The sequence below is a fragment of the Citrobacter sp. S46_ASV_140 genome (assembly GCF_018919545.1).
Lineage (GTDB): Bacteria > Pseudomonadota > Gammaproteobacteria > Enterobacterales > Enterobacteriaceae > Citrobacter > Citrobacter braakii.
In genome coordinates, this window is the sequence record NZ_JAHLRC010000004.1 from 1 (window position 1) to 57,183 (window position 57,183).

57 protein-coding genes, 1 pseudogene and 1 other annotated feature (1 of these 59 only partly in view) are annotated in these 57,183 nt (G+C 51.5%); of the genes and pseudogenes, 30 read left to right on the forward strand and 28 right to left on the reverse strand.

What is annotated here, in order from left to right; all coding sequences use genetic code 11:
• Positions 1 to 140 precede the first annotated feature (140 nt).
• Complete coding sequence (locus tag KQJ19_RS02210) at positions 141 to 1,736, forward strand: acyl CoA:acetate/3-ketoacid CoA transferase (protein WP_046274671.1); 1,596 nt, start codon at positions 141 to 143, stop codon at positions 1,734 to 1,736.
• Between the two features lie 13 nt (positions 1,737 to 1,749).
• Complete coding sequence (locus KQJ19_RS02215) at positions 1,750 to 2,901, forward strand: acyl-CoA dehydrogenase (protein ID WP_003836610.1); 1,152 nt, start codon at positions 1,750 to 1,752, stop codon at positions 2,899 to 2,901.
• A gap of 54 nt (positions 2,902 to 2,955) precedes the next feature.
• On the opposite strand, the gene KQJ19_RS02220 is transcribed toward KQJ19_RS02215, so the two are convergent.
• Entirely contained in the window at positions 2,956 to 3,846 is an 891-nt protein-coding gene (locus KQJ19_RS02220; protein ID WP_016152891.1) for an AraC family transcriptional regulator, read from the reverse strand.
• Between the two features lie 505 nt (positions 3,847 to 4,351).
• Here KQJ19_RS02220 and KQJ19_RS02225 point away from each other — a divergent pair.
• The 5 genes from KQJ19_RS02225 (at position 4,352) to fadK (ending at position 9,436) form a co-directional block, all read left to right on the forward strand.
• Positions 4,352 to 5,116 (forward strand): electron transfer flavoprotein, encoded by a 765-nt coding sequence (locus KQJ19_RS02225; protein WP_047500317.1) that lies wholly within the window; start codon positions 4,352 to 4,354, stop codon positions 5,114 to 5,116.
• A gap of 21 nt (positions 5,117 to 5,137) precedes the next feature.
• Positions 5,138 to 6,073, forward strand: a complete 936-nt coding sequence (locus KQJ19_RS02230; RefSeq protein WP_216403296.1) for an electron transfer flavoprotein subunit alpha — start codon at positions 5,138 to 5,140, stop codon at positions 6,071 to 6,073.
• Positions 6,074 to 6,126: 53 nt separating this feature from the next.
• Positions 6,127 to 7,416 carry an FAD-dependent oxidoreductase gene (locus KQJ19_RS02235; RefSeq protein WP_049040471.1) on the forward strand — a complete coding sequence of 430 codons (1,290 nt, stop codon included), beginning with the start codon at positions 6,127 to 6,129 and terminating at the stop codon, positions 7,414 to 7,416.
• Positions 7,413 to 7,706, forward strand: a complete 294-nt coding sequence (locus KQJ19_RS02240; RefSeq protein WP_016152887.1) for a ferredoxin — start codon at positions 7,413 to 7,415, stop codon at positions 7,704 to 7,706. Before KQJ19_RS02235 ends, KQJ19_RS02240 begins: the two co-directional genes overlap by 4 nt.
• A gap of 83 nt (positions 7,707 to 7,789) precedes the next feature.
• Positions 7,790 to 9,436: a medium-chain fatty-acid--CoA ligase gene (gene fadK / locus KQJ19_RS02245; RefSeq protein WP_216403297.1), complete on the forward strand. Its 1,647-nt coding sequence runs from the start codon at positions 7,790 to 7,792 to the stop codon at positions 9,434 to 9,436.
• Between the two features lie 95 nt (positions 9,437 to 9,531).
• Here fadK and ppsA read toward each other — a convergent pair whose 3' ends face one another.
• Complete coding sequence (gene ppsA, locus KQJ19_RS02250) at positions 9,532 to 11,910, reverse strand: phosphoenolpyruvate synthase (protein WP_016152885.1); 2,379 nt, start codon at positions 11,908 to 11,910, stop codon at positions 9,532 to 9,534.
• Between the two features lie 328 nt (positions 11,911 to 12,238).
• Between ppsA and ppsR the strand changes: the two genes are divergently transcribed.
• The 8 genes from ppsR to KQJ19_RS02290 all read left to right on the forward strand — a co-directional run bounded on the left by ppsR (position 12,239) and on the right by KQJ19_RS02290 (position 20,321).
• Positions 12,239 to 13,072 carry a posphoenolpyruvate synthetase regulatory kinase/phosphorylase PpsR gene (gene ppsR, locus KQJ19_RS02255; RefSeq protein ID WP_016152884.1) on the forward strand — a complete coding sequence of 278 codons (834 nt, stop codon included), beginning with the start codon at positions 12,239 to 12,241 and terminating at the stop codon, positions 13,070 to 13,072.
• Positions 13,073 to 13,198: 126 nt separating this feature from the next.
• Positions 13,199 to 14,245, forward strand: coding sequence for a 3-deoxy-7-phosphoheptulonate synthase AroH (aroH, locus tag KQJ19_RS02260; RefSeq protein WP_016152883.1), 1,047 nt, complete (start codon positions 13,199 to 13,201; stop codon positions 14,243 to 14,245).
• 124 nt (positions 14,246 to 14,369) lie between these two features.
• Positions 14,370 to 14,600 (forward strand): hemin uptake protein HemP, encoded by a 231-nt coding sequence (gene hemP / locus KQJ19_RS02265; RefSeq protein WP_016156349.1) that lies wholly within the window; start codon positions 14,370 to 14,372, stop codon positions 14,598 to 14,600.
• A 74-nt stretch (positions 14,601 to 14,674) separates the two neighbouring features.
• A complete protein-coding gene (locus KQJ19_RS02270; RefSeq protein ID WP_216403298.1) occupies positions 14,675 to 16,660 on the forward strand; it encodes a TonB-dependent hemoglobin/transferrin/lactoferrin family receptor in 1,986 nt (661 codons plus the stop codon).
• A 47-nt stretch (positions 16,661 to 16,707) separates the two neighbouring features.
• On the forward strand, positions 16,708 to 17,739 hold the full coding sequence (gene chuS / locus KQJ19_RS02275) for a hematinate-forming heme oxygenase ChuS (protein WP_016152880.1): 1,032 nt from the start codon (positions 16,708 to 16,710) through the stop codon (positions 17,737 to 17,739).
• Positions 17,736 to 18,557 carry a hemin ABC transporter substrate-binding protein gene (locus KQJ19_RS02280; protein WP_216403299.1) on the forward strand — a complete coding sequence of 274 codons (822 nt, stop codon included), beginning with the start codon at positions 17,736 to 17,738 and terminating at the stop codon, positions 18,555 to 18,557. The genes chuS and KQJ19_RS02280 overlap by 4 nt, the downstream gene beginning before the upstream one ends.
• A complete protein-coding gene (locus KQJ19_RS02285; protein ID WP_032947022.1) occupies positions 18,557 to 19,549 on the forward strand; it encodes an iron ABC transporter permease in 993 nt (330 codons plus the stop codon). The genes KQJ19_RS02280 and KQJ19_RS02285 overlap by 1 nt, the downstream gene beginning before the upstream one ends.
• Positions 19,542 to 20,321 carry a heme ABC transporter ATP-binding protein gene (locus tag KQJ19_RS02290; protein WP_216403300.1) on the forward strand — a complete coding sequence of 260 codons (780 nt, stop codon included), beginning with the start codon at positions 19,542 to 19,544 and terminating at the stop codon, positions 20,319 to 20,321. Before KQJ19_RS02285 ends, KQJ19_RS02290 begins: the two co-directional genes overlap by 8 nt.
• Here the strand turns inward: KQJ19_RS02290 and selO are convergent.
• From selO to btuC, 6 genes are all read right to left on the reverse strand, one after another.
• Positions 20,318 to 21,760 (reverse strand): protein adenylyltransferase SelO, encoded by a 1,443-nt coding sequence (gene selO / locus KQJ19_RS02295; protein ID WP_216403301.1) that lies wholly within the window; start codon positions 21,758 to 21,760, stop codon positions 20,318 to 20,320. The genes KQJ19_RS02290 and selO overlap by 4 nt on opposite strands.
• Before the next feature lie 61 nt (positions 21,761 to 21,821).
• A complete protein-coding gene (locus tag KQJ19_RS02300; protein ID WP_049281901.1) occupies positions 21,822 to 22,535 on the reverse strand; it encodes an EAL domain-containing protein in 714 nt (237 codons plus the stop codon).
• A gap of 319 nt (positions 22,536 to 22,854) precedes the next feature.
• Positions 22,855 to 23,319 carry an NlpC/P60 family protein gene (locus tag KQJ19_RS02305; RefSeq protein WP_047500302.1) on the reverse strand — a complete coding sequence of 155 codons (465 nt, stop codon included), beginning with the start codon at positions 23,317 to 23,319 and terminating at the stop codon, positions 22,855 to 22,857.
• 77 nt (positions 23,320 to 23,396) lie between these two features.
• Complete coding sequence (gene btuD / locus KQJ19_RS02310) at positions 23,397 to 24,146, reverse strand: vitamin B12 ABC transporter ATP-binding protein BtuD (RefSeq protein WP_047500298.1); 750 nt, start codon at positions 24,144 to 24,146, stop codon at positions 23,397 to 23,399.
• Entirely contained in the window at positions 24,146 to 24,697 is a 552-nt protein-coding gene (locus tag KQJ19_RS02315; RefSeq protein ID WP_047500296.1) for a glutathione peroxidase, read from the reverse strand. The genes btuD and KQJ19_RS02315 overlap by 1 nt, the downstream gene beginning before the upstream one ends.
• Before the next feature lie 60 nt (positions 24,698 to 24,757).
• Positions 24,758 to 25,738 carry a vitamin B12 ABC transporter permease BtuC gene (gene btuC, locus KQJ19_RS02320; protein WP_032931198.1) on the reverse strand — a complete coding sequence of 327 codons (981 nt, stop codon included), beginning with the start codon at positions 25,736 to 25,738 and terminating at the stop codon, positions 24,758 to 24,760.
• A gap of 304 nt (positions 25,739 to 26,042) precedes the next feature.
• On the opposite strand from btuC, the gene KQJ19_RS02325 reads away from it, so the two are divergent.
• From KQJ19_RS02325 to KQJ19_RS02345, 5 genes are all read left to right on the forward strand, one after another.
• Positions 26,043 to 26,201, forward strand: coding sequence for a DUF1427 family protein (locus KQJ19_RS02325; RefSeq protein ID WP_047500294.1), 159 nt, complete (start codon positions 26,043 to 26,045; stop codon positions 26,199 to 26,201).
• Positions 26,202 to 26,287: 86 nt separating this feature from the next.
• Positions 26,288 to 27,502: a PfkB family carbohydrate kinase gene (locus KQJ19_RS02330; protein WP_216403302.1), complete on the forward strand. Its 1,215-nt coding sequence runs from the start codon at positions 26,288 to 26,290 to the stop codon at positions 27,500 to 27,502.
• Between the two features lie 31 nt (positions 27,503 to 27,533).
• Positions 27,534 to 28,268 carry an outer membrane protein OmpK gene (locus KQJ19_RS02335; RefSeq protein WP_016152869.1) on the forward strand — a complete coding sequence of 245 codons (735 nt, stop codon included), beginning with the start codon at positions 27,534 to 27,536 and terminating at the stop codon, positions 28,266 to 28,268.
• Positions 28,269 to 28,285: 17 nt separating this feature from the next.
• Positions 28,286 to 29,248, forward strand: a complete 963-nt coding sequence (locus tag KQJ19_RS02340; RefSeq protein WP_216403303.1) for a nucleoside hydrolase — start codon at positions 28,286 to 28,288, stop codon at positions 29,246 to 29,248.
• A 3-nt stretch (positions 29,249 to 29,251) separates the two neighbouring features.
• Entirely contained in the window at positions 29,252 to 30,481 is a 1,230-nt protein-coding gene (locus KQJ19_RS02345; RefSeq protein WP_016152867.1) for a NupC/NupG family nucleoside CNT transporter, read from the forward strand.
• A gap of 40 nt (positions 30,482 to 30,521) precedes the next feature.
• Here the strand turns inward: KQJ19_RS02345 and ihfA are convergent, their stop codons facing one another.
• From ihfA to thrS, 8 genes are all read right to left on the reverse strand, one after another.
• Positions 30,522 to 30,821, reverse strand: coding sequence for an integration host factor subunit alpha (gene ihfA / locus KQJ19_RS02350; RefSeq protein ID WP_003030571.1), 300 nt, complete (start codon positions 30,819 to 30,821; stop codon positions 30,522 to 30,524).
• Between the two features lie 4 nt (positions 30,822 to 30,825).
• Positions 30,826 to 33,213, reverse strand: a complete 2,388-nt coding sequence (gene pheT / locus KQJ19_RS02355) for a phenylalanine--tRNA ligase subunit beta (RefSeq protein ID WP_216403304.1) — start codon at positions 33,211 to 33,213, stop codon at positions 30,826 to 30,828.
• Between the two features lie 15 nt (positions 33,214 to 33,228).
• Positions 33,229 to 34,212, reverse strand: coding sequence for a phenylalanine--tRNA ligase subunit alpha (pheS, locus tag KQJ19_RS02360; protein WP_016152865.1), 984 nt, complete (start codon positions 34,210 to 34,212; stop codon positions 33,229 to 33,231).
• A gap of 159 nt (positions 34,213 to 34,371) precedes the next feature.
• Positions 34,372 to 34,496: a sequence feature (Phe leader region), on the reverse strand.
• Positions 34,447 to 34,491, reverse strand: a complete 45-nt coding sequence (gene pheM, locus KQJ19_RS02365; RefSeq protein WP_001386830.1) for a pheST operon leader peptide PheM — start codon at positions 34,489 to 34,491, stop codon at positions 34,447 to 34,449. It overlaps the preceding feature by 45 nt.
• Positions 34,497 to 34,616: 120 nt before the next feature.
• Positions 34,617 to 34,973, reverse strand: a complete 357-nt coding sequence (gene rplT, locus KQJ19_RS02370) for a 50S ribosomal protein L20 (protein WP_003030578.1) — start codon at positions 34,971 to 34,973, stop codon at positions 34,617 to 34,619.
• 55 nt (positions 34,974 to 35,028) lie between these two features.
• Positions 35,029 to 35,226 (reverse strand): 50S ribosomal protein L35, encoded by a 198-nt coding sequence (gene rpmI, locus KQJ19_RS02375; RefSeq protein ID WP_003030583.1) that lies wholly within the window; start codon positions 35,224 to 35,226, stop codon positions 35,029 to 35,031.
• A gap of 96 nt (positions 35,227 to 35,322) precedes the next feature.
• Positions 35,323 to 35,865, reverse strand: coding sequence for a translation initiation factor IF-3 (gene infC, locus KQJ19_RS02380; protein ID WP_048997935.1), 543 nt, complete (start codon positions 35,863 to 35,865; stop codon positions 35,323 to 35,325).
• Positions 35,866 to 35,868: 3 nt separating this feature from the next.
• On the reverse strand, positions 35,869 to 37,797 hold the full coding sequence (gene thrS / locus KQJ19_RS02385; RefSeq protein WP_047500283.1) for a threonine--tRNA ligase: 1,929 nt from the start codon (positions 37,795 to 37,797) through the stop codon (positions 35,869 to 35,871).
• Positions 37,798 to 38,101: 304 nt separating this feature from the next.
• Between thrS and yniD the strand changes: the two genes are divergently transcribed.
• Positions 38,102 to 38,209 (forward strand): small membrane protein YniD, encoded by a 108-nt coding sequence (gene yniD / locus KQJ19_RS02390; RefSeq protein WP_003030590.1) that lies wholly within the window; start codon positions 38,102 to 38,104, stop codon positions 38,207 to 38,209.
• A 166-nt stretch (positions 38,210 to 38,375) separates the two neighbouring features.
• Here yniD and KQJ19_RS02395 read toward each other — a convergent pair whose 3' ends face one another.
• Positions 38,376 to 39,134, reverse strand: coding sequence for a YdiY family protein (locus tag KQJ19_RS02395; RefSeq protein WP_016152863.1), 759 nt, complete (start codon positions 39,132 to 39,134; stop codon positions 38,376 to 38,378).
• A 287-nt stretch (positions 39,135 to 39,421) separates the two neighbouring features.
• Between KQJ19_RS02395 and pfkB the strand changes: the two genes are divergently transcribed.
• Positions 39,422 to 40,351 (forward strand): 6-phosphofructokinase II, encoded by a 930-nt coding sequence (gene pfkB, locus KQJ19_RS02400; RefSeq protein ID WP_047500833.1) that lies wholly within the window; start codon positions 39,422 to 39,424, stop codon positions 40,349 to 40,351.
• A gap of 269 nt (positions 40,352 to 40,620) precedes the next feature.
• Positions 40,621 to 41,481, forward strand: a complete 861-nt coding sequence (locus KQJ19_RS02405) for a fructosamine kinase family protein (protein ID WP_216403313.1) — start codon at positions 40,621 to 40,623, stop codon at positions 41,479 to 41,481.
• 64 nt (positions 41,482 to 41,545) lie between these two features.
• Here the strand turns inward: KQJ19_RS02405 and KQJ19_RS02410 are convergent, their stop codons facing one another.
• Positions 41,546 to 42,082, reverse strand: a complete 537-nt coding sequence (locus KQJ19_RS02410) for a YniB family protein (protein WP_019076635.1) — start codon at positions 42,080 to 42,082, stop codon at positions 41,546 to 41,548.
• A gap of 168 nt (positions 42,083 to 42,250) precedes the next feature.
• On the opposite strand from KQJ19_RS02410, the gene hxpB reads away from it, so the two are divergent.
• From hxpB to tcyP, 4 genes and pseudogenes are all read left to right on the forward strand, one after another.
• Positions 42,251 to 42,919 (forward strand): hexitol phosphatase HxpB, encoded by a 669-nt coding sequence (gene hxpB, locus KQJ19_RS02415; RefSeq protein WP_016156335.1) that lies wholly within the window; start codon positions 42,251 to 42,253, stop codon positions 42,917 to 42,919.
• A 30-nt stretch (positions 42,920 to 42,949) separates the two neighbouring features.
• Positions 42,950 to 43,072 (forward strand): annotated as a pseudogene (locus KQJ19_RS02420) (SDR family oxidoreductase); the annotation flags it as partial.
• Positions 43,073 to 43,155: 83 nt separating this feature from the next.
• On the forward strand, positions 43,156 to 43,755 hold the full coding sequence (locus KQJ19_RS02425; protein WP_087121839.1) for a metal-dependent hydrolase: 600 nt from the start codon (positions 43,156 to 43,158) through the stop codon (positions 43,753 to 43,755).
• A 135-nt stretch (positions 43,756 to 43,890) separates the two neighbouring features.
• A complete protein-coding gene (tcyP, locus tag KQJ19_RS02430) occupies positions 43,891 to 45,282 on the forward strand; it encodes a cystine/sulfocysteine:cation symporter (protein ID WP_109017549.1) in 1,392 nt (463 codons plus the stop codon).
• A 65-nt stretch (positions 45,283 to 45,347) separates the two neighbouring features.
• Here tcyP and cedA read toward each other — a convergent pair whose 3' ends face one another.
• Positions 45,348 to 45,590, reverse strand: coding sequence for a cell division activator CedA (cedA, locus tag KQJ19_RS02435; protein WP_029139771.1), 243 nt, complete (start codon positions 45,588 to 45,590; stop codon positions 45,348 to 45,350).
• Positions 45,591 to 45,802: 212 nt separating this feature from the next.
• On the opposite strand from cedA, the gene katE reads away from it, so the two are divergent.
• Positions 45,803 to 48,061 (forward strand): catalase HPII, encoded by a 2,259-nt coding sequence (gene katE, locus KQJ19_RS02440; RefSeq protein WP_103766220.1) that lies wholly within the window; start codon positions 45,803 to 45,805, stop codon positions 48,059 to 48,061.
• Between the two features lie 36 nt (positions 48,062 to 48,097).
• Here katE and chbG read toward each other — a convergent pair whose 3' ends face one another.
• The 7 genes from chbG to osmE all read right to left on the reverse strand — a co-directional run bounded on the left by chbG (position 48,098) and on the right by osmE (position 54,008).
• The gene (gene chbG, locus KQJ19_RS02445) at positions 48,098 to 48,856 is read right to left on the reverse strand and encodes a chitin disaccharide deacetylase (RefSeq protein WP_131348443.1); all 759 of its coding nucleotides are present in this window, start codon (positions 48,854 to 48,856) and stop codon (positions 48,098 to 48,100) included.
• A 12-nt stretch (positions 48,857 to 48,868) separates the two neighbouring features.
• Complete coding sequence (locus KQJ19_RS02450) at positions 48,869 to 50,224, reverse strand: 6-phospho-beta-glucosidase (RefSeq protein ID WP_016152854.1); 1,356 nt, start codon at positions 50,222 to 50,224, stop codon at positions 48,869 to 48,871.
• 124 nt (positions 50,225 to 50,348) lie between these two features.
• A complete protein-coding gene (gene chbR / locus KQJ19_RS02455) occupies positions 50,349 to 51,191 on the reverse strand; it encodes a transcriptional regulator ChbR (RefSeq protein WP_085951046.1) in 843 nt (280 codons plus the stop codon).
• A 10-nt stretch (positions 51,192 to 51,201) separates the two neighbouring features.
• Positions 51,202 to 51,549: a PTS N,N'-diacetylchitobiose transporter subunit IIA gene (chbA, locus tag KQJ19_RS02460; protein ID WP_003030618.1), complete on the reverse strand. Its 348-nt coding sequence runs from the start codon at positions 51,547 to 51,549 to the stop codon at positions 51,202 to 51,204.
• Between the two features lie 54 nt (positions 51,550 to 51,603).
• A complete protein-coding gene (gene chbC, locus KQJ19_RS02465; protein WP_003030619.1) occupies positions 51,604 to 52,962 on the reverse strand; it encodes a PTS N,N'-diacetylchitobiose transporter subunit IIC in 1,359 nt (452 codons plus the stop codon).
• 86 nt (positions 52,963 to 53,048) lie between these two features.
• Positions 53,049 to 53,369, reverse strand: coding sequence for a PTS N,N'-diacetylchitobiose transporter subunit IIB (gene chbB, locus KQJ19_RS02470; protein ID WP_003832547.1), 321 nt, complete (start codon positions 53,367 to 53,369; stop codon positions 53,049 to 53,051).
• Positions 53,370 to 53,666: 297 nt separating this feature from the next.
• Positions 53,667 to 54,008 (reverse strand): osmotically-inducible lipoprotein OsmE, encoded by a 342-nt coding sequence (osmE, locus tag KQJ19_RS02475; protein ID WP_016152853.1) that lies wholly within the window; start codon positions 54,006 to 54,008, stop codon positions 53,667 to 53,669.
• A 210-nt stretch (positions 54,009 to 54,218) separates the two neighbouring features.
• On the opposite strand from osmE, the gene nadE reads away from it, so the two are divergent.
• Both nadE and cho read left to right on the forward strand, forming a co-directional pair.
• Positions 54,219 to 55,049, forward strand: a complete 831-nt coding sequence (gene nadE / locus KQJ19_RS02480; protein WP_047498859.1) for an ammonia-dependent NAD(+) synthetase — start codon at positions 54,219 to 54,221, stop codon at positions 55,047 to 55,049.
• A 133-nt stretch (positions 55,050 to 55,182) separates the two neighbouring features.
• Positions 55,183 to 56,070: an excinuclease Cho gene (gene cho / locus KQJ19_RS02485; RefSeq protein WP_047417878.1), complete on the forward strand. Its 888-nt coding sequence runs from the start codon at positions 55,183 to 55,185 to the stop codon at positions 56,068 to 56,070.
• On the opposite strand, the gene ves is transcribed toward cho, so the two are convergent.
• Positions 56,030 to 56,605 (reverse strand): environmental stress-induced protein Ves, encoded by a 576-nt coding sequence (gene ves / locus KQJ19_RS02490; protein WP_016152850.1) that lies wholly within the window; start codon positions 56,603 to 56,605, stop codon positions 56,030 to 56,032. The genes cho and ves overlap by 41 nt on opposite strands.
• 351 nt (positions 56,606 to 56,956) lie before the next feature.
• Positions 56,957 to 57,183, reverse strand: the end of a protein-coding gene (gene spy / locus KQJ19_RS02495) for an ATP-independent periplasmic protein-refolding chaperone Spy (RefSeq protein WP_003030629.1). It continues 259 nt past the right edge of the window; only the last 227 of its 486 coding nucleotides appear in the window; its start codon lies off the right edge, out of view; its stop codon occupies positions 56,957 to 56,959.

The following is a 57,183-nucleotide window of genomic DNA, read 5'->3' on the forward strand; positions in this document are numbered from 1 at the left end:
TATTAATATCAGTAATACCCTGCCCCAGATATTCGCTTAATCACGAATATCGGGCAGATGGCCGGACATTATTAAATAACTCACATTATTATTGTCGAATATAGCGACAAGTAGTCGCACGCATATAATCTGGAGTTCATATGAAATTATCAAGACCAAAACGCATTGATGGTCGGGTCCCCGTATTATCCGCAGCGGATGCCATTAATTATATTCCTGATGAGGCAACGCTCTGCGTATTAGGCGCAGGCGGCGGTATTCTCGAAGCAACAACATTAATTAATGCGCTGGCTGAAAAATATAAAAATGCACACTCACCCCGAAACTTATCATTGATTAGCCCAACGGGATTAGGTGACCGTGCTGACCGTGGAATTAGCCCGTTAGCTCAGGAAGGTTTAGTCAAATGGGCATTATGCGGCCACTGGGGACAATCACCACGAATTTCCGACCTCGCTGAGCAGAATAAAATTGCCGCCTATAACTATCCTCAGGGCGTATTAACCCAGACCCTGCGAGCATCGGCAGCCCACCAGCCGGGTATTCTGAGTGAGATCGGTATCGGAACATTTGTCGATCCCCGCCAACAGGGCGGAAAGCTGAATGAAGTGACCACCGAAGATCTGATCAAGCTGGTGGAAATTGATAACAAAGAGTACCTCTATTACAAAGCCATTGCGCCAAACATCGCCTTTATTCGCGCCACCACCTGCGACAGCGAAGGTTACGCCACGTTTGAAGATGAAGTTATGTATCTCGACGCGCTGGTGATCGCTCAGGCCGTTCACAACAACGGCGGTATCGTCATGATGCAGGTGCAAAAAATGGTGAAGAAAGCCACACTGCACCCAAAAGCCGTGCGTATTCCGGGCTATCTGGTCGATATTGTGGTCATCGATCCCGATCAAACTCAATTGTACGGCGGCGCGCCGGTTAACCGCTTTATCTCGGGCGATTTTGTCCTTGATGACAGCCAGCAGACTGCCCTGCCGCTCAATCAGCGTAAACTGGTGGCCCGACGCGCCCTGTTCGAAATGCGTAAAGGCGCGGTCGGCAACGTTGGCGTGGGTATCGCCGATGGTATTGGTCTCGTTGCACGCGAAGAAGGCTGCGCTGACGACTTTATTCTGACGGTCGAGACCGGCCCGATTGGCGGAATTACCTCCCAGGGCATCGCTTTTGGTGCCAACGTCAACACCCGCGCGATTCTGGATATGACCTCCCAGTTTGACTTCTACCACGGCGGTGGGCTGGATGTATGCTATTTAAGCTTCGCCGAAGTGGATCGCCACGGCAACGTCGGCGTACATAAATTCAATGGCAAAATTATGGGGACCGGCGGTTTTATCGATATTAGCGCCACCTCGAAGAAAATAATATTTTGCGGCACCTTAACTGCCGGAAGCCTGAAAACGGAAGTTGCCAATGGCAAATTAAATATCGTGCAGGAAGGCCGGGTGAAAAAATTCGTCAACGAATTACCTGAAGTCACTTTCAGCGGAAAAATTGCACTCGAGCGCGGACTGGATGTGCGTTACATCACCGAGCGTGCTGTATTTACGTTAAAAGAAGATGGTCTTCATTTAGTCGAAATTGCGCCAGGAGTCTCTTTACAGGAAGACATTCTGGACAAAATGGATTTCCCTCCGGTTATTTCTCCGGAACTGAAACTGATGGACGAAAGATTATTTATCGATGCTTCGATGGGTTTTATATTGCCCGATGCCGCCAATTAAAAGGAGTACCCTGATGGATTTTTCATTAACTGAAGAACAAGAGCTGCTGCTTGCCAGCATTCGCGAACTGATTACCAGCAATTTCCCGGAGGAATATTTCCGTACCTGCGATCAGACGGCTACCTATCCGAAAGAGTTTATGCGCGCCCTTGCGGACAACGGTATTTCAATGCTGGGCGTTCCGGAAGAGTTCGGCGGTATCCCGGCAGATTACGTCACGCAGATGCTGGCACTGATGGAAGTTTCCAAATGCGGCGCACCCGCTTTTTTAATCACGAACGGTCAGTGCATTCACAGTATGCGTCGTTTTGGCTCCGCCGAGCAGTTACGTAAAACAGCAGAAAGCACCATGGAAACGGGCGATCCGGCTTATGCGCTGGCATTAACCGAACCGGGAGCAGGTTCAGACAATAACAGCGCCACCACCAGCTACACCCGCAAAAACGGCAAGGTATATCTCAACGGGCAAAAAACCTTTATCACTGGCGCTAAAGAGTATCCTTATATGCTGGTACTGGCTCGCGACCCGGAGCCGAAAGATCCGAAGAAAGCCTTTACACTGTGGTGGGTGGATTCGAAGAAACCCGGCATTAAGGTTAATCCGCTGCATAAAATCGGCTGGCACATGCTCAGCACCTGCGAAGTCTATCTTGATGATGTTGAAGTAGACGAAAGCGATATGGTCGGCGAAGAAGGCATGGGCTTCCTCAACGTCATGTACAACTTTGAGATGGAACGGTTGATCAACGCCGCGCGTAGTACCGGTTTCGCCGAGTGCGCCTTCGAAGATGCCGCCCGTTACGCTAACCAGCGCATCGCATTTGGTAAACCGATTGGCCATAACCAGATGATCCAGGAAAAACTGGCGCTGATGGCGATTAAAATTGAAAACATGCGCAATATGGTATTGAAAGTCGCCTGGCAGGCCGATCAGGAACAGTCGCTGCGGACCAGCGCGGCGTTGGCAAAACTGTACTGCGCCCGCACGGCAATGGAAGTGATTGATGACGCCATTCAGATCATGGGCGGGCTGGGTTACACCGATGAAGCGCGCGTTTCCCGATTCTGGCGCGATGTTCGCTGCGAGCGCATTGGCGGCGGCACCGACGAAATTATGATTTACGTCGCCGGACGCCAAATCCTGAAAGATTATCAGAATAAGTAAGCGGTAATCCGTGCCGGATAGCGCACAAGCGTTTTCCGGCACGATCCAGGATAATCAGACCTCTGGCATCAAGCATTCCTGCTCAACCAGATTATTTTTAAACTGCTTGCGATAATCACTGGGGGTACAACCCACATGCCGCTGAAAGAGTTTGGCAAAGTGATCGACATTTTCATACCCTACCCGCCAGGAGATTTCCGCTAACGAAGCTTCCGTATTCGTCAGGGCAAATTTCGCCTCGGTCATTCGTCGCTGAATCACATAATTGATCGGCGAAATTCGATACTCCTTAGTAAATTCATGGCAGATATAACTCACGCTGGCCCGGAATTTTTTGGATAACTGATCGAGAGTAATTTTTTCTCGGAAGTTATTATTTAAATAAACCAGCACATCTTTAATTAAGACATCTTTTTTAATATAACCTTGCTCAGAACGATAGGCATTTTTAAAGTTTTCGTAAAATAAAACGGTTAAAGCATAAGCAAAAGCGTCGTAGGCTGAAGATGTCAGGTTATTTTTGCTCTGGGGGAGCATAACCCCCAGCTCATTAAAGATACTCTTAATAACTTCCTTCCCCTGAGTAACGCTAATCACCGGACACGAGTGCATCTGCAATAGCTGATTATCCTGCCAGCCGTTGAAACGAAAACCGTAGAGCGCGCAGGTGTAAGTCGTTGCAGGTGCGCTACTATCCGAAGCAACCGCATGGAGTCGCCCTTGCTCTATCACCACGATATCCCCGGCATGCGCGACATACAGCGACGAATCGATAATTAATCTTGCGACCCCTTTTTTGACATAAATAAGCTCTGTTTCATTATCGTGAACGTGATGACCCGACTCCCAGTTAGGGTCATCACTGATGACGAATCGCGAGAATCTCGGGGTTTTCCCCTGTTCAAAAAGGGTCTCCACGGCATTATCAAAGCAGCGTTGATACATGACAACCTCCACCTAAAGGCAGCAATTTTGGGATTATTAATATCAGAAAATAAAAATGATAATGACGTTATACAACGTTATTCCTTCCCGGCGAAACAAAATTATTTGCGCCGTCTGCAAGATGACACCTTTTGCTTTGGTACATTGCTGCAATTGATTATTTGCGTTTAATAATAATCAAAAAGAATAAATGTTATTAAGTCTGCATTAATAATTTACATATAAGAAACAAATTCAGCGCAGAGGCGATTAAAAACATGACGCATTTCGCAATTATTTTCACTGTCTTTGTGTTCCCGTTTTTTCCTCTGGTACGCACCGTCTGATTATTGCTGATAAACCAGGCATTCCCGGGACGTTTTTTTTGCAAGATTGTTGGCAATGAAAACAGATTTCCCCGTCGAAAACAGCCCTCCCTCTGTCGCACACTATTTTCAGTCAATTTTCCCTACTGTCGATAATGACGCACCACGTCATCATCCACACGAGAATCACTGGAGATGCCATGAAAATAATAACCTGCTTTAAGTTGGTGCCTGAAGAACAGGACATTGTTGTTACCCCACAGCGCTCGCTTAACTTTGACCGGGCCGATGCCAAAATCAGCCAGTTTGACTTAAATGCGATAGAGGCCGCAGCGCAACTTAGCGCGGAGGGTGATGAAATCGTCGCCTTAACGGTGGGCGGGTCGCTACTACAAAACTCCAAAGTGCGTAAAGACGTGCTGTCCCGCGGGCCGGACAGTTTGTATATGGTGCAGGATCCACAACTGGAGCATTCATTACCCCGGGATACCGCTCAGGCGCTGGCCTGTGCGGCCAACAATATGGATTTCGACCTGATGCTGTTCGGTGAAGGATCGGGGGATATCTACGCGCAGCAGGTCGGCTTACTGGTTGGGGAACTATTACAGCTCCCGGTGATTAATGCCGTCAGCAGCATCCAACGTAACGGCGATCGCCTTGTGGTTGAGCGCACGCTTGAAGATGAAGTCGAAGTAATTGATCTGCCGCTCCCCGCCGTACTGTGCGTGACGTCGGATATCAACACACCGCGTATTCCCTCGATGAAGGCGATTCTGGGCGCGGGTAAAAAACCGGTCACCCCGTGGCAAGCCAGCGATATTGGTTGGATACCTGCATCACCGTTAGCGGAACTGGTGAGCCTTACCGTGCCGCCGCAAACAGAACGTCAGCACATCATTCTGGAAAATGACTCAGCAGAAGCCATTGCCGAACTGGCTGAACACCTGAAAAAAGCCCTGAACTAAGCCCAACGGAGAGAAATCATCATGATTAAATTAGCCAACGTCTGGGTGTTCAGCGATAACGTAGAACGCTATGCAGAATTAATGGCCGGCGCTCGCCTGTGGGGTGAGCAGGTACACCTTATCGTACAAGGCAGCGACCAGGCCAATCAGTTGCAAGCCCTGGGCGCCGATAAGATAGTCGTGCTCGACGCAACCTCCGGTTTACAGCGTGTTGAAAATTACGCTGAGACCATCGCCGCCCTGATGCAGGAACACGCCGGGCTGCTGCTGATGTCCGCGACTAAACGAGCCAAATCCCTTGGCGCACGCTTAAGCATTCAGCTCAACGCAGCGATGGTGAACGACGCCACATCGGTAACGCTGGATGCAGGCATTTTGTTCGCCGAACACCGGATGTATGGTGGTCTGGCATTTGGCAAAGAAAAAATCAAAAGTACGCTGGCGATTATCACACTTGCTCCAGGCCAGCTTGAACCGGTCGCGGAAAACGCCTCGCACAACTGCCCGGTTGTCTCAGCAACGTACATCGCGCCGCACCATGAAGTGATGTGCCTGGAGCGTCGCGCCAAATCCGTGAGCAGCGTGGATCTCAGCAAAGCCAGGCGCGTGGTGGGTGTGGGTCGCGGCCTGGTGGCGCAAAACGATCTGGAAATGGTGCGCCAACTGGCATCGGTGCTGGGTGCTGAAGTGGGTTGTTCACGACCGATTGCCGAAGGCGAAAACTGGATGGAACGCGAACGCTACATTGGCGTTTCTGGCGTGTTATTGAAATCAGACCTGTATCTCACGCTGGGCATCTCAGGACAAATTCAGCATATGGTCGGCGGTAACGGCGCGAAAGTCATTGTCGCCATCAACAAAGATAAAAAAGCCCCTATTTTCAATTACGCCGATTACGGTCTGGTGGGCGACATCTACAAAGTGGTTCCGGCCCTTATCGACCATCTCAGCCGCTAATCCCGTTAACGCACATCTCCCGCTGCCCTCGCGGCGGGAAAGGAGCATAAAGCATGTCAGATGAAAAATTTGATGCCATTGTGGTCGGGGCTGGTGTAGCGGGTACAATGGCAGGTTACGTTATGGCCCGGGCCGGACTGGACGTACTGGTCATCGAGCGCGGCAACAGTGCGGGCAGTAAAAATATGACCGGCGGGAGACTCTACGCGCACAGCCTTGAGCGCATCATGCCCGGATTCGCGCAGGAAGCGCCTCTCGAACGTAAAGTCACCCGCGAAAAAATCTCCTTCCTGACCGAAGAGAGCGCCGTTACCCTCGACTTCCATCGTGAAAAAGACAACGCGCCAGCGCAGGACTCTTATACCGTTTTGCGCAACCGGCTTGACCCATGGCTAATGGAAAAAGCGGAACAGGCTGGCGTGCAGTTCATCCCCGGCGTGCGCGTCGACGCGCTAATTCGCGAAGGCAATAAGGTCACCGGAGTGCAAGCCGGGGACGATATCCTTGAAGCCAATATTGTCATCCTAGCCGATGGCGTTAATTCTATGCTGGGACGGTCGCTGGGAATGGTTCCCCCCTCTTCTGCGCAGCACTATGCCGTTGGCGTAAAAGAGCTGATCGGCTTACCGTCGGCGGTGATTGCGGATCGGTTCAATCTGTCAGGCAACGAAGGTGCAGCCTGGCTGTTCGCAGGCTCACCGTCTGATGGACTGATGGGAGGCGGATTTCTGTATACCAACCAGGATTCCATCTCTCTGGGCCTGGTGTGTGGTCTGGGGGATATTGCCCATGCCACGAAAAGCATTCCGCAAATGCTGGAAGACTTTAAGCGACACCCGACTATTCGTCCGCTGATTGCCGGCGGTGAACTGCTGGAGTATTCCGCACATATGGTACCGGAAGGCGGTCTGGCAATGGTTCCGAAACTGGTTGATGACGGGGTAATGATCGTCGGCGATGCCGCTGGTTTCTGTCTGAATCTGGGTTATACCGTGCGCGGCATGGATTTGGCGATAGCCTCCGCAGAAGCCGCCGCCCAAACAGCCATTGCAGCAAAAGAGCGCCAGGATTACTCGGCCAGTAGCCTGATGGATTACAAACGCGCCCTCGAACAGGGCTGTGTGATGCGTGATTTACAGCATTTTCGCAAGATCCCGGCGCTGATGGAAAACCCGCGCCTGTTCACCCAGTATCCCCGCATGGTGGCCGATATCATGAACGATATGTTTACCGTCGACGGAAGCCCAAATCAGCCCGTTCGCAAGATGATCATGTCCCATGCCAGGCAAATTGGGCTGATGAACTTACTGAAAGACGGCATCAAGGGGGCCACCGCACTATGAATCAGGACACTAACGTTAACGTCGACGTCAAACTGGGCGTCAATAAATTTAATGTTGATGAAGGCCACCCGCACATCATTCTGGCTGAACATCCCGACCTTAATGAATTTCGCAAGTTGCTGAAAGCCTGCCCCGCCGGACTGTATAAACAGGATGAGAGTGGAAATATTCATTTTGATTCCGCAGGCTGCCTGGAGTGCGGCACCTGCCGGGTGCTGTGCGGTGACACGATCCTCACACAATGGGAATACCCGCTCGGAACATTTGGCGTTGATTTCCGCTACGGCTAACGGATTTTGCATGTTGTACGCCGGATTGGCCCCGCCTGGCCATCCGGTCAGATGTATGCCGAAATAATCCTGGGAATAACTTCATGAGTATCACACTTACGTTTAACGCCGAACGTCGCCAGGCCTGGCGACAACTGGGTTTATGGGGAGATGCTTCGCTTGGCGATTACTGGCACCAAACCGCCAGAGCCATGCCGGATAAAATCGCCGTGGTTGATAATCATGGCGCTTCATATACCTACGCTGCACTCGACGATGCTGCCAGCAGTCTGGCAACCTGGTTTGTAGCCTGCGGGATCCAACCCGGCGATCGCATTGCCTTTCAGTTGCCTGGCTGGTGCGAGTTCACCATTATCTACCTGGCCTGCCTGAAAACCGGGGCCGTTTCCGTACCACTGCTGCCTGCCTGGCGCGAAGCGGAACTGGTGTGGGTACTGAACAAATGCAAAGCGAAGATTTTTTTCGCACCGACGTTGTTTAAACAGACCCGACCGGTTGATCTGATCCTCCCCTTGCAAAACCAGTTGCCGCATCTGCAACAGATTGTCGCCGTAGATAAACTGGCACCGGCCACCGCCTCGCTGGCGTTCAGCCAACTGCTTCAGGCTCCGCCATTAACCCAGGTTATTAACGTTCACGCCGATGAACTGGCTGCCGTGCTGTTTACCTCCGGGACCGAGGGAATGCCGAAAGGCGTAATGTTAACCCACAACAATATCCTTGCCAGCGAACGCGCCTACTGTGCCCGACTCAATCTCACCTGGCAGGATGTGTTTTTGATGCCCGCCCCACTGGGACACGCTACCGGTTTTTTGCATGGCGTTACCGCGCCGTTTTTAATCGGCGCACGCAGCGTATTGTTGGATATATTCACCCCAACCGCCTGTCTTGAACTGCTCGAGCAACAACGCTGTACCTGCGTGCTCGGTGCAACCCCCTTCGTCTACGACATGTTGTGTAGTCTGGAAAAACGGCCCTGTGATCTCACATCACTACGTTTTTTCTTATGCGGTGGCACCACTATTCCGCAAAAGATTGCCCGTGACTGCCAACAGCGCGGCATTAAATTGTTAAGCATCTATGGTTCGACGGAGAGCTCGCCGCATGCGCTGGTCAATCTCGACGATTCACTTTCACGCATGATGAACACCGATGGATATGCCGCCGCAGGCGTGGAAATTAAAGTCGTCGATGAAGCGCGCAATACGTTGCCTGCAGGGATCGAAGGTGAAGAAGCCTCGCGTGGCCCCAATGTTTTTATGGGCTACCTCGATGAGCCTGAACTGACCGCCCGCGCGCTGGACAAAGATGGCTGGTATTACAGTGGCGACTTATGCCGCATGGACGAAGCGGGATACATCAAAATTACCGGGCGTAAAAAAGATATTATTGTGCGCGGTGGGGAAAACATCAGCAGCCGCGAAGTGGAGGATATTTTATTGCAGCATCCGCGCATTCATGATGCCTGCGTTGTCGCGATGCCAGACGATCGGTTAGGTGAACGGTCGTGCGCTTATGTGGTGCTGAAACCGCCGCATCATTCGCTGTCGCTGGAATCAGTGGTGGCCTTTTTTAGCCGCAAACGGGTGGCAAAGTATAAATATCCGGAACACATCGTCATTGTCGACACGTTACCGCGCACGGCGTCAGGCAAGGTACAAAAATACCAGCTGCGTCAGGATATCATTCAGCGTTTAAGCGTGGAGCGTGTGGAAAGCGTTGAAGGGTAAAGTACCGGATGGCGATGCTAACACCTCTAATCCGGCCTACGTTGCATACTAACCGTAGGCCGGGTAAGGCATTTACGCCACCATCCGGCATGATGTTACTTCTTCAGTTCAGCCAGGCTCAGCCAGGTCTGCACGACCGTGTCCGGGTTCAGCGACAGACTGTCGATCCCCTCTTCCATGAGCCAGGCGGCGAAGTCTTCGTGATCGGATGGACCCTGACCGCAGATACCCACGTATTTGCCCTGCTTCTTGGCTGCACGAATCGCCATCGACAGCAGCGCTTTCACCGCGTCGTTACGCTCGTCAAACAGTTCAGAAACCACACCAGAGTCACGGTCCAGTCCCAGCGCCAGCTGCGTCATGTCGTTTGAACCGATGGAGAAACCGTCAAAGTACTCAAGGAACTGTTCGGCCAGCAAGGCGTTGGACGGGATCTCGCACATCATGATGATCTTCAGTCCGTTCTCACCGCGTTTCAGCCCCTGACGCGCCAGCTCTTCCACTACCGCTTTCGCCTGGGCAACGGTACGTACAAACGGTACCATCACTTCTACGTTAGTCAGGCCCATATCGTTACGGACACGTTTCACTGCGTCACATTCCAGCGCGAAACAGTCGCGGAAGCTATCAGCAATGTAACGGCCCGCCCCGCGGAAGCCCAGCATCGGGTTCTCTTCATGCGGCTCATAACGCTCACCGCCGACGAGGTTGGCATATTCGTTGGACTTAAAGTCTGACATACGCACGATAACGCGTTTTGGATAGAACGCCGCGCCCAGAGTAGCGATCCCTTCCGTCAGACGACCAACGTAGAATTCACGCGGGGAATCAAAACCTTTCATCATGCCGCGGATTTCGTTTTGCAGCTCAGGCGTCTGGTCATCGAACTCCAGCAACGCACGCGGGTGTACGCCAATCATGCGGTTGATGATAAATTCCAGACGCGCCAGGCCGACACCTTCGTTTGGCAGACAGGCGAAGTCGAAAGCCCGGTCCGGGTTACCCACGTTCATCATCACCTTCAACGGCAGATCCGGCATGGTCTCCACGCTGGAACTCTTCACGCTGAAGTCGAGCATCTCAGCGTAAACATAACCGGTATCACCCTCGGCGCAGGAGACTGTGACTTTCTCACCGTCCTTCATACGCTCGGTGGCATCACCACAGCCAACCACGGCCGGGATCCCCAGTTCACGGGCAATGATCGCCGCGTGGCAGGTACGACCGCCACGGTTGGTGACAATCGCCGCCGCTTTCTTCATGATCGGTTCCCAGTCCGGGTCGGTCATGTCGGTAACCAGGACGTCGCCAGGTTCGATACGGTTCATTTCGCTGATGTCCTGAATGACTTTGACCGGACCCGCGCCAATGCGGTGACCGATAGCACGACCTTCAGCAATAATTTTACCCTGAGCATGCAGCGTATAACGCTCCATCACCTGGCCGCGCGAGCGCACGGTTTCCGGACGCGCCTGCACAATGAACAGCTTGCCGGTATGACCGTCTTTCGCCCATTCGATGTCCATCGGACGACCGTAGTGCTTCTCGATCTGTACCGCCTGCTTCGCCAGCTCCTGCACTTCTGCGTTGGTCAGGGAGAAAATGTCACGCTGCTCCTGCGGTACATCTTCAATCGTCACCTGCTTGCCGTGTTCCTGGGTTGGCGCGTAGACCATGCGGATTTTTTTCGAACCCATTGTGCGACGGACGATCGCCGGACGGTTTGCCGCCAGAGTCGGTTTGTGCACGTAGAATTCATCCGGGTTAACGGCACCCTGCACAACCATCTCGCCCAGGCCCCATGCGGAAGTGATGAATACCACCTGATCGAAACCGGATTCGGTATCGATGGAGAACATTACGCCGGAAGACGCGAGGTCTGAGCGCACCATCCGCTGAACGCCAGCAGAGAGCGCCACGCCACGATGGTCATAACCCTGGTGAACGCGATAAGAGATTGCACGGTCGTTAAACAGCGAGGCAAAGACGTGTTTGATAGCAACCAGTACGGCATCAAATCCCTGGACGTTGAGGAAGGTTTCCTGCTGACCAGCAAATGACGCATCTGGCATATCTTCTGCGGTGGCGGAAGAGCGCACGGCAAAAGAGGCATGGGCATCGTCTGCTGACAGCTGCGCGTAGGCATCGCGGACGGCATTTTCCAGCTCCGGCTGGAAAGGAGTGTCGATAATCCACTGGCGGATCTGTGCGCCGGCTTTCGCAAGCTCGGTGACATCGTCAATATCCGTTTTATCCAGCAGCTCATAAATGCGCTGGTTTACACCGCTCTGGTCCAGAAACTGGTTAAACGCATCGGCGGTCGTTGCAAAACCATTCGGTACGGAAACACCCATACCGGAAAGGTTAGTAATCATTTCACCCAGGGAGGCATTTTTGCCCCCAACTCTGTCTACATCATTCATGCCGAGTTGGTTATACCAAAGCACCAGCGGTGACGAGCCATTGTTGGACATCGAACAATCCTTATATATGAACGAGGTTAGGAAACTCAATTTTGCGTAATTATCTTTGCATATTTACCTCAACGAAAAAAACGGTGAATCGTTCAAGCAACTTTATTTTTTATTTTTTCAGATTGTTTCCGCATTTGCGCAAACCCGCGAGCCACAGGGGATCACCACAAAAACTACCGGTATAAACATTTGTTCCGAAAAATGAAATGTACTTTTCAGTAAATATAAAAATACCGTTTCATTTTACAAAATAGATGCAGCAATATTCGCTTCTGGCGAATTTTAATTTATGCTTTCAGAGAATTATGTCAGCCCCAGGATGAGCAAAATGGATAATGCTGTTGATCGTCACGTATTTTATATTTCTGATGGTACGGCCATCACCGCCGAGGTATTGGGCCACGCGGTAATGTCGCAATTTCCGGTTACGATCAGCAGCATTACGCTGCCGTTTGTGGAAAATGAGAGTCGTGCGCGAGCGGTCAAAGACCAGATTGACGCGATCTATCAACAAACTGGCGTGCGCCCTCTGGTGTTTTACTCTATCGTTTTGCCGGAAATTCGCTCGATCATTTTGCAAAGCGAAGGATTTTGTCAGGATATCGTGCAGGCGTTGGTTGCCCCACTGCAGCAAGAGATGAAGCTCGACCCTACGCCGATCGCCCATCGTACCCACGGCCTGAACCCCGGCAACCTTAACAAGTACGACGCGCGCATTGCCGCCATTGATTATACCCTCGCTCATGACGACGGTATTTCGTTGCGCAACCTCGATCAGGCGCAGGTGATCCTGCTTGGCGTTTCCCGTTGCGGTAAAACCCCGACCAGTTTGTATCTGGCCATGCAGTTTGGCATTCGCGCGGCCAACTACCCCTTTATTGCCGATGATATGGATAATCTGGTGCTGCCAGCGTCCCTGAAGCCGTTACAGCATAAATTGTTCGGCCTGACCATCGACCCTGAGCGCCTGGCGGCCATCCGCGAAGAGCGCCGGGAAAACAGCCGTTACGCCTCGATGCGCCAGTGCCGGATGGAGGTTGCTGAGGTGGAAGCGCTGTACCGGAAAAACCAGATCCCATGGCTGAACAGTACCAATTATTCGGTAGAAGAGATTGCTACCAAGATCCTCGACATCATGGGGCTGAATCGCCGCATGTACTAGAATGCTAGTGCATTGGTTCTATTTTTTGTTATTATGCTCGCCACCAGGCAGGATGAGTATGATATTGTGATATACATCACTTCCCGGTAGTCCTGCCGTTGAAGCAACAAATTTCTGAGACAAGTAATGAACAGAACCGATGAACTCCGTACTGCGCGTATTGACAACCTGGTCACTCCAGCAGAGCTTGCGCAACGGCATCCTGTTTCGTCCTCCGTCGCCCGTCATGTTACGGACTCCCGACGCCGGATAGAAAAAATATTAAATGGTGAAGACGCTCGTTTACTGGTGATCGTAGGTCCCTGCTCGATTCACGATCTTGATGCCGCCATGGAATACGCGACGCGTTTACAGGCGCTGCGCGAAAAACATCAGGCGCGTCTGGAAATCGTGATGCGCACTTATTTTGAAAAACCGCGCACCGTAGTGGGCTGGAAAGGCTTAATTTCCGACCCAGATTTAAACGGCAGCTACCGCGTGAACCACGGCATTGAACTGGCGCGTAAACTGCTGTTGCAGGTCAATGAACTGGGCGTACCCACGGCAACAGAATTCCTCGACATGGTGACCGGTCAGTTTATTGCTGATTTAATCAGTTGGGGAGCCATTGGCGCACGCACCACCGAAAGCCAGATCCACCGTGAAATGGCCTCTGCGCTTTCCTGCCCGGTCGGCTTTAAAAATGGTACGGATGGCAATACGCGTATTGCCGTCGATGCGATTCGCGCCTCCCGTGCCAGCCATATGTTCCTCTCTCCGGATAAAACCGGCCAGATGACCATTTATCAGACCAGCGGTAATCCTTACGGGCATATCATCATGCGCGGCGGTAAAAAGCCGAATTATTATGCTGAAGATATTGCCGCCGCCTGCGATACCCTGCACGAATTTTCCCTGCCTGAACATCTGGTGGTCGATTTTAGCCATGGCAATTGCCAGAAGCAGCATCGTCGTCAGTTGGACGTTTGTGATGATGTGTGCCAGCAAATTCGCAATGGTTCGACGGCGATTGCCGGGATTATGGCGGAGAGTTTCCTGCGTGAAGGTACGCAAAAAATCGTTAGCGGCCAGCCGCTGGTTTACGGCCAGTCCATTACCGACCCGTGCCTGAACTGGGAAGATACTGAACTACTGGTTGAAAAACTCGCCTCTGCGGTTGATAGCCGTTTTTAATGCTGTTCGCCGGGTAACATCACGTTGCCCGGTGCTAATCCTTTGTTTTCCCCCTCCTTATTGTACAAAATCTATTCTCGTCACAATTATTTCACAAAAAGGCTTGCCGCAATTTTGCAGTTTGATGATAATGATTATCATTGTTAAATTGATTGTTATTTTTAAAAACTATTCACGTATGGATAACACAACAACGCCCGCAAAAGAAAAAACACCGCCTGCCGTCGCGCCAAACGAGCGCCGAATTGACAGTAAAAGTCTGCTGGGCAAAGAGGGGCGCGTGATCATAGAACACGATGGTCAGCTCTATTTACTGCGCCAGACACAAGCCGGAAAACTCATTCTGACCAAATAAACACCACTTTTCGCCAGCCACCCAGGTAGTACCCAGGCAGCCAGCGCTTTTCGATTTCCTAATGGAGAGTTGCTATGCCACACCTGCACACTGCATCCCTGCGCCCTTCGCTCTTGGCGCTGGCGATTATCAGTAACCTGCCCACCGTCGCGTATGCGGCGGTAGAAGATATGACCGTCACCGCTACCGGCAATGCCCGTAGTGCTTTTGAAGCGCCGATGATGGTCAGCGTGATTGATGCCACCGCGCCGGAAAACCAGACCGCCAGCTCAGCAGCCGACCTGTTGCGTACGGTTCCGGGCCTGACCCTTGACGGCACCGGTCGCACTAACGGCCAGGACGTGAATCTGCGCGGCTACGATCGACGTGGCGTTCTGGTGCTGGTTGATGGCGTTCGTCAGGGAACCGACACCGGACACCTGAACAGTACCTTCCTCGATCCGGCGCTGATCAAACGCATCGAGGTCGTCCGTGGCCCTTCTGCCCTGCTGTACGGTAGCGGCGCGTTAGGTGGTGTGATCGCCTATGACACTGCGGATGCCAAAGATCTGCTGGAAGCCGGACAAAACAGCGGTTATCGCGTGTTCGGTACCGCGGCAACCGGCGATCACAGCCTCGGTATGGGTGCCAGCGCGTTTGGTCGCACCGATACGCTGGACGGACTGCTTGCCTGGTCCAGTCGCGATCGCGGTGATTTGCGCCAGAGCGACGGCACTACGGCACCAAACGACGAAGCGATTAACAATATGCTGGCGAAAGGCAGCTGGAAAATTGACAGCGCCCAGACGCTGGCCGGCTCGCTGCGTTACTACAACAATGAAGCCCGTGAACCTAAAAACCCGCAAACCAGCGCGGCGGATGCCACCAGCAACCCGATGACCGATCGCTCAACCATCCAACGCGACGCGCAACTGACCTACTCGATTGCTCCAGCCGAGAATGACTGGTTGAACGCGGATGCCCGCGTCTACTGGTCCGAAGCACGCATTAATGCGCAAAACACGGATAACACCGGCGAGTTTCGCAAACAAACCACCAAAGGCGGCAAAATCGACAACCGCAGCCGCCTGTTTACCGACTCTTTTGCATCTCACCTGCTGACCTACGGCGGGGAATACTATCGTCAGGAACAACAGCCAGGCGGCGCAACCACCGGTTTCCCGGAGGCAAAAATCGATTTCAGCTCCGGTTGGCTACAAGATGAAATCACCCTGCGCGACCTGCCGGTTACGCTGCTGGGCGGTACCCGTTATGACTCTTATCGCGGCAGCAGCGACGGCTATGAAGATGTCGATGCCGATAAATGGTCGTCCCGCGCCGGGCTCACCGTTGCGCCAACCGACTGGCTGATGCTGTTCGGTTCATACGCTCAGGCCTTCCGTGCGCCGACCATGGGCGAGATGTATAACGATGCCAAACACTTCTCGATTGGCCGTTTTTACACCAACTACTGGGTGCCGAACCCTAACCTACGCCCGGAAACCAACGAAACCCAGGAATACGGATTTGGCCTGCGCTTTGACGATCTGCTGATGGCGAGCGATGCGCTCGAATTTAAAGCCAGCTATTTCGACACCAAAGCGAAAGATTACATCTCCACCAGCGTCGACTTCGCCGCCGCGACAACCATGTCCTATAACGTACCCAACGCCAAAATCTGGGGCTGGGACGTGATGGCGAAATATTCCGCCGATCTGTTCAGCCTCGACATGGCCTATAACCGTACGCGCGGCAAAGATACAGACACCGGCGAATACATTTCCAGCATTAACCCGGATACCGTCACCAGCAAACTGAACGTACCGGTTGCGCACAGCGGTTTTTCCGTTGGCTGGATAGGTACATTTGCTGACCGTTCAACGCATATCAGCAGCAGCTACACGAAACAGCCCGGTTATGCGGTAAACGATTTCTACGTGAGCTATCAGGGCCAACAAGCGCTGAAAGGCATGACCACCACGCTGGTACTGGGCAACGCCTTCGACAAAGAGTACTGGTCGCCGCAGGGCATTCCGCAGGATGGTCGTAATGGCAAAATTTTCGTGAGTTATCAGTGGTAATCACTTTTCCCCGGTTCGCCGGGGCAGCAATCTGGAAGGAAGAGACAATGAATCATTACACACGCTGGCTGGAACTGAAGAAAGAAAATCCTGGCAAATACGCACGTGATATTGCGGGATTGATGAATATTAGCGAAGCCGAACTGACCTTCGCGCGCGTTGGTCATGACGCCTGGCGCTTACGGGGCGAAGTGCGTGAAATCCTCGGCGCACTGGAAGCCGTCGGCGAAACCAAATGTATATGCCGCAACGAATATGCGGTGCATGAGCAGGTTGGTGCGTTTACCAATCAGCACCTGAACGGTCATGCCGGACTGGTACTCAATCCGCGCGCTCTCGACCTGCGCCTGTTCCTCAATCAGTGGGCAAGCGTGTTCCATATCAGCGAAACAACCGCCCACGGCGAGCGTCAGAGCATTCAGTTCTTTGACCATCAGGGGGATGCGCTGCTGAAGGTCTATGCCACACAGAATACCCTCATTGAGGAATGGGCTGCGTTGCTGACCCGTTTCATCTTCGCTGAAAACCCGCCTCTGGCGCTACAACCCGCCCCCCCTTCTGCTCCAGCCACCGTCACGGTCGATGCGCAGACTGTTGATCAAGAGTGGCGAGCCATGACCGATGTACACCAGTTCTTCGGTCTGCTGAAACGCCACGATCTCACCCGCCAACAGGCGTTTAACCTGGTGGGCGACGATCTGGCCTGTAAAGTCGCAAATAGCGCTCTGGCGCAGTTACTCGACACCGCGCGCCAGGATGGCAATGAAATTATGGTCTTTGTGGGTAATCGTGGCTGCGTACAGATTTTTACCGGTGTGATAGAAAAACTGGTGCCGATGAAAGGCTGGCTGAATATATTCAACCCGACATTTACCTTACACCTGCTGGAAGAGAGCGTGGCAGAAACATGGGTGACGCGCAAACCGACCGCCGATGGCCACGTTACCAGCCTGGAACTGTTTGCTGCCGACGGCACGCAAATCGCCCAGCTGTATGGTCAACGAACGGAAGGCGAACCGGAGCAGACGCAATGGCGCGCCCAAATTGACGCACTGACGCCGAAAGGGCTGGCCGCATGAAAAAACTGCTGGTCCTGATTGCGCTACTGCCCATCGTCGCGATGGCTGCGTCCAGGGAACGGGTTGTTGCTCTCGGTGGCGATGTCACCGAGATTGTATACGCACTGGGAGCACAGTCTTCCCTTGTGGCGCGAGACAGCACCAGCCAGTGGCCTGAAGCAGCAAACGCCCTACCTGATGTCGGTTATTTGCGCCAACTCAACGCCGAAGGGATCCTTGCCACCCGTCCTACGCTGGTCCTTTCCAGCGCGCAGGCGCAACCCTCTCTGGCGCTAAAACAGCTCGAACAGAGCAACGTCAGGGTTGTGACGATCCCGGCAAGCAACGCGCTTAATGTGATTGATGAAAAAATTCGCGTCATCGCCGAAGCCACCCATAGGGAGGCCGATGGCGAAACGCTGCGCACCCGCTTACGTCAGGAACTGGCGGCGTTGCCGTCATCTGAACTTAACAAACGAGTGTTGTTTATTCTCAATCATGGCGGGATGACCGCGATGGCAGCGGGCCAGCAAACCGCAGCCGATGCGGCTATTCGTGCCGCCGGTTTGCGCAACGCAATGCAGGGTGTTAACCGCTATCAGCCGCTGTCGCAGGAAGGTGTCATTGCCAGCCAGCCCGATCTGGTGGTGATTTCACAGGACGGCGTTAAGGCGATGGGTGGCGAAGATAACCTGTGGGCGCTGCCGGGCCTGGCGCAGACGCCTGCCGGACGGAATAAACAGGTATTGCAGGTTGACGATATGGCGCTGCTCGGCTTTAGCGTACGCACCCCGCAGGCCATTTTGCAGCTTCGCGCTAAAGCAGAGCAATTGCCCTGATGTCGCGACGTATCCGTTGTTCTTTATGGACACTCGCACTCATGTTGGTCGTGATGACAATCATGGCTACCGGTTTTGGCGCGTTGCGCCTGCCGGTAAGTTTGCTGTGGCGTGATGGCGATGAGGCACTGCGTCAAATCTGGCTCACCATTCGCCTGCCCCGCGTCCTGCTGGCGCTGGTGATTGGCGGTTCTCTGGCGCTCGCGGGCTGCGTGATGCAGGGCCTGTTTCGCAACCCGCTTGCCGATCCGGGATTACTGGGGATAAGCAGCGGTGCCGCCTGCGCCGTCGCCCTGTGGGTAGTGCTGCCGGTCTCTTTGCCCGCGCTGTTGATGCTGTACGCCCCCATGCTGGCCGCTTTTCTCGGTGCGCTGGCGGCAACGGTGGTTATTTTTATCCTTAGCCAACAGCGCGACGCTTCACTCTCACGTCTGCTGTTGGTCGGTATTGCCATCAACGCGCTGTGCGGGGCGGCGGTTGGCGTTCTGTCGTGGGTCAGTAATGACGCGCAACTGCGCCAGCTGTCGCTATGGGGGATGGGCAGTCTGGGGGCCGCGCAATGGTCCACGCTGCTGGCTGTCACTTCATTGACTGTCCCGACGGTGCTGATCATCTGGCGTCTGGCACCGGCGCTGAACCTGCTGCAGTTAGGTGAGGAAGAGGCACATTACCTCGGCGTAGATGTGCGTACCGTTCAGCGTGTTTTGCTACTTTGTAGCGCATTGCTGGTTGCCGCAGCCGTGGCGGTAAGCGGCGTAATAGGCTTCATCGGGCTGGTTATCCCGCATCTGATGCGCATGTGGCTCGGCTCAGACCATCGGGCCGTTATCCCAGGTTCCGTGCTGGCGGGCGCATTTTTATTGCTGATAGCCGACACGCTGGCCCGTACGGCGGTTGCGCCTGCGGAAATGCCGGTCGGTTTGCTAACCAGTCTTCTCGGCGCACCGTGGTTTTTATGGCTTATTTTTCGTCAGCGAGGACCGCATGGCTGAACATTTCATCGCTGAAGGGCTTCACTATCGCGTCGCGGGCAGAGCGGTGATTGACGACGTCACTCTTGCTCTCGAAAAAGGTGAACTGGTGGCGCTCATCGGCCCAAACGGTGCGGGGAAATCCACCCTGCTGCGCCTGCTGACCGGTTTTCTGAAACCGGCTAAAGGGCGCTGCGTGCTGGCGGGTAAACCGCTGGATGAATGGCATAGCCAAACACTGTCGCGGCATCGGGCGGTGATGCGCCAGCAAACGCAACTGGGATTTGACTGGCCGGTAGAGGCCGTCATCGCGATGGGGCGTGCGCCCTGGACCTCGCGGTCGGAACCTCGACTTATCGCTCAGGTGATGGAAATGACCGGATGTACACCGCTGGCGGGCCGGCAATACGCCGCGCTTTCCGGCGGCGAGCAACAGCGAGTACAGTTAGCCCGTGCATTGGCGCAACTTTGGTGCGACGGCGCGCCTCGCGGCTGGTTATTCCTTGATGAACCGACCTCTGCGCTGGATCTTTACCACCAGCAGCATCTGTTGCGCTTGCTGAAGACGCTTACCGCTTCACAAGAGCTGCATGTGTGCATTGTGCTTCACGATCTGAATCTCGCCGCACTGTGGGCAGACAGAATAGTGTTGCTGCACAACGGCAGGCTGGTGTCGCAGGGAACGCCTGAGGCCGTGTTACAGGCCGATGACCTGAAACGCTGGTATGGCGCGCAGGTACACGTTGGCCAGCATCCGGCCAACGGATCCCCACAGGTGTTTCTGGCCCCTTAGCTTGAACAGCTCACTTCCAGCCGTTTGCCCCAGTCAGGTGGACGGCTGACATAGTCATCATCACGATCGACAAATGGGGTACGCAACGCCTCGTGTAACCGATGCAGCTCGGCGTAATCCCCCTGCTCTGCCTGATTAATCGCCCGTTGCGCCAACCAGTTACGCAATACCATCGCCGGATTAGCCGCCTTCATCTGCGTTTGTCTGTCTGCGTCGGCAATGTTGTCTTGCTGCAGGCGTGAGCGATACCGCGTGAACCAATCGTCAAACGCTGCGCGATCGATAAACTCATCGCGCAGCGGGGATTGCGCGCTGTGTTGTTCCGTCTGACTGAGCATGCGAAACGTTCGCGTATAGTCGCTTCTTTCCCGCGCCATCAGGTTAAACAGTTCACTAAGCAGTTCGTTATCGTTTTTTTGCTCGCTAAAGAAGCCAAGCTTTTGTCGCATCCGCTGACCGTAGCGAGTTAACAGCGCCAGTTGATAACTGTCCAGCGCATCATTAAGCGCCTCGACCGGGATAAATGGCGACAGAGTTTGCGCCAGACGTTGCAGGTTCCAAAGCGCCGCGGCCGGTTGATTATCGAAACTGTATCGCCCCTGGTTGTCTGAGTGGTTGCAGATAAAATCGGGCACGTAGTCATCAAGGAAACCGAATGGACCGTAATCCATCGTCAGTCCCAGAATCGACATGTTGTCGGTGTTCATGACACCATGCGCAAATCCCACCGCCTGCCAGTCCGCGATTAACGTCGCAGTACGCGTGACAACATCGTTAAACCACAGCTGATACTTATCGGCTTCTTCCTGCCATTGTGGCCAATAATAGCGAATCGCAAAGTCAGCCAACTGGCGCACTTTTTCCGGCTCGCGGCGATAGTAAAAATGCTCAAAATGGCCAAAGCGCAGATGGCTTTGCGCCACGCGAATGAGCATCGCCCCTGATTCTACCGTTTCGCGATACACCTGCGTGTCGCTGGTAACAATCGACAATGCCCGCGTGGTCGGTATTCCCAGGTAATGCATCGCTTCGCTGGCCAGGCTTTCGCGAATTGTCGAGCGCAGTACGGCGCGACCATCCCCCATACGGGAATAAGGCGTAAGTCCGGCGCCTTTCAGGTGCCAGTCACACGTTGAGCCGTCAGCGAGCTGTTGTTCGCCCAACAGGATCCCGCGTCCATCGCCAAGCTGGCCCGCCCAGACGCCAAATTGATGTCCGCTATAAACTTGCGCTAAAGGCGACATCCCGGGAAGCAACGATTCACCGCCCCAAACACCGGCTCCGGTTGGAATATCAAATAGTGTCTCTGGAATAGCTAATTGCTCCGCCAGCGCATCGTTATGCCAGATCAGGCGCGCGTTTTTCAGGGGAGTGGGTGAAAGTGCTGTATAGGTTGCTGGTAATTCATCACGCCAGCGGGTGGTAAAAGACAGGGTCATAGGGCCTCCTGTCTCTAGTGTAGACTGTTAAAAGCCTGTTAAACACCAGCAAATATGAGGGTTATATCTTCGCGAGCGAAATTATCTGCGCGGGGGGCACAGCAGGCCACAGCGCGCCCTGCATGGCGCTGAATCCCAGAGGCAGTACGCGCGCTAACATCTCGGGTGTATCAATACCGCTAATGATAATTGACTCACTGCTGGGAAATAGCTGTGCCAGGATAGCCCGCATAAATGGCTCAAACGAAATATGTGTAATCCTTTGTTGAACAAAGTTTTTATCGAGCACGACGCGTTTGAACAGCCCATCAAAAATTGCCCGGTTTGATATGCCGCCAGCACCATAGTTTGTCAGTACTAATGGAAATCGCGCCGCCAGTGCAGCCAGCGTTGGATTCGCTTTTCCATTATTTAACTCTGGATAGTTTTCATTAATAGCCAGTTCCAGAAATGACAATCGTTCAACTTGTGAAGCAAATTTAGCATCTGATAATAAAGTATTAGCAATTGCCGGCGTTAAATTAATCCAGGCAGAAACCTTTCGTTGAATAAAAAAATGTTGGCACGTTTCGATTAATTCAAGCTTTTCGGTAAATAAGCGACATTGCTCTTCGCCCGACATCCGAGGTAGGACCAGCTCGGTGGGTATACGCACATCCCCCTGCGCACTGGCAAAACTGGTAATGATATCTACGTATTCAAGATCGCCTTTTTCGTTTCTCGCAGGGAGAAAAGAGAACTCTGAATGGTAAAGAGTATCCATTGAAACAATCATCGTGCCAGCCCCTCTGCATAGGTGTTATCCGGCATCCTGTAGCAAAGGATGGAGAAATACGTTATTGCTGATGCAAGTAGAGGCCCTTTCATTTTTCCCTTTATAGCCAGTAAATCGAATCCCTTTTTTTTAGCTTATCCTGATTATAAGCGAATATCCAGCTTTGCACTTTTTAATATCTCGGAATAAATCATATTTTTAGCAAGATACGCTCTTAATGTTCAGGGGTATTGTCCGGCTGGCGGCAGAAATAAGAAGTTACTAACAAATGGAAATGTCGAGGCTGCTCAGCCGTAGGCAGCCTCGTGACTGATGAGGATTAAATACGTCGCGCCTGCCAAAAGTTTTTGCGCCAGTAAACGTTGTCCAGTGATGAGCGCATCACACCACGGCTGGTTGAGGCATGAATAAATTGATTATTGGTATCGTAAATTCCGACATGCAGACCGCTTTCCCCAGACCCGGTTTTAAAGAACACCAGATCGCCGGGCAGCAAATCATCTTTATCAATTTCGGTACCAATCTTTGATTGCGTGCGCGTATCACGCGGAAGTTGCAGATCGAATTTATCGCGCATTGTCATCAATACAAATCCAGAACAATCCACTCCGTTACGGCTCATGCCGCCATAACGATAGGGTGTGCCATGCCAGGTTTGTAACTGGTCATTAAGCCCGGCGATAACGGCGATAGAATCCGACAAGCGGGCATTTGGCGCAGGAGCACGATGGCTGCTGCAGCCCGCCAAAAACAATGCTGTGATGAAAAGAAGCCAAAAGCGCATTCAGGACGAATCCTCTGAATTATATTTTTATGTCAATTTAGCGTGGAAATTATATGATTTTCAAGAACCCATTTAACTTAAGTGGTTGATATGAGCATTCTGTGGCCTTCAATATCCAAACGACGGAAGTTCACACCATAAGCCGCAGACAGATTGGCCGGCGTTAGTACCGCATCACGAGCACCACTGGCAAGCAGCTTCCCGCGTTTGAGGAGCCAGGCCTTGTGCGCATGACGTAAGGTGTGATTAAGGTCATGGCTGCTCATTACAATCGCGATGCCCTGCAAACACAACTGACCCAGCATCCGGTCCAGTGCATTTTGTTGCGCCACGTCCAGGCTGTTCATCGGCTCATCCAGCAGCAAAAGCTGGCCGAATGGATTCGCTTGTGGGCAAATCTGCAGGATAACCGCAGCCAGGCGCACGCGCTGCCACTCACCGCCAGAGAGCTGATTCACGCTGCGTCCCAGCTTATCCCCAAGCCCAAGCGCATCGGCGACTTCCTGTAACAGATCGGTGCGTGTTTTATCGGGTTGATGCAGCGTCAGAAAATGCCAGACCGGCATCGCAAACGGCGGGTTTTGCTGTTGCGCAAGATAAGCGCGATATTGCGCCAGCTTTGCTGCCGGCCATTCATCCAATGACACATCACCAAAGGTGATGCTGCCCTTGCCGGTCGTCAGCCCCGCCATTCGCGCCAACAGCGTGCTCTTTCCTGCGCCGTTAGGCCCCACTAAATGCAGGATCTCCCCTGCTTTTATCTCACCAGAAAGCGGGCCAAGTCGGGTCGATTCTGCTACGTCCTGTAGCTGCATCAATCGAGACATTAGTTTGCCAGCGCCATCTTGATGGATTGCACCAGAACAGGATCCTCAGGCGTCATATCGGGTGAAAATCGTTGCAGTACCTGACCATCCCGACCCACTAAAAACTTCTCGAAATTCCACAGAATATCGTCCGGGTAGAGCGGCGCCCGACCTTTACTCGCCATACGCTCATAGAATCCACTATCCGCAGGCGCGACGGCGGTTGGCGCGGCATCAATCAGTTTCTGATACAGCGGATGGCGTCCCTCGCCGTTGACCTCAATTTTGCTGAACATCGGGAAGGTAACGCCCCAGGTGGTACTGCAGTACGTTTTTATTTCCTCTTCACTGCCCGGCTCCTGGCCCAGAAACTGGTTGCAGGGGAACCCAAGAACGGTAAAGCCCTGCTGATGCCAGGCTTTCTGCAGATTCTCCAGTTGCTCATATTGCGGCGTTAGCCCACATTTTGAAGCAACGTTGACGATTAACAGCACATTTCCGGCATACGGCTGCAGTGAGGTCACCTCGCCGTCGATGGTCGTCACGTCTGTATCGAGGATAGTGTTTTGCATAGCATCTCCAGAACAACAGGTGGATTTTCAGTTTTTAATCATAGACCGAATCAACGCGTTCTAGCGCGCGGCTTTTAACAATAGCCAGATAAATACCGGTGCGCCCATGGTGGCCGTCACCACGCCAATTGGCAGCTCAGCCGAGGCCAGCACCAGACGCGCGACAACATCAGCCAACAGTAATACGATAGCGCCAGCCAATGCGCAGCCCGGCAGTAACACGCGATGATCGGTTAAGCCGCACAGCCGCAGAATATGTGGGATCACAAGCCCAATAAAGCCAATCGCTCCCGCCAGAGCCACGCTTACGCCAACCATCCAGCCTGTGGCGACCACCAGCAGGTTGCGCCAGAACCATAATGGCAATCCCAACTGACGTGCAGAAGTCTCCCCCAGCGCCAGCATATTCATCGGCTGCGACTGACAGCATATCCACACCAGCACCGGAATCAACGCCACCATGAGCCAGGCCTGATGCCAGTCAACGCCGCCAAAGCCCCCCATCATCCAGTACATTAGCTGTCGCAAATCAAAAGAAGTGGAGAAGTAGATGGCCCATGTCATCAGCGCGCTACAGATAATGCCCAGCGCCACCCCCGCCAACAGCAGACGGCTGGTAGACAAATGACGGCGGGCAAAACGGAGCAGAATAAGCGTGATAATCAGCGCCCCAGCGATGGCGCATAAACCCAGCGCCCAGCCGGGGAGCTGCCCCTGCCCCAGCAGCACCGCCGCGATGAGCCCGACTCCCGCGCCATTAGACACGCCCAGTAATCCAGGCTCTGCGAGCGGGTTTTCAAAGAGAGCTTGCATCACTGCGCCAGATAAGGCCAACGCAGCGCCTACCAGCAAAACGGCGAGGGTACGGGGAAATCGGATTTGCCAGACGAACAGATCGCCGCGGGCGCTGAACCAGTCGCCGGGGGCGATCCACTGTTCTCCTGCGCATAAGCTAATCACGAGCATGACCAATAGCAACAGCGATAAAGTGCCTAACCAGTATCGGTCTCGCCGACGTTGTAATTGTGCAAAAGGTTGCATGTTTATACTTTTTTTATGGGTTATCTCATTAATTTTACGATGAAAGCAAAAAACATGGAAGGAAGCTCTACCGCAAATGAGGCAATGGCCCAAAACAGCATGAACCTTAGTCTTTTGCATAATGCAATGCTGGCAGCAATACCAGGTAGTAGCAGTCATTATTAATATCGTTCCTGAGATTAAATAAATAACCACAACCGGACAGAATGTCCGGTTGCAGAAGTTTTGTGTGATTATCTTCTCATCAATACGTAAATATATTGTGTAGTCTTTGCATCATCATAACACCCTCAGGAATTATCTTATGGATATAATTCTTTCGCTTATTGCCGGTGCAATTATTGGTTTCATATTTACATTAATAAAACTACCCATTCCAGCCCCTACTGCCTGGCCTGGTGTATTTGGTATCATCGGTGTACTTAGTGGTAATCAGATCTTTAACTATTTATTCAACAAATAAATTCATTCACCAAAAAAAATTAACGTATAGACAAAATAAACTTATTACATGGACCTCTCATCACATTCATGAAAAGTGAGGATTAGATGCCCTGTCGTTACAAAAAACAGCGTCTTCGCTATATTTTAAAACTACTCAAAAAACAAGGAAGTGTAAAAATATCATCTCTTGTTAAGGTACTTGATGTTACGGAAAGAACACTCCGCCGCGACATCAATGACCTCGTAAAAACAGGACATGTCCGCTCATGCTATGGAGGTGCTGTATATAATCACGACAATGCATTCCCATTATATGAGAACAACTCTCTTTATTTGCACCAAAATATCATCATTAACCAATCAAAGATCGAACGAGAAATATCAATGAACGAAAACAATGGGAAAGTTTACATCCTGGGTTCATTTAATACCGACTTAGTCTATCGGCTTCACCGCTTTCCTATTTCAGGGGAAACCACGCGCGCGCTTTTTTCCTGTTGTTTACCCGGAGGGAAAGGCAGCAACCAGGCGATAGCATCCGCACAAGCCAATGCTCGCACTTATTTTACAGTCAAATTAGGTGAAGATGAGTTTTCAACCAAAGCCCAGCATTTTTTAAATGGCGTAGGATTAGAAAAACTAACCATCTTTACCAAAAATGATGCACCAACCGGCAGTGCCGTAGTGATGATATCCGAAGAGGCTGGCGATAATGTAATCGTTATTAATCCCGGGGCTAATCAGGAAATAACGAGTGAAGAAATTATATCCTGTTATGACGAGATAGGCACCGCCAATGTTTTTTTGACGCAGATGGAAAACAATCCTGACGCTACAGCTCAAGCTATTAAGTTCGCACATGCCGCCGGGGTGATGACAATCCTGAATCCAGCGCCATGGCGCAAGGAGGTGACAGACCTTCTCCGCTGGACACACATCCTAACCCCAAACCTCACAGAAGCAGAGGCGATAATTGGCAAGGCTATTCGTACGCCAGACGATATTCGTCAGGCCGCCGAAACCATGCACCAAATGGGACCACAATATATTCTAATTACGTTAGGCAAAGATGGGTGCTGGTTATTTGATGGATCTACACACCAACAGTTCCCGGCATATCCCGCCGTTAATATTGATACATCCGGCGCCGGTGATGCATTTAATGGTGCACTCGCGGCACGACTTGCCTGTGGAGAAAATATTGCCAACGCAATTCATTACGCCTGTGTATTTGCAGCACTGGCCGTAGAGCGTGAAGGTGCAGCCAATATGCCATCCCATGAACTCGTATTAAAACGATTAGTTTGTACTAAATACTGATATTAATCCACCACCAAAATAGGGATATAAAATGAAAAAAATCGCCTTCGGGGCTTTATTATCGTGCGTAGCTTTTTCCTCATTAGCTGAACAACAATACGGCTGGGGAAATATACATTTTGACTATCAATCCTGGGATGCCGGTGTTAAAGACCTCGAATATGAACAAGCCTTAATTGGTATTGAGGGAGGTATTGGTTTTGATTGGGGTGAAATGTACGGTTTTTATGATTTTGAAAATATCCTAGACGACGAGGGAAATCAGGGGCAGACTGCGAATGGTGAAATCCATACCTACCTCTGGAAAACGGGTGCCAGCCTATTTACAAAAGTCTATAATTCGCAAAGTCCCAATTTTAAAGAGACGAATCAATTTATTGGGCTTGGCTATACCGACCTGAAAGGCGATGGATGGTGGTTTAAACCCTGGATTGCTCGTCAGTACATTACCGCACACAGTAATTTTGGCCCAGCTTATGATATTAATGGACTCAATGGTTTCTCAATTGGATGGAACGCTGGTTATGCTTTCAATCTTCTCAATCAGGACTTCTTACTGTCCAATTGGAATGAAATAGAACTTGACCGTAATGATGACTATACCGCTAACAATCATGGTAGCAATGGTTTAAACGGCGGTCTGAATATTACCTGGAAAATCATGCCTCATATATCCACCACATTAATGTATCGATACTTCTATAACAAACTTGGTGCGGATGGATATGGCGATATTCTCATTTATCGACTGGCCTACGACTTCTAACTTAAGGAACATTAACGATGTTAAGTATCCACTGGCCTGAATTAACTTCAGCGCAGCGTATTGCCTTAATTACGCCACCTAAGCATGGCAAAGTGCCTATCATTATTGACAGCGATACCTACAATGAAATTGACGATCAGATGGCCATTGCCTGGGCATTCTTACACCCGGAGCGCCTCGATCTGCAAGCTGTTTACGCCGCTCCGTTTACCAACCACTATTTTGGTAAAGAGGGCTCGCACACATATGTTGACGATCCCGCAGTAGGCATGCAACTGAGCGTCGATGAGATCTATCGCGTATTTAACAAACTCCCCCGCCGCGAAAACATACCGCAAATATTCCAGGGTTCAACACGCTATCTGAAAGATAGCAATCAGCCGGAGATGTCAGCTGCAGTAAAGGATTTGATTAACCGGGCAAGAACGGCTGAGCAAACATTACATGTACTCGCAATCGCCGCGCCGACCAATATCGCTAACGCACTGCTCCTCGCGCCGGACATCGTCACAAAGATTCATGTCATCTGGCTTGGGGGTAACAGTTATGCCTGGAAAGATAATCATGAATTCAACCTGATGCAGGACATTGCGGCGAGTCGGGTGCTTTTTGATAGCGGCGTAGCGCTCACCCAAATCCCCTGCTTTGGCGTGGCTAACACTATGGCCTCATCGGTCCCAGAGATGCAGCACTATTTTGCAGAGACCAGCCGCATTGGTAGCTACTTTGCTGAAATTGCCCCGCGATGCCCCTGGATTGGTTTTGCATCCCGCAAAGTCATTTGGGATATCACTACGGTTGGCTATGTCCTGAATCCTGACTGGTTCACCTGTGAATACCGTACATCCCCTTTGATCAATGACAATCTGAGCTGGAGTTTTGATAACCGCCGTCACGTCATTCAGGTCGTAAAATTTATTGAGCGGGATGCTCTCTTTAAAGATCTTTTCCGTAGCATCATTGATGCCGATGAGGGATAAACCATGCAGATACTCATCGTCATACTTGGCATTGTTGTCCTGTTACTCGTTGCCTGGCTATGTTCAGAAAATCGCAAAGCTATCCGGTTTCGCACCGTTGGCGGCGCCTTTGCAATCCAGGCTCTTTTTGCTGCATTTATCCTGTATGTCCCCTTAGGGGAAAAAATCTTACTCGCCATATCAAACAGTCTGTCAGGCATGCTGAACTATTCGTCGGAAGGGATTAACTTTCTCTTCGGTAATCTCGGACAGTTCAAAATGGGGTTTGTATTTGCCGTGCATGTTCTGCCGATTATCATTTTTATGTCGGCATTGTTCTCCGTGCTGTACTACCTGGGCATCATGCAGTGGATTATCCGTCTCATCGGTACGGGTATCCATAAACTGCTACGCACCAGCCCGGCAGAATCCATGGCTGCAACGGCCAATATTTTTGCGGGCAATACTGACGTCTTCGTCCTGATGAAGCCTTATGCGCCACGCATGACGCGCTCAGAACTGTTTGCCCTCATGACAGGTGGTGTGGCCTCTATCGCAGGCTCAGTGCTGGTTGGCTATGCCAGTATGGGGATCGAAATTCGCTATCTGGTAGCCGCCTCTTTTATGTCAGCACCAGGCGGTCTGTTAATGGCGAAAATGCTGTTTCCAGAAACGGAACCCGAAAACACTGCCGACGTGTCAGGCGATATGCTTGGTCAAGATGAAAAGCCTATCAACATCGTTGAAGCGGCGACAAATGGCGCGACTATCGGGCTGAAGCTCGCCGCTAACGTGGGGGCAATGCTTCTGGCACTGATTGCATTAATTGCTATGGTGAACGGCTTGTTGGGCTGGTTTTGTAGCTTTTTCGGCTATGGTAACGTCACGCTACAATTTATCTTTAGTTACCTCTTTGCTCCGGTTGCCTGGCTGTTGGGCATTCCCGCTAACGAAGTCTTGCAAATTGGCAGCCTGTTAGGTCAAAAATTGGTGTTGAATGAGTTCGTCGCGTATACCAGCTTTATTCCAATGAAAGACCAACTGTCGGAATATTCGCAGATAATAACGATCATGGCGCTGGCTGGGTTTGCCAATTTGTCCTCTCCTGCTGCATTGATTGGCGTACTGGGGGGGATTGTGCCGGGGAAAAAAAGTTTCATTGCTAAAATGGGGCTTAAAGTGATCCTGGCGGGCACGTTGTCTAACCTGCTGAGCGCAGCACTGACCGGGCTGTTTTTCCTTCTGGCCCACTAAGAAAAAAGGCCGCATTCGCGGCCTTTTTAGTTAGTTCAGATTACTCTTCTTTCGGCGTTGCGTTTTCAACCCGGCTTTTTAACTTCTGTCCGGGTCTGAAGGTCACCACGCGCCGTGCTGTAATGGGAATATCTTCGCCCGTTTTCGGATTACGGCCCGGACGTTGATTCTTATCACGCAGATCGAAGTTACCAAAACCAGAGAGTTTTACCTGCTCACCATTTTCCAGAGCACGACGGATCTCTTCGAAAAACAGCTCGACCAGTTCTTTGGCATCCCGCTTGCTAAGCCCAAGCTTATCAAACAGATATTCTGACATTTCAGCTTTTGTAAGCGCCATAGGTTCAATCCCTCAATGATGCCTGGAATCGCTCTTTTAATGCCTCTACACATTTGGCGACGGTAGCGGCAATCTCCTCTTCTTCAAGTGTACGGCTGGTATCCTGAAGGATCAGGCTGATAGCGAGGCTCTTATAACCCTCCGCAACACCCTTACCGCGGTACACGTCAAACAAGTTTACGCCAACTACCTGATTTACGCCAACTTTCTTACATTCGGATAAAATATCCGCAGCGGGAACGTTTTCTGCCACAACGACTGCGATGTCGCGACGGTTCGCCGGGAAGCGAGAAACTTCACGCGCCTGAGGCACCACGCGGTCTGCGAGCTTGTTCCACTCCAGTTCAAACACCAGAGTGCGACCGTTCAGATCCAGTTTACGTTCAAGTTCAGGATGAACAACCCCAATGAAACCAATGCGTTCACCTTTCAGATAAATCGCCGCAGACTGCCCCGGATGCAGTGCTGGATTCGCTTCAGCTTTGAATTGAATATCCGCCAGCTTGCCGGTCAGGTCGAGAACCGCTTCCAGATCGCCTTTCAGATCATAGAAATCAACGGTCTCTTTTGCCAGATTCCAGTGTTCATCATGACGGTTACCGCAGATCGCACCCGCCAGCATCAGATCCTGACGGATCCCGAGATTAGCCTGCGTGTCCGGTACGAAACGTAAACCCGTTTCGAAAATACGCACGCGGTTTTGCTGACGATTCTGGTTGTACACTACCGTAGACAGCAAGCCGGTCCACAGGGATAAACGCATTGCCGACATATCAATCGAGATTGGGCTTGGCAGCAACAGCGCTTCTTCACCCGGGTGCAGCAGCGCCTGGACTTTCGGGTCGACAAAGCTGTAGGTAATAACTTCCTGGTAGCCTTTGTCATTCAGCATGGTTTTTACGCGTTTCAGCGACAAATCCGCTTCACGATGCGTACCCATGATAAGACCCGCCTGAATTGGCGTATTCGGGATATTGTCATAACCGTATACACGGGCGACTTCTTCGACCAGGTCTTCTTCGATCTCCATATCGAAACGCCAGCTCGGCGCTACCGCTTTCCACTCATCTTGCCCTTCCGTGACATCACAACCCAGACGGCGCAGAATATCGCTCACCTGCTCATCCGCAATATGGTGTCCGATCAGACGATCCAGTTTGCTACGGCGCAGCGTAATGGTTGCGCGTTTTGGCAGCGAGGCTTCGTTCGTCACGTCAATAATTGGACCCGCTTCGCCGCCGCAGATATCAATCAGCAGGCGCGTAGCACGCTCCATGGCTTTATGTTGCAGCGCCGGATCGACACCACGCTCATAGCGGTGAGACGCATCGGTGTGCAGACCGTGACGACGTGCGCGACCGGTAATAGACAGCGGTCTGAAGAACGCGCATTCCAGCAGGACGTTTTGCGTTTCATCATTCACACCGGAGTGCTCGCCACCAAAGATGCCGCCCATTGCCAGCGCTTTGTTATGGTCCGCAATCACCAGCGTATCCGCATTCAGCTTCGCTTCGCTGCCGTCCAGCAATACCAGGGTTTCACCTTCTTTTGCCATGCGGACAACAATCCCGCCTTCAATGCGGTCTTTGTCGAATGCGTGCATCGGCTGGCCCAATTCGAGCAGCACATAGTTAGTCACGTCAACCACGGCATCGATCGAGCGGATACCGCAACGACGCAGTTTTTCTTTCATCCACAGCGGGGTCGGCGCTTTAACGTTAATGCCTTTCACCACGCGGCCCAGATAGCGTGGGCAGGCTTCCACCGCGTCGACCTGAATCGGCAGGACGTCGCTAATGGTTGCGGCTACTGGCGCTATTTCCGGCTCAACCAGAGGGGCTTTGTTCAATACAGCTACGTCACGTGCCACACCGATAATGCCTAAGCAGTCGGCGCGGTTCGGAGTGACGCTGATTTCGATAGTATTATCGTCAAGTTTCAGGTATTCACGGATATCGGTACCAATTGGTGCATCGACAGGCAGTTCGATAATACCGTTGTGATCGTCGGAAATGCCCAGCTCGGAGAACGAGCACAGCATGCCTTCAGACGGCTCACCGCGCAGTTTCGCGGCTTTGATTTTGAAATCGCCCGGCAGAACGGCACCAACGGTTGCTACAGCCACCTTCAGCCCTTGACGGCAGTTTGGCGCACCGCAGACGATATCCAGCAGGCGGTCGCCGCCGACATTCACCTTGGTGACGCGCAGTTTGTCAGCGTTCGGATGCTGAGCGCACTCAACCACTTCGCCCACCACAACGCCGTTGAACGCGCCAGAAACAGGATCCACACCGTCAACTTCCAGACCCGCCATCGTGATTTGGTTTGACAACGCATCGCTATCAATCGCCGGGTTTACCCATTCGCGTAACCACAGTTCACTGAATTTCATTGTTTTATCCTGCCTTTATTTAAACTGTTTGAGGAAACGCAGATCGTTTTCGAAGAAAGAACGCAGATCGGTTACGCCGTAACGCAGCATGGTCAGACGCTCCATACCCATACCGAATGCAAAGCCAGAGTAGATTTCCGGATCGATACCGACGTTACGCAGCACATTCGGATGAACCATTCCGCAACCCAATACTTCCAGCCATTTGCCATTTTTACCCATCACATCGACTTCCGCAGAAGGTTCGGTGAACGGGAAGTAGGAAGGACGGAAACGAACCTGCAGGTCTTCTTCAAAGAAGTTGCGCAGGAAATCGTGCAGCGTGCCTTTCAGGTTGGTGAAGTTGATGTTGGTATCAACAATCAGCCCTTCCATCTGATGGAACATTGGGGTGTGCGTCTGATCGTAGTCGTTACGATATACGCGGCCCGGAGCGATAATACGGATCGGCGGCTGTTTTTCTTTCATGGTGCGGATCTGCACGCCGGAAGTCTGCGTGCGCAGCAGACGCGTCGCATCAAACCAGAAAGTGTCGTGGTCAGCGCGCGCCGGGTGATGGCCAGGAATGTTCAGCGCATCGAAGTTATGATAGTCATCTTCGATTTCCGGACCGGTCGCCACGGTAAAGCCCAGCTCACCAAAGAAACTTTCAATGCGATCGATAGTCCGCGTTACCGGATGCAAACCGCCGTTTTCGATACGACGCCCAGGCAAGGAGATATCGATCGTTTCTTCAGCCAGACGAGCATTCAGCGCGGCATTTTCTAATTCGGCTTTACGCGCGTTCAGCGCTTGCTGAACCTGCTCTTTGGCTTCGTTTATCACCGCACCTGCTGCCGGGCGCTCTTCTGCCGGCAGTTCACGCAGGGTAGTCATCTGAAGGGTCAGGTGCCCTTTCTTGCCCAAATATTCGACGCGGACATTGTCTAACGCGGCAACATCTGAAGCCTGGTTAATGGCGGCCGTTGCACTGGCAACCAGCTCTGCGAGATGTGACATGGTTTTCCTCGTTATGTTGCGATATTCACTAGTCGCTCGTATATACACAAAATCATTCTGGCTGAGTCAAGACAACAGTAGAGCGCTAATCCTCAGACAAATACGTGACTGGGGTAAGCGACTGCAGCCAACGCAGAGGCAGCCTGAAGGATAACGTGTATAAAAAAAGCCTCCACCAGGGAGGCTTTTAGGCGCTGTTTTCCGTTTCTTCTTTCACGCGCAAGCCTCCTGAGTTCAGGTGCTAAAGTAAAAGAAGAAGCGGAAAATAGCAGCATTCATGCTTGCGTTACCTTGTGTGGTAAAAACCGGACAACCTTTATTGAAAAGGCTTACGGATAAATTGTCAACCAATTGATTGCACTACAAATAAAAGAGAGGGAGCCAGGCTCCCTCTTTTCACCGGCTTATGCCAGAGCTGCTTTCGCTTTTTCGACTAGAGCGGTGAACGCTACTTTGTCGAATACTGCGATGTCAGCCAGGATCTTACGGTCGATTTCAACAGAGGCTTTTTTCAGGCCGTTGATGAATTTGCTATAAGAAATACCGTTCTGACGTGCTGCTGCGTTGATACGCGCAATCCACAGTTGACGGAACTGACGCTTTTTCTGACGACGGTCACGATAAGCGTACTGACCAGCTTTGATAACAGCCTGGAAGGCAACGCGGTATACGCGAGAACGCGCACCGTAGTAGCCTTTAGCTTGTTTCAAAATTTTCTTGTGACGTGCACGGGCAACTACACCACGTTTTACGCGAGCCATATGTGCTCTCCTGTATCTATATTCTTAGTAAAAAAATTAATTAAACGTTAACGGCTTATGCGTACGGCAGGCACGCGATAACCAGACCCAGATCGCCTTTAGAAACGAGGCCTTTTGGACGCAGGTGACGTTTACGCTTAGTAGATTTTTTGGTCAGAATATGACGCAGGTTTGCGTGCTTACGCTTAAATCCACCACCACCGGTTTTTTTGAAGCGCTTAGCAGCACCGCGTACGGTCTTAATTTTTGGCATTTTAATAACTTCCACTTCGCATTGTTAATAAACGAAACGTAGGCGAACAACGGCTGTGGAACCCGCAGGCTCCACAGACATTGCTACTTGAAGGCCTTACTGTTTCTTCTTAGGAGCGAGCACCATGATCATCTGGCGGCCTTCGATCTTCGTAGGGAAGGATTCGACTACTGCCAGTTCACTCAGATCGTCACGGACGCGGTTGAGCACTTCCATACCGATCTGTTGGTGGGCCATCTCACGACCGCGAAAACGCAGCGTGATCTTAGCCTTATCGCCATCTTCCAGAAAGCGTACCAGGCTGCGGAGTTTTACCTGGTAATCGCCATCGTCGGTGCCAGGACGGAATTTAATTTCCTTAACCTGGATAACTTTTTGCTTTTTCTTCTGTTCCTTAGAAGACTTACTCTTTTCATAAAGGAACTTGCCGTAGTCCATAATACGACAAACTGGCGGTTCGGCGTTAGGGCTGATTTCAACTAAATCTACTCCAGCTTCTTCAGCTTTTTCGATCGCTTCTCTCAGACTCACAATACCCAAAGCTTCGCCTTCCAGACCTGTTAAGCGAACTTCCAGGGCGCGAATCTCGCCATTGATACGATTCGGACGTGCCGTTTGAACTCGTTTTCCGCCTTTAATACCTTATTCCTCCAGTTGTTGAAGACTGCGGCTGCGAATCTCTTGTTGCAGCTTCTCAATCACTTCATTTACGTCCAGGCTGCCCAAGTCTTTGCCACGACGGGTGCGCACGGCAACTTTGCCTGCTTCTACCTCTTTGTCGCCACAGACCAACATATAAGGGACACGACGTAAAGTGTGCTCGCGGATTTTAAAGCCAATCTTCTCATTTCTCAAGTCTGCTTTTACACGAATACCCGCATTTTGTAGTTTCTGCGTTAATTCGTTGACGTATTCAGACTGTGAATCGGTGATGTTCATGACGACAACCTGAACTGGCGCAAGCCAGGTCGGGAAGAAGCCAGCGAACTCTTCGGTCAGGATACCGATGAAACGTTCCATCGACCCAAGAATTGCGCGGTGAATCATAACCGGCACCTGACGCTCGTTGTTTTCGCCAACATAAGAGGCGCTTAAACGGGACGGCAGAGAGAAGTCCAGCTGTACAGTACCGCACTGCCATGCACGATCGAGGCAGTCATACAGGGTAAATTCAATTTTCGGACCGTAGAATGCGCCCTCACCCAGTTGGTACTCAAACGGGATGTTGTTTTCTTCCAGCGCAACGGCCAGGTCAGCTTCAGCACGGTCCCACATTTCATCGCTACCGATACGTTTTTCGGGGCGAGTGGACAGTTTGACGACGATTTTCTCGAAGCCAAAGGTGCTATACATATCGTAGACCATACGAATGCAAGCGTTAACTTCATCACGGATCTGCTCTTCTGTACAGAAGATATGTGCATCATCCTGAGTGAAGCCACGAACACGCATCAGGCCATGCAGCGCGCCTGACGGCTCATTACGGTGGCAGCTACCAAACTCGGCCATACGCAACGGCAGATCACGATAGGATTTCAGACCCTGATTGAAGATCTGCACGTGGCCCGGGCAGTTCATGGGCTTAATGCAGTATTCACGGTTCTCAGAGGAGGTCGTGAACATCGCATCTTTGTAGTTATCCCAGTGACCTGTTTTTTCCCACAGCACGCGGTCCATCATGAACGGACCTTTAACTTCCTGATACTGGTATTCTTTCAGTTTTGAGCGAACAAAGACTTCCAGTTCACGGAAGATTGTCCAGCCATCATTGTGCCAGAACACCATACCCGGCGCTTCTTCCTGCATATGATACAGGTCAAGCTGCTTACCGATTTTACGGTGGTCGCGTTTGGCCGCTTCTTCCAGACGTTGCAGGTAGGCATTCAGGGCTTTTTTATCGGCCCATGCAGTACCATAAATACGCTGCAGCATCTTATTATTGCTGTCGCCACGCCAGTATGCCCCAGCGGTCTTCATCAGTTTGAAGTGATGACAGAAACGCATGTTCGGCACGTGCGGGCCACGGCACATATCGACATATTCTTCATGATGGTACAAGCCAGGCTTGTCATCATGGGCAATGTTTTCATCAAGAATGGAGACTTTATAGGTCTCGCCACGCTTCACGAAGGTTTCACGCGCTTCGTACCAACTGACTTTCTTCTTAATGACATCGTAGTTTTTCTCAGCGAGCTCGTGCATCCGCTTCTCGAGCGCGTCGACATCTTCCTGGGTTAGCGTACGGTCAAGATCGATATCGTAGTAAAAACCGTTATCAACAACCGGTCCGATCGCCATTTTGGTGTGCGGCCAGAGTTGTTTGATCGCGTGCCCTAACAGGTGCGCACAGGAGTGACGAATGATCTCCAGACCTTCTTCATCCTTCGCGGTGATGATGGAGAGCTTCGCATCATGCTCAATCAGATCGGAAGCATCTACCAGCTCACCGTCAACACGGCCAGCAATAGTGGCTTTCGCCAGACCTGGACCGATGTCCAGCGCAACATCCATGGGGCTTACAGCGTGGTCGTAATGGCGTTGGCTGCCATCAGGAAGAGTAATAACAGGCATGTTATATCCTTATTTGCAGTGGTGACCCACACGTAAGATCACATACAAAGATTCAATATTTAAAATCATCAAAAAGGTGTGGGCTGATTCCCGCTTCACTCTGCGAAATATGTCACTGGTCGCCTTAATGGCTACACTGGACCTACACCCGCTTTTTGATAACACCGTTTGACAGTGTACACGGCATTACGAGCTGATCAAAGCAACAATCAACGCGCACTCTATGATGTAAATCAATTCACTGACACCCTGACGTTTTTGTTACACTTGTATAAAGTCATCTAACCTGAGCAGGAAAAGGACAATGCCAACAAATCGCTTTGCGAAGAAACACTGGAAGATGGTTGTAATACTGCTCGTTATTTGTGCGGCAATGCTGATGCTACGTTGGGCTGCGATGATCTGGGGTTAAAATACTGGCACACGCTGTTCCGGTTCCGTTGTATTTATCAATTAAATCGAATTCGTCTGAAAATAGCGCGTTATTGATAAGTATTAAAAATAAAACACAGATTTAATATTAAATAAATTTAACGTTATTGAGAAAAGCCGGGCCAATTATTTGACCCGGCTTGTCATTACATACGATAGCCGAGTGACACAGTAGTACGACGATCGGTATGCTCCGGCGCTGTTGCCGGTGGTTCAGAGTTCCAGGTAACGTTGTAAGCCACCTTTAACCCAAAGTGTTCGTTGATGGCAACGTTCAAGGCCGTTTCAGAATTGAGCGTTGTATCGTCAGCACCAAATACCGACACCCCTTGCGTAAACTTAGTATTGTCCGTCATCTGCCACGCATAGGCCCCGGACGCATAGCCCAGCGGCTGTGTTTCGGTGGTGCCATCCGTGTGCTCGTCATAGCGCACACCAGGACCGAATTCAAAACGGAAGCTGTGCACTGGTCCGTTTAGGAACTGACGACCATAACCTGCGGTCAGCACGTCACGCTCGCGATAGCCGTTGTAACGGTCGGTCAGCCAGCTTGCCTGACCAAAGAGATAATCATAGTCGGTCATGTTATAACGACTACGGCCACCTACGGCATATTTCTCCGATGAACGCTCATCATTTGAGGAGGTATTGCTGGCATTTCCCCACAAAGACCACGCCGTAGTTTGACCGTACCAGGTCATGGTGGTGTCTGCAGTTAAAGAAGAACTTTTTGTGTTGCCTGACTGGGCGAGATATCCCGCGTTCAGGTTACCTTCAAAGGGTTTTTTCGCGCTGGAAGGGTCATCCATGACAGTAAAAACGGAATCATCGGCGGCAGCCTGCATTGACGCAAGCAGGCCACCCGTCAGCAGTAACGCTGCGGGCACTGTCTTCAAAAGCTTCATTTATTAAGAGTCCGTACAACAAAAAAAGAGACCATAACGGTCTCGGAAACTTTCATATGGATCAATGACAAAAGACCCTTGAAAGGTAACAAATTATAAAAAGACTCGAATAACATAGCAATAAATTCTTATTTCATTTTTTGAATAAGAGCGTTCCTAAACCGTTTTTTTATTTATATATCTTTAACGCGATTATTTTAAATAAAGATATGAAAAATCATGTTGTTAATTACTTCACTTTCGGGGGGTTAAGTGCCAGACTGAGGACAGCCTAACAGGAGGTAAAGATGGTACGTATCTATACGTTAACACTTGCGCCCTCTCTCGATAGCGCAACAATCACGCCGCAAATCTACCCGGAAGGTAAGCTTCGCTGTACCTCGCCGGTTTTTGAACCCGGCGGCGGTGGCATCAACGTCGCTCGCGCAATTGCCCATCTTGGCGGCACCGCTACGGCCATCTTCCCTGCGGGTGGCGCCACCGGAGAGCATCTTGTTACTTTGCTCGCCGACGAAAATGTTCCCGTATCCACCGTCGAAGCTAAAGACTGGACCCGACAAAATCTCCATGTGCACGTTGAGTCCAGCGGCGAACAGTATCGCTTCGTCATGCCAGGCGCTGCGCTCACCGATGATGAGTTCTACCAACTTCAGGATCAGGTGCTGGAAATTGAGTCTGGCGCACTGCTGGTTATCAGCGGCAGTTTGCCGCCTGGCGTACAGCTTGAGAAGCTGACCCGGCTCATTACCACAGCACAAAAACAAGGGATTCGCTGTATCGTCGATAGTTCTGGCGAAGCGCTGGCGGCAGCATTAACCATCGGCAATATCGAACTGGTCAAACCCAACCTTAAAGAACTGAGCGCGCTGGTGAATCGCGAACTCACGCAGCCCGATGATGTGCGCAACGCCGCGCAGGAAATCGTGCAAAGCGGAAAAGCGCATCGCGTAGTGGTCTCGCTTGGACCACAAGGAGCGCTGGGCGTTGATCGTGAAACCTGTGTCCAGGTGGTTCCGCCACCAGTGAAGAGTCAAAGTACCGTAGGCGCGGGCGACAGTATGGTCGGGGCCATGACGCTTAAACTGGCTGAGAGCGCACCTTTTGCAGATATTGTTCGTTACGGTGTCGCCGCAGGTAGCGCCGCCACCCTGAATCAGGGTACGCGTCTGTGCGCTTTAGACGATACGCAAAAAATATACGCGTATCTGGCTCAGTAATAACGGCTTCCTCTTGTTTAGCTACAAGGGGATTTCCCCGTAAAACTGTCGGCATAGGTGTTATACGTCTATGATGAAAAATCACGTGATTACAAAGCAGTGAATCATGTGCGACCAGGCGTCTTCACAACTATGCGAGGTGAAGAAGAACGACACACATTAAGTGCCTTTCCAGCGATGACGCGTCCGTGGTGTGCGTCAGTTCGTGTTTTTTAACCGCATTCTTGCGCTAACCTTATGATCTGGCAGACAACATGGGGAGAGACATCATGTGGCAGGCTATCAGTCGTCTTTTAAGCGAGCAATTAGGTGAAGGCGAAATCGAACTGCGTAACGAACTGCCCGGCGGAGAGATCCACGCCGCATGGCATTTACGCTATGCGGGGCGCGATTTTTTCGTTAAATGCGATGAAAGAGAGCTGTTAACCGGCTTTACGGCGGAAGCCGATCAGCTGGAGCTACTTTCTCGCAGTCAAACCGTGTCTGTACCGAAAGTCTGGGCGGTAGGCGCAGACAGAGATTACAGCTTTCTGGTGATGGATTTCCTCCCTCCCCGTCCGCTTGATGCGCACAACGCGTTTATCCTCGGCCAACAGTTGGCGCATTTGCATGAATGGAGCGATCAGCCGCAGTTTGGGCTCGACTTCGATAATGCGCTCTCTACCACGCCGCAGCCCAACACCTGGCAACGTCGCTGGTCAACCTTTTTTGCCGAGCAGCGTATTGGCTGGCAGCTGGAACTCGCCGCTGAAAAAGGCATTGCGTTTGGCAATATCGACGCCATCGTCGAGCATGTTCAGCATCGTCTCTCTTCTCATCAGCCGCAGCCGTCTCTTCTGCATGGTGATTTGTGGTCCGGGAACTGCGCTCTCGGCCCGAACGGCCCGTACATCTTTGACCCTGCCTGCTACTGGGGGGACAGAGAGTGTGACCTGGCAATGCTGCCGTTACATACCGATCAGCCGCCGCAACTCTATGACGGTTATCAGTCTGTTTCTCCGCTACCATTGGATTTTCTCGACAGACAGCCTGTCTACCAGCTCTATACGCTGCTGAACAGGGCTATTCTGTTCGGGGGACAGCATCTGGTCGTGGCGCAGAAAGCGCTGGACAGGTTACTGGCGGCTTAGCAAAGTCGCACGTTGCTTATCTGGCCTGGCGTTTCGCAACGCGTCAGGCCTGATAGTGCAGCAGTTACAAAAAGCCCAGTAATGAAAAGAAGAAATAGCCAATCACGATAACGATCACCGGCAAAATATAGAGCGGGAAAATTTGTAAAAAGATCGTATGGTGCGGTACCACAATACGCGACTCAAGTTGCTCACGTGATAACCCTTCACTGCCCTTTGCCTGTTCCAGAATCAACTGGTCCTCAACGCCCTCGCGTAAATAACGCGCCTGACGGCTCATTCTGGCGCCTGAATCCTGCAACGCCAGACCGATAAAAATCAGAATGAAAATCAGCCAAAAAACGAGATTCAGTCCACTTTGAAAATCGGGCGTCGGCGAGTTATACCAAAACACGTTAAGAAAAGGTGTGTTCACACGCATCATGTCGATCATCACGTGTGCAAAATCGAGCATGACCGCGTTAATCCCTTCCTGCTTTTCGCTGTGCGCATACATAAACTTCAGTACTGAAACCAGGGTTGAAATCAGCGCGGGAATGAAAATCACCCATCCCACCAGCCTTTTCAAGATAGCAATGCGTCCAGCTTGTTGATACGTCATGAGTTCCCCTTGATTAAGACGTGTCATTTTGGCCTAAGTTTACCCGTTGATTATCGTTTTCGCCTGATCTTTAAAGGCGGTATACTGCTGAATTAGCCATAATGAACGCTCAGAGCCCGTCCAGGCTGGCTCTTAATCCCTTTTATCACCCGTAAAGGAGAGGTTGTGATGTCAACCCCGCGTCAAATTCTTGCTGCAATTTTCGATATGGATGGATTACTGGTCGATTCTGAACCGCTTTGGGATCAAGCCGAACTGGATGTGATAGCAAGTTTAGGCGTTGATATCTCCCGCCGCCATGAACTTCCCGATACACTTGGCTTACGCATCGACATGGTGGTTGATTTGTGGTTTGCACAACAACCGTGGAACGGTCCCTCACGTCAGGAAGTAACCGAGCGCATCATTACCCGGGCAATTGCGTTAGTTGAAGAAACAAAACCACTGCTGCCGGGCGTGCGTGAGGCCGTGGCATTGTGCAAATCTCAGGGGTTGAAAGTAGGACTGGCATCCGCCTCGCCGCTGCATATGCTGGAAAAAGTGCTAACCATGTTTGATCTGCGCAGCAGCTTCGATGCACTGGCTTCTGCGGAAAAACTGCCCTACAGCAAACCGCACCCGCAGGTTTATCTCGATTGCGCGGCGAAACTGGGCATTGACCCTATAAACTGCGTAGCACTGGAAGACTCGGTGAACGGCATGATTGCTTCGAAAGCCGCCCGTATGCGTTCCATCGTAGTACCTGCGCATGAAAATCAGGACGATCCTCGCTTCGTTCTGGCCGACGTCAAACTGGCCTCGCTCACCGAACTCACTGCCGCTCACCTGCGCGGCTAATCCTACGACGGGCAATGATCGCATTGCCCGCCTGCCGGACGCTGGGGCACGCCTGATGATCTGAAAGGCCCGGTCGTGTTCCTCGCAAGTGCTGCCTCGGACTATATACATGGCTATACGCTGGTCGTGGATGGCGGTTGTCTGGCGCGGTAAAGGCGCACTTGTGACAAAGGGTTACAACGTCACCTCTTCCGCCTACTGTATAAAACCCCTATACTGTATGAATCGACAGTTTATTGGGTTTTATCATGACGGCGGAAGGTCACCTTCTTTTTTCTATTGCCTGTGCGGTATTTGCCAAGAATGCCGAGCTAACGCCCGTTCTTGCGCAGGGTGACTGGTGGCATATTGTTCCTTCAGCCATTTTGACGTGCTTACTGCCGGATATCGATCATCCCAAATCCCTGCTGGGGCAGCGTCTGAAGTGGGTATCAAAGCCCATTGCCCGGGCATTTGGTCATCGCGGGTTTACGCATAGCCTGCTGGCGGTTTTTGCCCTGCTGGCCACGTTTTACCTGAAAGTCCCTGATACCTGGATAATTCCAGCGGATGCCTTACAAGGTATGGTTCTCGGTTATCTCAGCCACATTCTGGCCGACATGTTGACCCCGGCGGGCGTCCCCCTGCTTTGGCCCTGCCGCTGGCGTTTTCGTCTGCCTATCCTCGTGCCGCAAAAAGGCAATCAACTGGAGCGGTTTCTGTGCATGGCGCTGTTCGCGTGGGCAATCTGGATGCCGCAGACCGTACAAGAGAACAGTGCGGTGCGCTGGTCATCACAGATGATAAATACGCTGCAAATGCAGTTTAATCGTTTTATAACGCACCAGGTTGACTAATAAATCAGCCAAAAAGTTATTTTTGGCATAAACAATTCCATTTGAATATAAGAGGCAAGTCACAGTTCTGCTAATCTTGCGCCAACAGAATCACCGTCACACGGTGATACGCATAATAAGATCAGGAGAACGGGGATGAACTATCCATTAATCGCGAACATTATCGTGTTCGTAGTGCTGCTGTTCGTGCTGGCGCAAGCCCGTCACAAGCAGTGGAGTCTGGCAAAAAAAGTACTGGTCGGTCTGGTCATGGGTGTGGTGTTTGGCCTCGCCCTGCACACCATTTATGGTTCCGACAGCCAGGTTCTTAAAGATTCCGTACAGTGGTTCAACATTGTCGGCAACGGTTACGTCCAACTGCTGCAGATGATTGTCATGCCGCTGGTGTTTGCGTCTATTCTCAGCGCCGTTGCGCGTCTGCACAACGCCTCTCAGTTAGGTAAAATCAGCTTCCTGACCATCGGTACGCTGCTGTTTACTACGCTGATTGCCGCGCTGGTAGGGGTTCTGGTGACCAACCTGTTCGGCCTGACCGCGGAAGGTCTGGTGCAAGGTGGGGCCGAAACCGCTCGTCTGAACGCGATTGAAACCAACTATGTTGGCAAAGTAGCTGACCTCAGCGTTCCACAGCTGGTGTTGTCGTTTATCCCGAAAAACCCGTTTGCCGATCTGACCGGAGCTAACCCGACGTCAATTATCAGCGTGGTTATCTTCGCGGCATTCCTCGGTGTTGCCGCACTAAAGCTGCTGAAAGATGATGCGCCGAAAGGCGAGCGTGTACTGGTTGCTATCGATACCCTGCAAAGCTGGGTGATGAAGCTGGTTCGTTTGGTGATGCAGTTGACACCATACGGTGTTCTGGCGCTGATGACCAAAGTGGTTGCGGGCTCCAACCTGCAGGACATCATCAAGCTGGGTAGCTTCGTCGTGGCCTCTTATCTCGGTCTGGGCATTATGTTCGTGGTACACGGGGTCCTGTTGGGTGTTAACGGCGTTAGCCCGCTGAAATACTTCCGCAAGGTGTGGCCGGTGCTGACTTTCGCCTTCACCAGCCGTTCCAGCGCAGCCTCAATTCCGCTGAACGTTGAAGCGCAAACCCGTCGTCTGGGCGTGCCTGAATCCATCGCCTCTTTTGCCGCCTCCTTTGGCGCCACCATTGGCCAGAACGGTTGTGCAGGGCTGTACCCGGCAATGCTGGCAGTAATGGTCGCCCCGACCGTCGGGATCAACCCGCTGGACCCGATGTGGATTGCCACGCTGGTCGGTATCGTCACCGTCAGTTCCGCAGGGGTTGCGGGTGTGGGTGGCGGTGCAACGTTTGCCGCGCTGATCGTCCTGCCAGCTATGGGTCTGCCAGTCACGCTGGTTGCGCTGCTGATTTCCGTTGAGCCGCTGATCGATATGGGTCGTACTGCGCTGAACGTGAGCGGTTCTATGACAGCCGGTACGCTGACCAGCCAATGGCTGAAACAGACCGATAAAACAATTCTGGACAGCGACGATAACGCCGAACTGGCGCATCGCTAAGTCTGTTAGATCTGAAAAACAAAAAACCGCCGGAGTGTCATGCTCCGGCGGTTTTTTTATATCCATTAATCGCTCAGTTCATTTTCCTGGCGAACCTGATTAGCCCAGCGTTGCGCTGATTCCGGGACCGTAAATGCAGGCGAACGCTGAAACGCCTCCCCTATTAAGACAAAAGCGACATATTTTCCGCGCAGTATCCATACGTCACGAAACGCATCCATTTTAACTGCATGCTCTGGTGGGGCTGGCTCCACGCGAGGAACATAGCTAATTACCGGACGATTTTGTTGGCGAAGAGGTTTCATAATCAGTTGCTTCACTAAAGACTAATTCTAAAAATCAGAAAACGGCTATCTTAGCCGATTTTGCCTCCTGACGTCCTGCCTTGCGTGCGCTGTTTGCCTGGTTCATCGCGCTTTACGCCCTCGGTCAGTTCCTGCACCACTGAGCAAGTGGTCTATAGTTAAAGCTTTTGACGGCAACAACGACCTTTAAGCGATGAAAACAGGAGACGAGTTTAATGTCACAGAATGATAAGCACCCACTCCATCACTCAGCGCCGGTTCATGATGCCAGCGAATCCCAGCCAGGACTTGACTCACTGGCGCCAGCAGACGGTTCACATCGGCCAACACCTGAACCCACGCCACCAGGCATGCAGCCCACCACGTCCGGCAGCTTAAAAGCGCCTGACACCAGAAGTGACAAACTCAACGCGCTGGAAAGTTTTCGTAAAGGCAGCGAAGATTTTGCTCTGACAACCAATCAGGGAGTGCGCATCGCGGACGATCAAAACTCTCTGCGCGCAGGAAACCGTGGGCCAACTCTGCTGGAAGACTTTATCCTGCGGGAAAAAATCACCCATTTTGATCACGAACGCATCCCGGAGCGGATCGTACATGCCCGAGGTTCGGCCGCTCATGGTTACTTTCAGCCCTATGCCAGTCTCAGCGCGACAACGAAAGCGGACTTTCTGAGTGATGAAAATAAAATCACCCCGGTTTTTGTCCGTTTCTCTACGGTTCAGGGCGGCGCAGGCTCAGCGGATACGGTCAGAGATATTCGAGGATTTGCGACCAAATTTTATACTGAGGAGGGCATTTTCGATCTGGTGGGAAACAACACGCCAGTCTTCTTCATTCAGGATGCCCATAAATTCCCGGATTTCGTTCATGCGGTAAAACCGGAGCCGCATTGGGCTATCCCACAGGGTCAAAGCGCCCACGATACCTTTTGGGATTATGTCTCGTTACAGCCAGAAACGTTGCACAACGTTATATGGGCGATGTCCGACCGGGGTATTCCACGCAGCTATCGCACGATGGAAGGCTTTGGCATTCACACGTTCCGGTTGATAAATGCGCAAGGGAAAGCCACCTTTGTCCGTTTTCACTGGAAACCGCTGGCGGGCAAAGCTTCGCTGGTATGGGATGAAGCGCAAAAACTTACCGGTCGTGACCCCGATTTTCATCGCCGCGATCTGTGGGAAGCTATCGAAGCAGGCGATTATCCGGAATACGAACTGGGGCTGCAACTCATTCCTGAAGAAGACGAATTCAAGTTCGATTTTGACCTGCTCGACCCGACCAAGCTGATCCCGGAAGAGCTGGTTCCGGTGCAACGCGTCGGTAAAATGGTGCTGAACCGTAATCCGGATAATTTCTTCGCCGAAAATGAACAAGTCGCTTTTCATCCCGGACACATCGTCCCTGGTATCGATTTTACCAACGATCCCTTGCTGCAAGGCCGCTTGTTTTCGTATACCGATACCCAAATCAGCCGCCTGGGCGGACCCAACTTCCATGAAATCCCGATTAATCGCCCGACCTGCCCGTACCATAATTTCCAGCGTGACGGCATGCATCGTATGGACATCGATACCAACCCTGCCAACTATGAACCTAATTCCATCAATGATAACTGGCCGCGTGAAACACCGCCGGGGCCAAAACGCGGTGGATTTGAGTCATATCAGGAACGGATTGAAGGAAACAAAATCCGCGAACGTAGCCCCTCTTTTGGCGAATACTATGCGCACCCTCGCCTGTTCTGGTTAAGTCAGACGCCAATTGAACAGCAGCATATTATCGGCGGATTCAGCTTCGAACTCAGCAAAGTTACGCGCCCCTATATTCGGGAAAGAGTGGTCGAACAGTTAGCCCATATTGATACAGCCCTCGCCGAGGCGGTTGCCGATAATCTCGGTTTTGAGCTAACCGAGGAACAGGCCAAAATCGCCCCACCGGCTAACGTCAATGGTTTGAAAAGTGCGCCGTCACTCAGTTTATATGCGGGTGCGCAAGGTGAGATTAAGGGCCGCGTGGTCGCCATTCTACTTAATGACCAGGTGAAATCGGGCGACCTGCTTGCCATCATGCAAGCCTTACAGGCCAAAGGCGTTCACGCCAAACTGCTCTATTCCCGAATGGGTAATGTGGTTGCCGATGATGGTTCCGTCCTGACAATCGCCGGTACCTTTGCGGGTTCACCATCGCTGACCGTCGATGCGGTTATCGTTCCGTGTGGCAATATCGCAGATATCGCTATGAACGGTGATGCCCGATATTACTTACTCGAAGCGTATAAGCACTTAAAACCTATCGCACTGGCTGGCGATGCGCGTCAGTTTAAAGCAACGTTGGATATCAAAACTGAAGGAGAAGAAGGCGTGGTGGAGGCAGACAGTGCAGACGCACAGTTTATGGATACCCTGCTGACGCTAATGACTGCGCACCGCGTCTGGTCACGCGCCGGAAAAATCGACACGATCCCTGCCTAAAAAAATGCGGCGCATTATGCGCCGCAAACTCAGGAGTTAGACGTTCAGAAAACTGCCAAGACGATAACCGCGTTCCGCAATAGCATATTTCAGTGACGGAGACGTCAGCACGTCGAGCTCAGTTAAGCGGGGGTAACAGTAGGCACTTTGACGAATAATGTCATCGATAAAGGCCGGATGACACATCACTTCCAGCGAGGACTCTCCCCGGTCTGCTGACGCGTCAAGCGTTTGCAAAAACAGGGCTTCAGAAATCGCTTCGCCATAAAACTCGCTGCTGAATCCCTGGGAAGTCCGTAACGTCTGCGGAAAGTCAGACGCCTGGAATACCGTCTGACGATCGATCCGTAACGCAATCCCCCGTTGGGCAGCAAACCCGGCCACGATAGGGAAAATCTGCGGGAACATATGCACATGGTGATGGCTATCCAGATGCGTTGGCTCCCGCCCGAACAGGTCAATAAAACGCTGATACTGCGCGGCCAGTTCCTGAGAAATTTCATCCAACGGCAAGGTGTCTTCTTCAGCCATCCGCCAGATCCATTTTCCCAGTAACCCGTCACGAGTAAGGCCTGGCATTGCCGTCAACGGCCTGCCCAGCGTCAGAACAAAATGCATCCCAACGGCAAGTTCAGGAATGTCGCGACTCAGCTGTACCGCATGGTCAATGGCTGCGCCATTAACCAGTGCGGTTGTCGAGGTGACCACGCCATTGCGACAGGCTTCAACAATGCCGTAGTTTTGTCCTTTACTCAGGCCAAAATCATCCGCATTTACAATCAGTACGCGTTCCATAGCCGACCTCAGTTAGTGTTGTTCGCTTTTGAGTTTCTCGATACACCCGGCGAAGTTTGGCAGCCATTTTTCATGCGCCAGAATCAGCTCACGCGCCAGAATCTCGGCATCGCTGTCAGAATGCACCAGCGGACTCAGGTTCAACGCCAGCAGCACATCATTCAGCTCGCCGCTCAGTGCCGCATTGCTCGCCGCGACTTCAAAGCCTTTAATGGTATAGATAAGGCCGAGCACTTTCTCATCAAAATGGGTAATACGTGGGTGCGGCGTGGCGCCGTTGCGTCCCAGTGTACAGGTCATCTCAACCGCCCAGTCTGCCGGGATATTGTCAACATGCCCATGGTGCGGAACGTTGACATAGTGCTCGGTCTGTTTGTCGTTGTAGATGGCGTTGATCACTTCACAGGCCGCATCGGAGTAATAGGCTCCACCGCGCTGTTCCAGCTCTTTCGGTTTCACGTTCAAATCCGGATTTTTGTACAGATCAAACAGTTGTTTCTCCACTTTCTGTACCACCTGAGCGCGAGCGCCGCCCTTATAGTATTCACCCATTTCAATCGCCAGCATCTCTTTTGGCTTGAAGTAATAGAGCAAATATGAGCACGGCAGCAGCTTCAGCGAGCGAATCAACCCTTCACTGAACGGCAGATCGAAGATGTTCTTCACGGTGGAGGCTTTCAGTTGACCTGAAGCCACGCCATCCAACAGTTCATCAAAGCGTGATTTACCATTCACCAGTACGTCTTTAATAAAGACCATATGGTTCAGACCGAACAGATCGATGGATAAGTCATCGCTCTCTTTCAGCGCCAGCACATCGCTAATGAACATTTTCATGCCGACAGGAATATTGCATACACCGATGAATTTCTTAAAATTCGTATGGCGATAGACCGCTTCCGTCACCATCCCGGCCGGGTTAGTAAAGTTAATCACCCACGCATTCGGGCACAGTTCTTCCACATCTTTGACAATATCAAAGATAACCGGAATAGTACGCAGACCTTTGAACAGCCCACCAGCGCCGTTGGTTTCCTGCCCCAGATACCCGTGACTCAGCGGAATGCGTTCATCCTTTTCGCGGGCTTTCAGTTGCCCTACGCGCAGCTGGGTAGTAACGAAATCAGCATCTTTCAGCGCTTCACGGCGGTCCAGCGTTTTAAACAACTTCATCGGCACGCCAGCTTTATCGATCATGCGCTGGCAAAGGTCAAAAATAATGTCCAGCTTCTCTTTTCCATCGTCGACATCAACCAGCCACAATTCAGAAACCGGTAATTCATGATAGCGCTTAATAAAGCCTTCAAGTAACTCAGGGGTGTAGCTGCTCCCGCCACCGATAGTGACGACTTTTAATTTCTGGCTCATACTTTCTCCCTTCAGTGTCAAAACACTGACGTGTATTATGCTCAACCCGTTTGTCAGGTATAGCGTGGCTGTCCCGACGCTATTTTGGGCAAGCTATAAAAAATGGGTTATTGGCAAATAATATCTACTGATTAAATTCAGTTAATTTCTTACGATAGCTATTAGGTGTAAATGACGTCAGCTTTTTAAACGTTTTAATAAACAGGCTTGGACTACTGTAGCCAGATTCGTAAGCAATATCCGTTACAGAATAGTTAGTCATTTCCAGCTGTTTTTTAGCAAAGTTAATGCGGATTTCATTAATGATCTGCATCGGCGTCTTGCTGTAATAACGCTGGGTTGCACGGGTCAGATACTCCTGGGATTTCGCGGACAGGTGTACCATGTTTTCCAGCGCATTCTCGCTAAACTGCCGCTTGTCATGCATGGTCTCCACGGTGGTTTTAAGCCACTGCGGAATATCATCCAACACCTGCTCTTCGCGATGATGGCGCAACCGGTTAATAATATAGAAGGTGACCACTTCTACAAATTCATCCAGTCCACTCTCGCGAAAGTTCAATGATGCAATAACCGTTTCAATGTAAGTGAGAAACGAATTATTCGCCCGATAGACCTGCGATGCAACGAAACAAAATGGCAGCAGCGGGTGGTAGTGCTGTTCAAAAAAGCGTTTACTGATACCGACGTTCAGGATCCTTGTCGCCCCAAAATCATAAAAACTCTGGTGATGCGATCCCAATGGAATAAAAACAAAGTCCCCGCGTTCGAGCAATACGCGTTTACCGTTGATTTCCTGATAATAGCGCCCGGTTAAAACCAGGGTAAATTCGTAGTAGTCATGCTGATGCAGCCCGCTGATGCTCTCAGTTTTGTTGTAGATGAACACATGGAAATTTTTGCCATTAAACAGTTGCTGCTCATAGACGGTTTTAATTTCCGGTGCGTTAATCTGTAGCTGCATTATGCACTCCTCGCTATTTCAGCTTTTCGTGAAGCTCAATCAGTTCAGTCACCAGCTCACGCGCCAGCATTGATGTCATCAGGTGGTCCTGAGCATGAACCAGCACCAGGCTAACTTTCATTTTACCTTCGCCCTGATCGCCTTCAATCAGTTTCGTTTGCACGAGGTGCGCTTCGTTCAGCGCCAGACGGGACTGGTCCATCATAGCCTTAGCTGACTCGAAATCGCCTTGCTTGGCCATTTTGAGCGCGCCGTACGCCAGGCTACGCGCCTGACCGGAGTTGATGATGAGACCCATCACCACTTCTTCAAGTTCTTCTGCTTCTGACTGCGTGTCGACGATGTTTTCGATATCCAACATACTTTTTTCCTCTGGTTCAGTCCGGCATGACCGTGAAGCCATGCCGGATTAAATTTAGAATTTCAATGCGTTAGCGATATCTTCTTCGCTTTCTTCTTGATCAATAACGTTCTGCGCTTTGTTGGCTACCACCACGAACGGCAGGTAAACCAGCGTGGCGATACCAAGGTTGAACAGCGCGACCAGCAGAGCAGCGACGCTACCGTTGGTGTTAAAGAACGCGCCCAAACCGGTTGGCATGGTCCACGGTGCGATGTTGGTAATCGGTGGAATAATGCCGGAGTAATAAGCTGCCAGCGTAATCGCCGCCAGAATCGGTTGCACCAGAATGAACGGGATAAACATCACCGGGTTCATGATGATCGGCAGACCGAACAGGATAGGTTCGTTAATCTGGAACAGGCCTGACGGCAGTGCCAGTTTAGCAACCTGACGATAATCCGGACGACGCGATGCCAGGAAGATAGCGATAATCAGACCCAGCGTAGCCCCGCTACCCCCGAGGAAAATATAGGAGTCGAGCATCGGTTTCGCCCAGACGTGGAAGGTCTTTCCGGCTTCCAGCGCGGCGTCTACGGAACCAAACTGTTGGTAAATGGAGATGTTTTCCAGCGCCCATGGCGTCATGATACCGCTGTCCAGCGCGGTCAGCGCCAGTGAACCGTGAATACCGAAGAACCACAGCAGCGGAACAAAAATCACGTAGGCCCAACCCACCACGCTACCCAGCGATGCCAGCGGAGTTGAAATGGAATCCATGATGATCTGGTGGAAGTTCGTACCCCAGGTGTTCAATGCCCAGGCGATGATCCCCATAATGGAGAGGATAAGGAAGCCAGGAATCAGCGCAGAGAAAGAGCGCGACACGGATGTCGGTACGCTATCGGGTAATTTAATTACCCAATTGCGACGGACCACAAAGGTGAACATTTCCGCGACCGCGAGGCCGATAATAATACCGGAAATAATATTGGCACCGCCGAGCCAGTTCGCGCCAACGGCATAGGCTTCACCCACGCTATATGGCGTTACGGTCATAAACGCGGCGACGGATAACAGCCCGGCAGCCAGAGAGTCGACTTTGCGTTCTTCTGCCAGCGCCATACCGATAAAGAACGGCGCCATCAATGACATGATACCCAGCGTACCGTTATAGACGTTTCCACCAATGCCTTTCAAACTATTCAGCGTTTCAATAGTTGAAGCATCAAGTCGAATGCCCATTGAATAAAAAAACGACCCCTCCCCAAAGCTCAGGAAAACGTTATTGATTAATACAAACATGGCCCCTGCGAGGGTTAACGGCATTAAACGAATAAAACCGTTTTTGATTGCATTAACGTGTGGCTGCTTTCCAATTTTTACAGCAAAAGGAAGGAGTACCTTTTCAAGTGAAGCAATAGCGTTACTCATAGAAAAATACCCTTAAATACCGCAATTAATAATTACGGTGAATGTTAATGAAATAACTCTTTGACGGGAAAATTAAAAAAAAATAATTAATTTGCTGCGGCTTTTTTAATTGCTGCAACCGCAGCCTTAAGCACGCCTAAACCATCGACTTTGCCATACAGCAGCGAGTCAATCACTTCCACAGGCTTGTTGGGTAACAAACGCTGAATTTCGGGCAACATATAAGCAATTTGTGGACCTAATAATACAACATCGGCCACTGGACCTTTTTCTCCGGCCAGCGTTTCAGGAAACGCTTCAATAATAACCGGTACTTCGTATTTTTCGGCCTGAGCACGCATCTTCGAAACCAACAATGAAGTCGACATGCCCGCAGAACAAAACAGATAAATGTGTTTCTTTTCCATTAAAACGATCCTCATGTGCGATTATCTGTCACCAGACACTCCGCAAGCCCTAACCTGCATCCATGCTCTGGGTAACTTGCGTCAGCTAAATTACTTTTTTAGGTGGCTGAAATGAGTATACGGGATTGCACCGGCGGATGGTATTTCCTTGACCAACTAAATTGTCTCTCCTTGACCTGGCGTTATGACCACCCTCACACTTCAGGTAAATAATTCGCGTCAATAATTAAGATCGTGTGACATAAAAAAACCGGCGCAGTGGCCGGTTTTCCCGAGTGCTCAGGCAATAAACAGTTGTTACTTCTTCGCAGCCTGCGGGTCGGTGTCGTACTCTGCGCAGCTCTGGTAGCCAGAGTTAATCACGTGTCCGGTGTCATCTAAAGCAACAAAATAGGTCTCAGCTTTACCATCTCGTTGACCCAGGATGTAGGTCTGACACGTCCCACGCGCATGGATCATACTGACTTCGGAAGACGGTTTACCGGCAATCTGCGCTACCTGCGCCCGGCTCATCCCTTTCTTCACATCTTTCACCACGGGCTGAACAAATTGGTCTTTCGTACGATCGTAGGCCGTACACCCTGCCAGCATAGTCAAAACAGCCGCTGCGCTCAGAATTCCTGTTAGATTCTTGTTCATATTCCGTCCTCTTGTATTTCAGCGTGTTATATAAGCCTGGAGCACAACAACGCATTTTTCAAGCAATCAGAGGATACTTAGGTGGTTTCGGAAAATTCTATTAAAACAAAATGATGCTATATCAGGCTCGCATCCCTTGTCGTTTGGGCCTCAACGCGTTAGCTTTAACACATCATTTTTTTGATCATTTTATTTTTCGGAGGGGGTTAAATGACTCTGCAGCAAGAGATAATCCAGGCGCTTGGCGCAAAACCGCACATCGATGCAGAAGAAGAAATTCGCCGCAGCGTGGATTTCCTGAAATCGTATCTGCAGACCTACCCCTTTCTGAAATCACTGGTGTTGGGAATTAGCGGCGGACAGGACTCAACGCTCGCGGGAAAACTGTGCCAGATGGCGATCACCGAGCTGCGAAAAGAAACGGGTAATGACGCACTGCAGTTTATTGCCGTACGCCTACCGTATGGCGTTCAGGCCGATGAGCAGGACTGCCAGGATGCCATCGCCTTTATTCAACCGGACCGCGTACTGACCGTCAATATTAAGGGCGCGGTGCTGGCCAGCGAACAGGCCCTGCGTGAAGCGGGTATTGAACTGAGCGATTTTGTGCGTGGCAATGAAAAAGCCCGTGAACGTATGAAGGCACAATACAGTATCGCCGGCATGACCAGCGGCGTTGTCGTGGGTACCGATCATGCTGCAGAAGCCATCACCGGATTTTTCACTAAGTACGGCGATGGCGGTACCGACATTAACCCACTATTTCGTCTGAACAAGCGCCAGGGCAAACAACTGCTTGCCGCGCTGGGGTGCCCGGAGCACTTATATAAGAAAGCACCAACTGCCGACCTCGAGGACGATCGCCCTTCTCTGCCGGATGAAGCCGCACTGGGAGTCACTTACGACAACATCGACGACTATCTGGAAGGAAAAACGCTGGATGCCGACGTCGCGAAAAAAATTGAAGGCTGGTACGTGAAAACTGAGCATAAACGTCGCACACCGATCACCGTATTTGATGATTTCTGGAAAAAAGCGTAATCCTATTCCCTTCAAAATGCCGGGTAGCGCCAGGATTGGCCCTATCTGGCATTAGCCTGCTGAATCTCATGCCGCTTTTTTAATCGCCCTCAAACTGCTACACTGGATGAATAACCAGCATCTGGAGTCAACAGTGGTACAGCGTCAATCAGCCCCTCGTCTGACATTTGAGGCAGCGGCAATCTATGAATATCCCGAGCACCTGCGCCCGTTTTTGAGTGCGCTTCCCACCGCGCCAGGCGTCTATCTGTTTCACAGTGATAGCGACACCATGCCGCTTTATATTGGTAAAAGCGTCAATATTCGCAGCCGTGTGCTGGCGCATCTTCGTACCGCAGACGAAGCGAGTATGCTGCGTCAGGCCAGGCGCATTAGCTGGATTTGTACGGCAGGAGAAATTGGCGCCCTGCTGCTGGAAGCGCGGCTTATCAAAGAACAGCAGCCCCTGTTTAACAAACGGCTGCGACGCAATCGCCAACTGTGTGCCTTGCAGCTTACCGACCGAACGGTTCAGGTGGTTTACGCACGAGATATTGATTTCTCCCACGCCCCCAATCTGTTTGGCCTGTTTGCCAACCGCCGCGCAGCGCTACAGACGCTGCAAAGCCTCGCCGATGAACAACAGCTGTGCTACGGCCTGTTGGGGCTGGAACCCCTCAGCCACGGGCGCGCCTGTTTTCGCTCCGCGCTTAAACGCTGCGCCGGAGCCTGCTGCGGGAAAGAAAGCCCTGAAGCACATCATTTGCGTCTGGTAGAAGCCCTGGAAAGAGTGCGCGTAATCTGCTGGCCGTGGAGCAATGCCATTGCGCTGCAGGAAACCCGCGCTGAAATGACGCAGTACCATATCATCAATAACTGGCTGTGGCTGGGAGCCGTTTCAACGCTGGATGAGGCAGCTACACTCGCGCGAATGCCGGCCGGCTTTGATCAAGATGGCTACAAAATTCTCTGCCGGCCTATTCTGTCTGGTCAATATGACATTATTGAACTGAGTCCGGAGAATGCCCCGGCATCCAGTTAATCTCGCTGAACAGCAGTTTCCCCTCGCGCTCCAGCAGTCGTAACGTGTGTTTACCGTCGTGCCAGCTTGCACCCTGATCGACGGTCAACAACTTATCACCCAGTTGCCAGGCTCCGCTGATAACAAACACCACGCCGCCGCGCGAACCAAAGGTCGTAAAGGTGCGATCGGCAACTCTGACTTTTGCCTGGCAGACATCCCGTCGGGTCATGATATTAAAATCCATCGACATCTGCCCTTCCGTCAGCTTCGCTTTTACCACCTTGTCACCGGCAAAGGTAAAAGGCTGATGCTGTTTCAGGGTATGCGTGAAGGTGTTCGGCTCTTCCAGCGTCACTTCTCCACCTTCCAGCAGGGTAATCACGCGTTCTACGCCGGGAAAAAGAGAAAACTCCCCATTCGCTGCGATGGAGGCGATACTCGCCCGCCAGTGAAAATCTCGTGTTGCTGGCGGAAAACAGCAAATCTCACGCGTTTCTCCCGCACCATTTCGCCACAGATTGACCGGCATTTTGCGGATATCAAAGTATTCCATCATCCCTCCAGAAAGGCGCAGCACGGCAGCCCACCGTAAACAGGCAGCCATAAATCATCATTGTTATATTCACCCTGCAGATTATTGTTATCGGCAGCAGAGTTGATTTGCCTTAGCGATGAACCCGGTGTTTTGCAAAAAAGAACAACGCGCCATCCAGGTGGAGTTTTCGCGGGCTTCAGGAGAATAACGTGTCACAAGCGCGGTGCAAGAGGCAGCAAAGAAAAAACCGCCGATCCTGCCCACCTCGTTAAACGTGTTGTGGACAAGAGCGGCGGTCTTGAGTTTGGTTTCACACTGTGCGGCAATCAGCACACACAGCGTGAATGATATAGTGTAGACGCTGAACGATTACTCAGCAGCTTGCGGCATTTTACCCTTCTGCGCGGCACGTTCTGTCAGACGCTTCTCAAAATTGGCATTAAACTGCTTTTTCTGTTCCGGGGTCAGAATGTTGTAAATCTTGTTCTGGGTTTCCATATGCGCCAGCATGTTGGCTTTGCGCTGTTCTTCCATCTTCGCAATCTGCGCTTCCGCTTTCGCTTTATCGAAGCTATCGCTGGCGATGATGTCGTGCA

Excerpts from the sequence above, each read along its gene's own strand:
- KQJ19_RS02210 (WP_046274671.1), top strand. The coding sequence starts at position 141 with ATGAAATTATCAAGACCAAAACGCATTGATGGTCGGGTCCCCGTATTA.
- KQJ19_RS02215 (WP_003836610.1), top strand. The coding sequence starts at position 1,750 with ATGGATTTTTCATTAACTGAAGAACAAGAGCTGCTGCTTGCCAGCATT.
- KQJ19_RS02220 (WP_016152891.1), bottom strand. The coding sequence starts at position 3,846 with ATGTATCAACGCTGCTTTGATAATGCCGTGGAGACCCTTTTTGAACAG.
- KQJ19_RS02225 (WP_047500317.1), top strand. The coding sequence starts at position 4,352 with ATGAAAATAATAACCTGCTTTAAGTTGGTGCCTGAAGAACAGGACATT.
- KQJ19_RS02230 (WP_216403296.1), top strand. The coding sequence starts at position 5,138 with ATGATTAAATTAGCCAACGTCTGGGTGTTCAGCGATAACGTAGAACGC.
- KQJ19_RS02235 (WP_049040471.1), top strand. The coding sequence starts at position 6,127 with ATGTCAGATGAAAAATTTGATGCCATTGTGGTCGGGGCTGGTGTAGCG.
- KQJ19_RS02240 (WP_016152887.1), top strand. The coding sequence starts at position 7,413 with ATGAATCAGGACACTAACGTTAACGTCGACGTCAAACTGGGCGTCAAT.
- fadK (WP_216403297.1), top strand. The coding sequence starts at position 7,790 with ATGAGTATCACACTTACGTTTAACGCCGAACGTCGCCAGGCCTGGCGA.
- ppsA (WP_016152885.1), bottom strand. The coding sequence starts at position 11,910 with ATGTCCAACAATGGCTCGTCACCGCTGGTGCTTTGGTATAACCAACTC.
- ppsR (WP_016152884.1), top strand. The coding sequence starts at position 12,239 with ATGGATAATGCTGTTGATCGTCACGTATTTTATATTTCTGATGGTACG.
- aroH (WP_016152883.1), top strand. The coding sequence starts at position 13,199 with ATGAACAGAACCGATGAACTCCGTACTGCGCGTATTGACAACCTGGTC.
- hemP (WP_016156349.1), top strand. The coding sequence starts at position 14,370 with ATGATAATGATTATCATTGTTAAATTGATTGTTATTTTTAAAAACTAT.
- KQJ19_RS02270 (WP_216403298.1), top strand. The coding sequence starts at position 14,675 with ATGCCACACCTGCACACTGCATCCCTGCGCCCTTCGCTCTTGGCGCTG.
- chuS (WP_016152880.1), top strand. The coding sequence starts at position 16,708 with ATGAATCATTACACACGCTGGCTGGAACTGAAGAAAGAAAATCCTGGC.
- KQJ19_RS02280 (WP_216403299.1), top strand. The coding sequence starts at position 17,736 with ATGAAAAAACTGCTGGTCCTGATTGCGCTACTGCCCATCGTCGCGATG.
- KQJ19_RS02285 (WP_032947022.1), top strand. The coding sequence starts at position 18,557 with ATGTCGCGACGTATCCGTTGTTCTTTATGGACACTCGCACTCATGTTG.
- KQJ19_RS02290 (WP_216403300.1), top strand. The coding sequence starts at position 19,542 with ATGGCTGAACATTTCATCGCTGAAGGGCTTCACTATCGCGTCGCGGGC.
- selO (WP_216403301.1), bottom strand. The coding sequence starts at position 21,760 with ATGACCCTGTCTTTTACCACCCGCTGGCGTGATGAATTACCAGCAACC.
- KQJ19_RS02300 (WP_049281901.1), bottom strand. The coding sequence starts at position 22,535 with ATGATTGTTTCAATGGATACTCTTTACCATTCAGAGTTCTCTTTTCTC.
- KQJ19_RS02305 (WP_047500302.1), bottom strand. The coding sequence starts at position 23,319 with ATGCGCTTTTGGCTTCTTTTCATCACAGCATTGTTTTTGGCGGGCTGC.
- btuD (WP_047500298.1), bottom strand. The coding sequence starts at position 24,146 with ATGTCTCGATTGATGCAGCTACAGGACGTAGCAGAATCGACCCGACTT.
- KQJ19_RS02315 (WP_047500296.1), bottom strand. The coding sequence starts at position 24,697 with ATGCAAAACACTATCCTCGATACAGACGTGACGACCATCGACGGCGAG.
- btuC (WP_032931198.1), bottom strand. The coding sequence starts at position 25,738 with ATGCAACCTTTTGCACAATTACAACGTCGGCGAGACCGATACTGGTTA.
- KQJ19_RS02325 (WP_047500294.1), top strand. The coding sequence starts at position 26,043 with ATGGATATAATTCTTTCGCTTATTGCCGGTGCAATTATTGGTTTCATA.
- KQJ19_RS02330 (WP_216403302.1), top strand. The coding sequence starts at position 26,288 with ATGCCCTGTCGTTACAAAAAACAGCGTCTTCGCTATATTTTAAAACTA.
- KQJ19_RS02335 (WP_016152869.1), top strand. The coding sequence starts at position 27,534 with ATGAAAAAAATCGCCTTCGGGGCTTTATTATCGTGCGTAGCTTTTTCC.
- KQJ19_RS02340 (WP_216403303.1), top strand. The coding sequence starts at position 28,286 with ATGTTAAGTATCCACTGGCCTGAATTAACTTCAGCGCAGCGTATTGCC.
- KQJ19_RS02345 (WP_016152867.1), top strand. The coding sequence starts at position 29,252 with ATGCAGATACTCATCGTCATACTTGGCATTGTTGTCCTGTTACTCGTT.
- ihfA (WP_003030571.1), bottom strand. The coding sequence starts at position 30,821 with ATGGCGCTTACAAAAGCTGAAATGTCAGAATATCTGTTTGATAAGCTT.
- pheT (WP_216403304.1), bottom strand. The coding sequence starts at position 33,213 with ATGAAATTCAGTGAACTGTGGTTACGCGAATGGGTAAACCCGGCGATT.
- pheS (WP_016152865.1), bottom strand. The coding sequence starts at position 34,212 with ATGTCACATCTCGCAGAGCTGGTTGCCAGTGCAACGGCCGCCATTAAC.
- rplT (WP_003030578.1), bottom strand. The coding sequence starts at position 34,973 with ATGGCTCGCGTAAAACGTGGTGTAGTTGCCCGTGCACGTCACAAGAAA.
- rpmI (WP_003030583.1), bottom strand. The coding sequence starts at position 35,226 with ATGCCAAAAATTAAGACCGTACGCGGTGCTGCTAAGCGCTTCAAAAAA.
- thrS (WP_047500283.1), bottom strand. The coding sequence starts at position 37,797 with ATGCCTGTTATTACTCTTCCTGATGGCAGCCAACGCCATTACGACCAC.
- yniD (WP_003030590.1), top strand. The coding sequence starts at position 38,102 with ATGCCAACAAATCGCTTTGCGAAGAAACACTGGAAGATGGTTGTAATA.
- KQJ19_RS02395 (WP_016152863.1), bottom strand. The coding sequence starts at position 39,134 with ATGAAGCTTTTGAAGACAGTGCCCGCAGCGTTACTGCTGACGGGTGGC.
- pfkB (WP_047500833.1), top strand. The coding sequence starts at position 39,422 with ATGGTACGTATCTATACGTTAACACTTGCGCCCTCTCTCGATAGCGCA.
- KQJ19_RS02405 (WP_216403313.1), top strand. The coding sequence starts at position 40,621 with ATGTGGCAGGCTATCAGTCGTCTTTTAAGCGAGCAATTAGGTGAAGGC.
- KQJ19_RS02410 (WP_019076635.1), bottom strand. The coding sequence starts at position 42,082 with ATGACGTATCAACAAGCTGGACGCATTGCTATCTTGAAAAGGCTGGTG.
- hxpB (WP_016156335.1), top strand. The coding sequence starts at position 42,251 with ATGTCAACCCCGCGTCAAATTCTTGCTGCAATTTTCGATATGGATGGA.
- tcyP (WP_109017549.1), top strand. The coding sequence starts at position 43,891 with ATGAACTATCCATTAATCGCGAACATTATCGTGTTCGTAGTGCTGCTG.
- katE (WP_103766220.1), top strand. The coding sequence starts at position 45,803 with ATGTCACAGAATGATAAGCACCCACTCCATCACTCAGCGCCGGTTCAT.
- chbG (WP_131348443.1), bottom strand. The coding sequence starts at position 48,856 with ATGGAACGCGTACTGATTGTAAATGCGGATGATTTTGGCCTGAGTAAA.
- KQJ19_RS02450 (WP_016152854.1), bottom strand. The coding sequence starts at position 50,224 with ATGAGCCAGAAATTAAAAGTCGTCACTATCGGTGGCGGGAGCAGCTAC.
- chbA (WP_003030618.1), bottom strand. The coding sequence starts at position 51,549 with ATGTTGGATATCGAAAACATCGTCGACACGCAGTCAGAAGCAGAAGAA.
- chbC (WP_003030619.1), bottom strand. The coding sequence starts at position 52,962 with ATGAGTAACGCTATTGCTTCACTTGAAAAGGTACTCCTTCCTTTTGCT.
- chbB (WP_003832547.1), bottom strand. The coding sequence starts at position 53,369 with ATGGAAAAGAAACACATTTATCTGTTTTGTTCTGCGGGCATGTCGACT.
- osmE (WP_016152853.1), bottom strand. The coding sequence starts at position 54,008 with ATGAACAAGAATCTAACAGGAATTCTGAGCGCAGCGGCTGTTTTGACT.
- nadE (WP_047498859.1), top strand. The coding sequence starts at position 54,219 with ATGACTCTGCAGCAAGAGATAATCCAGGCGCTTGGCGCAAAACCGCAC.
- ves (WP_016152850.1), bottom strand. The coding sequence starts at position 56,605 with ATGGAATACTTTGATATCCGCAAAATGCCGGTCAATCTGTGGCGAAAT.